The following is a 54972-nucleotide window of genomic DNA, read 5'->3' as shown; positions in this document are numbered from 1 at the left end:
TGCGTGGTTCGCCCGGCGCGCGCCGCGGCCGGCCCTCCAGCAGCAAACTGTCGGTGCGGAGTAGCACAATCAGCAGATCACCAGTGGAGGAGGGGCTCATGCTGAGGCAGGTTGCGGATGGCGTGCTGGTCCACCAGAGCGAGTTGCTGCAGAACAACACCGCTGTGGTGCAAGGCCGGGATGGTGTGCTGGTGATCGACGCCGGGATCACGGACGCTGAGATGGCGTGCCTGGCCGACGATCTGACTGCTATGGGCCAGCCTGTGGTGGCAGGGTTCGCGACGCATCCGGACTGGGATCACGTGCTCTGGCACGCCCGGCTCGGTGCGGCGCCCCGCTACGGTACGCCGCGCTGCGCGGCGTTCATGCAGGAGCTGCGGTCGAAGGCGGACTGGGAGCAACGCGTGACCGAGGGGCTGCCTCCGGAGAGTGTCGACGACATGTCGCTGGAGCTGTTCGGTCTCATCACGGGTCTGCCTGCGGAGGAGATTCCGTGGGACGGTCCGACGGTTCGGATCATCGAGCATCCGGCACATGCTCCGGGTCACGCGGCGCTGCTCGTGGCGGAGAGTGGGGTTCTCGTGGCCGGCGACATGCTTTCCGATCTCTTCGTGCCGATGCTCGACTTCGACGCCGACCCGATCGAGGACTACCTCGTTGGGCTGCAGCGGCTCGAGAGTGTGGCGGAGGACGTCGGTGTCATCATCCCGGGGCATGGGTCGGTCGGCGGCGATGTACGCGCCCGGATCGCGCAGGACCGCGCGTACGTGCAGGCCCTGCGCGACGGGTCTGCGCTCGAGGACCCGCGCGTCACCCAGCCGCCGACTGGCTGGGATTGGGTCAGTGACATCCACACGGGGCAGGTCCAGCAGCTGGCCAACTGGAGAGCGCGCGAGTAGTGCAGAGCTCAGATCCAGCCGAGAGTCGCCACGAACTCGGGCCCGAGCAGAGCGCGCATCCGGGACCGGTCTTCAGGAGGCACCTGATCCAGGACGTAGGCGACGGATTCGAGCGCTCGTACGTCGTCGTCCGCCGTCGCGTCGTCCGGGCGCTCGTCAACGAAACGAACAAGGTCGCGCAATGCCTCCGCAAGGAGTTCCGCGACCGGATCGCCAGCCATGAGGAAACCCTAGCGGGTCCGACGTTTGACGTTTCTGTCGGTTGCGGTCGCTAGCGTCGGTCCATGCGATTCTCTGTGACGTTCGGAGCGGTGGGGCCGGGGCGTGATCCGCGCGGTCTGGCCGAGCTCGCGCGGATGGCCGAGGACTGCGGCTGGGACGGCGTGTTCCTGGAGGACTATCTGGCCTACCAAGGCGATACGTCCCAGCCGACGTACGATCCGTGGATCTGTCTGGCAGCCATGGCTTCGGCTACGTCCAGGATCAAACTCGGTACGACGGTCACACCCGTGCCCCGGCGTCGCCCGTGGAAGCTCGCGGCCGAGGCAGTTGCCCTCGACCACCTGTCGAACGGCCGACTCATCCTCGGCGTCGGAATCGGCGACCCGGGTGACCCGTTCCTGGCCGGCGCCGGCGAACCCACCGACCCACGAGTGCTCGCCGAGATGCTCGACGAATCACTCGAAGTCATCACTGCTCTGTGGACCGGCCAACCCGTTCACCATCACGGCAAGCACTACCAACTAGCCGGCGCCCAGTTGACCGCTCGCCCGCTGCAGCATCCCCGCATTCCCATCTGGGTCGGAGGCAACCTTCTCGTCCCCGCGGTCCGCCGCCGCATCCTCCGCTGGGACGGCTCCACCGCCTACAAAGGCCCCACCACCGCACCCCAAAAGCTAACCCCACAAGACATCAGCGCCCTACGCGCCGACCGCAACACCCCACTCGACATCAAGGTCCGCCTGAACGACGGCGACCCCGCCACGTACGCCGAGGCCGGCGCCACCTGGGTCGGCCGGTGGATAGCCCCCGGCCCACGCTCAGAAGCCGAAGCCATCCTCCGCCAAGGCCCACCACGACTGGCCTGAACCACGGATGCTGGCATCATCGGCGGATGATGACGAAGGCCGAGTACCTCGCCCGTGCCGAGGCCGAAGACGATTGGGCGCCCGGGTGGCTCGCGATCGACGCGGCGTTCGGCGCCCGCTATCCCGCGATCACGCCCCCACACCTGGCCGCACCCGTGCAAGAACGAGCCATTTTCGGGGGCGAGGAGTACATCGACGGGTTCAGCATCTATCCCAGCCCGAGCGGCTACCAGCACCTCCTGACGTACGGAATGTCCAAGCTGTACGTCGATGAAGAGTCGTTCGGTGGCGCCTTCAGCGGCTGGGGATACGAGATGACGATGAAGATTCGGGCCAATGGGCCGGACGGATGCCACTGGGCGGTCAACTCGCTGCGCAACCTCGCTCGCTACACCTACACATCCGAGCTTTGGTTCGAACCGTTCCAATTCATCAGCGGACGGGGCGAGCCACTGCGTACCGAGAGCGACACCCTCTTGACCAGCTACGTGATGGCACCGGACACCGAGGTGCCCGGCATCGACACAGTCCACGGTCGAGTCGACTTCATCCAACTGGTCGGCATCACCCAACCCGAACTGGACTGGGTTGCCGGCGAGTCCGTCGAAGGGGCCGCCGAGCGGGCAAAGGACCTGCTACGCCGCATCGCCGACGACGGAAACCCTCATCTCGTCACGGACCTCTCCCGCTCTCACAGCTACGTATGACCGACCGAACCGCTAAGCAGGGAAGGCTTTCCAGTGGCCTTCGGTGATTACTTCTACGGGGCCGTCGGTGATCTTGAGGGCGGTTTGGTCGTCGATTGCGTAGGCGGGGCCGGCGATGGTGGTGGCCCAGGCTTCCGCGTTGGCCAGGGTGTTGTCGGGCATGTCTGGGTGGTCGAGGTGGGGGTAGATCGAGAAGTCGACGAGGCCGAGGGTGCGGTCGTCGGGGGCGGATGGCCAGGAGACGAAGTCGTTGCCGATGCGCGGGGTCAGCACCATGCTGCCGGCGCTCATGCCTACCCAGACTGTGTCGGAGAGCGACGGCAGGAGATCGGCCAGGCCTGACTCGCGGATCCAGTGGTACAGGTAGGTTGCGTCGCCGCCGTCGACCAGCAGTACGTCGGCCTCCTTGACCCATGGCACCCAGCGATCCGCGCCGATGCTGGGCAGGGCGGTGAGCTCGAGAACGCCCACGGATTCCCAGCCCAGGCTCGACATGTGCCATGGGGGTGTACCGGCAATGGCTTTTCGTGCCGTCACCGGACTCAGCGACGGGTGGCCCCACTGTGCAGTTGGGATGAACAGCGCGCGGGACTCGGAGATCGGCTTGCCGAGCAAGTCGATCAAGGCATCACGGATGCTTCCGTTCGTGATGCCTCCGGACGTGAGCAGCAGCTTCACAGATCCTCCTGGTCCCAGTACGGCGTACCGATCGATCCTAAGGGCGTAGTGGGCCGAAGAGAAGACGGCTGAGGAGGGCCATCAGGATGAGAGCCAGCAGCCCGGTCAGGGCAACGATCGAGATGATGCAGGCGACGTTTCTGGCGATCGCCAGGTTTCGGGTGCTGTGGGTGAAGTTGTCGGTCAGTACGGCGAGCGTTGCGAGCATCAGGAAGCCGGTGAGGGCGATGATCAGAAGGAGAACGTGATGTCCGCCAAGAGTGCCGGTGGCGGTGAATTTCGAGGTCTTGTCGAGCCATGGCCCGACGGTGTACATCCAGATCGCGGTCGCCAGATCGCTGACCATCAGGAACCAGTAGATGGTCGTGGGACGGGACGCTACCTGCTTCAGAGCAACGGTTTCGGGATCTTGTTTCGGGCGCACCAGTACCGGGTTGCGGGCGGTGCTCAAACTGCTCAGTCTGCGGACGGCCATCGTGCTACTCCTATCGCCCGGAGCGACGTCCGCCGCTGATTGCGGACGTCCTTCTGACGACAGTGAGCCTCAGCACGCAACAGCCTGGCGAATTCCGATGTCGTGACGGCATCAACGCGCCTGGTGGACCGCCGCAAGCTCCGCAACCAACGGTTCGCCAGCACCACGCGTGCTGGTGAACCACGGATGGACGGTCCCCGGCGCGGCATCGACGTACCGGGTGATTTCGCCACGGGTCGGACCACCGCGGAAGACGGGTTCATTCGCGTCCGGGACAGACTGATTCAGTACGGCGGTCAGTCGCGCCAGCCGGCGGTTTCGCGTCTTCGGCTGCCGGGAGAGCCGGATCTCCACCATCGCCCGCCGCCACTCGCTCAGCACGAACTGCGCTCGGCGTTGACGCACCAGCTCGTCATCCCCATCCGTCAGGGCCGGCGCTGTCTCGTACCCCGGATCGAAGACGTCGGCGCGAACATCGTCAGCCGACGCACCGCGCAACGGAACGTCCTGCATGAAGACCGCACGGCCCGGACTGAACTTCAGTCGCACCGGTGCATGCGCCACCCCAGAACGCCTGTCGACGAGTCGCACCATCAGCTGGTCCGCGATCACCGAAGGCACCCGCGAACCGAAAGCAGGCACGAGTACGCGGACCGTCGATCCGCCCCGCGACTCGACCATGCGGATCTCCGAAGCGATGACGCGGGCACGCACCTGACGAGGGTCGACCGAGCTACTGTCCTCACCATCGAACTCAACTGCCGGCAACTGCTCGACGCGTTTGAGAACTCCCCCAACCGGTACGGCGACCTTCAGGCGGCTCCACGCTTGAGCCACGGCATCGAAACACTCGTCGGGCCCGCCGGTCACCTGAGTGGCCAGGTTCGCGTAGCCAGTGGTGACTCGCGACAGCGAGGAATACAAGGCCCGCGGCAACGACGACGCGGAGTTCGCCAGGCCGGTCAGGTAGGTGGAGAGCTCTCCCGCTGAGCGCCTGGCAAGCACTACCGCCTGCCCATTGCGGTGCTCCCGCAGCGAGCTCGATCGCAAGGTCCGCGCAGCCCGGGCCCGAACGACCGCGCGCTCGGCGTCCAGCAACGCCTGGTCCAGAGGCACCTGCAGCCAGCGGTCCAATGCGTCGATCACCGCGAGTCTCCGCCAGGGCGCTGACTTGGCAGCATCGACAGATACGTCGGCAGTGAGCTGCGAGTCGGGGGCCGCACCGGCTCGAAGTTGGCTGAGATACCGAACGCTGTCCTGCCCGACAACGGCTCCCAGGAGATCCCCGTCAGCCCGCTCCCAGCGGTCGACCGCGACAGCACGCCATCCGTCCGGATCGGCCAGATCGATCTCGACACTGACGCCGGCCCCGAGCTGCGTCGTACCGGACAGGTCAGCCGGCGCCTCATCGGCCAGCCGAACCTCGGGCATACGATCCCCGATCCCTGGCGCAGTCAGGACGGCGATCATCGAAGTTCCTCCTCCGCGCGCTGCCGGGCCGGCTGGTCGAGATCGTTGTTGAGGTCAACGATCCCGGTGGATCGACGATGCGCTGGAATAGGGATCCTTAAAGGGTAGGTCTGCTCGGAAGGCCCGTAAAGGCGTCGGTGAAATCAGGCGGCCCGGGCGAATTGCCAGGCATTGACGGAACTCAGCCGGGAAGGACAGTCGGCGGGTTTCCCAGGTCCGGCCCACGGCGGTTCCGGACGGCGAGCGAGCTCGCGGATCGCGAGTCTCTGCAATCCGTTGTATTTGCCGCCATTGCTCCAGACCATGAGTGACATCTCCCCCGCGGACGGGTACCGCAAACGGCGCAGGTCGGTCGCGCTGCGGAGAAACTCCGCGCGCAGTCCGTCGCGGAGGGCATCGATCCGCTCCTCGACAGCGGCGGCTTCTTCGTCGACAGGTGCCGTCCTGGTCCAGGTCGCCGGGTCGTGCCGCACCCAGCACATGTACTCGACGAAGGCGAGCACCAGGATGTGAGTGGCCGGAGTCAGCTCGGCCGATCGCTCGGCGATCCGCTGGAAGAGTTCACTCAGTTCCTGCTGCTCCCGCCAGATCAGCCGGACAGCACGAAAGATGAGCTCGGCGTCGCCACCGGCAGCCGGCTTGGGCGGGAGAGCGAGTCGCTCGACCTCACCGGGCCAGGACGGTACGTCGTCGATCTGGCCGGTCTCGTTGACCGCGAGGCAGGGAAGTCGCGGGTGCCGGCGACGCAGCTGGAGCGCCGCACCCCCGAGCGTGGTCCAAGCCCGGCTGTGCTCGCCGATCGCACGGTAAGACATCGCTCGGGCGACCCGCATCAGGGTCGTCGCCAGGTACGCGTCGAGGAGCTCCGCTTCGTGCAGGATGCGCGAGGCCTTTCGCCAGTTCCCCAGCTCGAGCGCCTCGATCACGCCGATCATGGCTGCGGAGGGACTGGCCGAACACCCCTTGCGAAGGGCGATGGCGTCACGGTGAGCATCGGTACTACGGCCGGGAGTCTGCTCATGGGGCACCTGCTTCAGTCATCGAAACGGCTGCGGTCGTAAGAAGCTCCTGTCGCTGGCTCTGCTATCTACAACTGTTCTACCCCTGGATCTACCTAGATACACAGTAGAATCAGTGGAAAGGTAGATTTCCTCCTAACAAAGCCTGCACGGAGCCGAAGAGGTCACGACAAGATCACGATGCGGGCGCCACCGGTAGCGGCTGAGCCGCTGCACAGTTCTCGGTGTGGACGCTAGAGGGTGTCCACGCTTGAACTTCACCTGTAGTTAGGTGTAATCCGGTGGAGTAGGGTGACCGAATCCATTTGGACGCTGATCCACCGGGAGTGACCTTGGCCCCCTCGCCAGAGGCGGTACTCGCCGAGCGGCTGCGCGCGCTCAGACAGTCGCAGCGGCTGACCCAGGCGAGGCTGGCGCGCGCGCTGGGCGGCGCCAAGGGGATCTCGGTGTCGGCGATCAGTTCCTGGGAGAACTCCTCCGATCCGAAGTTGCCGCCGGCCGGCCGCCTGCGGTCCTACGCGCTCTTCTGCGCACAGGACCACTCGGCCGAAGCAACCCCGCAACTCGGTCGCGAAGAGGATCTGAACACCTCCGAGCGGGAGAAGTTCGATGCCCTCTACCGCGAGCTGGTCGGGCTCCGCGACGCCGCCCGGAAGAAGCCCGGTACGGCGGCCGCCGGCGCCGGCCTCTGGACCTTCGAGGCAGGTCCGGTCACGGTCATCTGCCCAGAGGCACCCGCCGCCTATCGCTCGCCACTGGCGGACGAAGCAAATCCCAACCACACCCGCATGTACCGGTACGCCGATGTCGACGCCCTGATCGAACTGTGGGGGCACCTCCGCGCCCGCAATCCCGAGCTGGAAGACCTGTCGCACAAGCTGCCGGAGGAAGCCGCCGCCCCCGACCTGACCGGCCACTTGATCGTGCTCGGCGGGATCGTCTGGAACGACGTCGCCCATCAACTGCAGCCACTGCTGCGCGATCTGCCCATCCAGCAGGTCGAAGTACCGGACCTCCTCAACGGCGAGGTCTTCAGATTGCCGGACGGGCAAGAATTCCGGCCGCAATGGGGCGAATACGAGCGCACCCTGGAAAAGCCACCGTCCAAGGAAGAGATCACCGCGGAACAGACCGAGGATGTCTGGCGCGACGGCAAACGGCGCGGTCTGATCGAGGACGTGGCATTTCTGGCGCGGGTTCCCAATCCCCTCAATCACACGCGGACGCTGACCGTCTGCAGCGGGGTCTACAGCCGGGGAGTTGTCGGCGCGATCCGTGCACTTACCGACATCGCCGTTCGGGAGCGGAACGAGGCGTATCTCGCCAGCAGGTTCCCGGGCGGATCGTTCGCGATCCTGATGCGGGTTCCGCTGCTGAACGGTGCGGCGATGTCGCCCGATCTGGAGATCCCGTACAACCGGCTCTACGAATGGTCGCCGGATGACGAGGCGGTTGCGTGAGCCGGCAGATCGGTCAGCGGCACTCACATGCATCCCTGTTACGCGATGTGTCCACCTCCGCCGTACCCCCGAGCCGCAGTCGCCTGGACGCGATCGTCGTACCGGCTGCGCGTCCTGCGTCAGCTCTGCAGAACATCATCGAACTGTCCGCAGCGCTGTCCGTCCCGCTGGTGGTTCTCTGTAGTCGGCAGACGAGCGGGGAACAGGTCCGCGAGCGCGTGGAAGAGTGTTTTGGCGCCCGCGCCCTGATCGTCGACGTACCGAGCGACTATCAACTCCCGGAGCAGTCGTACGCGACCGCACACCCGACGTTCTTGAAGGCTTCCGCCGATCGGTCCAGCGATCTCAGTACCAAGCGCAACATCGGCCTCCTGCTGGCCCGGCTGCGAGGCTGGAACAAGATCCTCTTCGTCGACGACGACATCAGTCACCTCCGGCCGTACGACGTCGGGCGCTTGACGAGCGTGCTCGACCGGCACCCGGTCGCCTCGATGATCACCCGGCGGTTCCCGGACAACTCCGTGGTCTGTCACGCCCGACGGCTGGCCGGATTCGATCAGGACATCTTCGTCAGCGGGGCGGTGCTCGGCGTACAGGTTCAGCATCCTGAGCTGTCGTTCTTCCCTGACGTCTACAACGAGGACTGGTTCTTCTTCGCGCGTCAGGCCGCTGACCGCCACCTGCCCAAGGTCGGTGAGGTTCGGCAGCTCGACTACCTGCCGTTCTACGATCCGCAGCGGGCGGCTCGGGAGGAGTTCGGCGATCTGCTCGCGGAGGGGCTCTATGCCCTCTTCGAGAGCACGCCGGGATGGCACTTCGACGATCAGCTGAAGCTCGCCGCCAGCCGCAGCTATTGGCGCGACTTCCAGCAGATTCGCCTGGAAATGATTCAGGAGACGCTGGACAAGCTGGCGCCGGCGCATCACCCGCATGTGCGGAGCGCAGAGAAGTCTCTGATCGAAGCGACGTCGCAGGCATCGGCCATTGATGCCGAACTGTGTGTCGACTATCTCGAGGCATGGCAGCAGGATGAGCGCAGGTGGCAGAAGCGCCTCGTGAACCTGAGCCCTGCATCAAGCGATCGCTACGCCCTGGCGGAGCTCGGCCTGCCCAGCGGGATCGCGTGCGGTTACGGGGCCGAAGCCGTCGCCCGCTGATCGCTGCCCTTGAGGCAGTTCACCGCGCGCAGCTAAACTCTCCCTTCCCGGCGCGGACGGAGGGGTCCCGGTTGCTGGAGCTGCATGCGCGCGATCCGCAGATCTCAGTCTTCCGTCTCGAGGCGGATGACTGGCTCACCGCTCGGGAGCTGCGGTTGCAGGCGCTGAGGGATTCTCCTGACGCGTTCCTCGGCGGCATGACCGCGGAGGGCGAGTACGACGAGAAGCACTGGCGCGGCGAGCTCGAGCTGAACGTCTGGTTCGTGGCCCGGCTGGACAGCGAACCCGTCGGTCTCGCGAAGCTCAACCGCAGTCCGGAAGAGGACGACGGCATGCACCTCGAGGCAATGTGGGTCGCCCCGGCCGCCCGCCTCCGCGGAGTCGGCGAGGTCCTGGTCGCGGCCGTCGAGTCAACAGCAACCGCCCTCGGAGCCCAGCTCCTGCGCCTATGGGTCTTCGCCGAGATCCAGTCCGCCCACACCTTCTACCGCCAACTCGGCTACACCGGCCCGGTCCGCCGCCAGGCGATCAAGGTCAACGACCGCGTCCGCATCGAAGAAGAGTACGAAAAACACCTCGGGTGAGGAGGCGGTGCGGTCGACGTCAGCTCGATGAACGTCGCACCCGCTCATCATGTTCTGGCGGTCAGGACTCGGGGCCGTCTTCGGGAGGCTCGTCGTCTGGGCCCACGTGTTCGAGTAGGCGGGCTTGGGCTGCGGTCAGGCGGTCTGCGTAGTCGCCAGCGAAGATCTCAGGCAGCGTGGTCTCAAGGGTGCCGGAGATCGTGTAGATGGGCGACCATACGGCTCGGTCCGTGATGATCGAGCCCAGGCGGTCCGAGTTCATCATCGCCTCGTAGAGCCAGGCTGAAAGGACCAGCGCCTGATCGTGGGTCAAGGTGATGGTCACTGGATCGTCGTTCACCCGATCACGGTAACGGGGACACCGGCTGTGACGCCATAGGCATTCCCTATGGACCGCATTGTCTTTTCGTCTTTGTCTGCTTTCTTTTTCGGCTCTAGCTTGAAATGGAGATTGCCGGAAACGAGAGGCTGGACAATGCAGGAACTTGCGGGGAAGAGGGCTGTTGTCACGGGTGGTACCCGTGGGATCGGGGCTGCGGTGGTGCGGCAGTTGGTTGGGGCTGGGGCGGAGGTGCTGGCGACTGCTCGGTCGGCGGGGAGCGGTGCGCCGGACGGCGTGACGGTGGTGGAGGCCGACGTACGGAGTCGGGGTGGGGCTGAGGTTGTTGCCGCGGCTGCGGAGGAGCGGTTCGGCGGGGTGGACATTGTGGTGCACAACGTGGGTGGGGCGCGGCCGTTTGTGGACAGCTCGGCCATTCCGGATGAGGAATGGCAGGACGCGTTGGATCTGAACTACCTGGCGTCCGTGCGCCTGGATTCGTTGCTGGCAAAGGGAATGCGGGAACGACGGTCCGGGGCGATCGTGCATGTGTCATCGGCGGCGGTGTTTACGCCGATGGGACCGTTCCTGCACTACATCGCGGCGAAGGCGGCGTTGGAGAGCTACAGCCGCGGACTGTCGGTGGAGTTGGCTCCGTACGGCGTCCGCGTGAACACCGTGACTCCAGGCCGGGTCGCAACACCGGGCGGCGTGGCGACCCGCGAACTGTGGGCGCAGTTGGAGGGCGCGTCCGGGGACTTCGGTGCACCTCCGCTGGGACGCGACGGTGAGCCTGACGACATTGCCAATGCAGTGTTGTTTCTGGTGTCGGAGCGGGCGGGCTGGTTGACCGGTAGCAATCTCGTCGTCGACGGCGGCGAATATCCCCGGCGTTGAGGGTTTAGGAGAGCATGAAATGGAATTACAGGGTAAAACCGCACTGGTAACTGGCGGGACATCTGGAATCGGGTTGGCGACGGCTCGGTTGCTGGCTCGCGGTGGTGCTGAGGTTGTCATCAGCGGTCGTGATGTACGGCGTGGTGAGGGTGCTGCGGATTCGGCGCAGGCGGATGGATCGGTTCGGTTCGTGCCGGCCGATCTGGCTGACTTGGAGTCGGTTGCCGAGCTCGGGCGACAGAGTGGGCCGGTCGACATTCTGGTCAACAACGCGGGCGCCTTCCCCACCGCGCTGACGGTTGAGCAGAGCGTGGCGGACTACGAGCGGATCTTCGACACCAACGTGCGTGGTGCGTACTTCCTGGTCGCGACACTCGTGCCACACATGCTGGCGAAAGGCGCGGGCAGCATCGTCAACGTCACCACATTGGCTGCACACAAGGCCTTTGCCACCACTTCGGCGTACAGCGCTTCCAAGGCCGCGCTGGCTTCGCTGACCCGGACTTGGGCGGCAGAGTTCGCGGAGGGCGGCGTACGGGTGAACAGCGTTGCACCTGGACCGACGCGCACGGAAGGTGTGCTGGCCGAGTGGGGTCCGGAGGGCAACGAGGGGATGGCCAAGGAGTTGGGGCTCGCACGGACGGCCGACGCATCGGAGATTGCCGAGGCGATCTACTTCCTAGCTTCTCCGCGCGCCAGCTACGTCAACGGAACCACGCTCCACGTCGATGCCGGCGGCCGTGTCTTCTAGCAGCCAGGTCTCCTGACGAAGGAGCTCGAGCAGGGCCGTCTCGGCGGGACCCGCGTCCTCACGAACCACGGCGATGACGGGCTGGGTCACGACCGGGGTGACCGGGCGAATGAGGTGCTCGTGGCCGTCGGGTACGGCCGAGGCCGGGACGAGTGTCACGCCCAACCCGTGGGCGGCCCAGCGCACGGCCGTCGACGTCTGCGAGACGCGGGCGGCGGTGGTCGGGGCCAGATCGTGCTCGCGGAGGACATTCAGCAGTACGCCGTCCAGCGCACTGTCGCGGTCGAACCTCAACCAGGTCTCGTCTTTCAGGTCGCGAAGCTCGACCCGGTCCTCGGCGAGAAGGTGATGCCCGGGGCCCAGCACCACAACGAATTCCTCAACACCGAGATGGTGTGCGTTGGCTGGACTCCGATGGCAGGCGGCCATCAGAGCGAGGTCGAGTACGCCGCGACTGCACAGGCGCTCCAGCTCAGCCGAGCTCTGCTCCTCGAAGACCGTGACCTCCAGCCGCGGGAAGCGGCCGCGCAACGCACTCAGCGCGCCCGGCAACTGCCGGGTCCCGAAGCCGAGCTGTACGGCGACGACCAGCTCACCCACCAGCTCGTCAGCACCAGCCCGGGCGGTCGCTCGCGCCCGACGGGACGCGTTCACCGCGACCTGCGCCTCCCGCAAGAACGCCCGCCCGACGACGGTCGGCACCAGCCCGGTCGGCGTACGGGCAAACAACTGCACACCCAGCTCCCGCTCCAGCCCTCGAATCTGCTGCGACACCGACGGCTGCGCAACCCGCAACTTCTCCGCCGCCGCAGTCACCGACCCCTCCTCAGCAACAGCCAACGCGTACTCATACTGCCGAAGACTCATCGGAATGCTGCTCCCCTGTGGTGGATCGCGATGCAACCACCAGTGTTACACCGCAGACCACAACCTGATCGACAGGACGTATACGCCGACGACGGCCTTCGCGCGGCAACTCCAGGCGGGCAAGCCGGTCTACGTATACGACTACCTCCTGTCCTTAGAGCGCCATTGGCTACGTCAGATCGCGGAAGGTCGCCGCGGCTGCCAGTAGCGCAGGCCTACCTGGTCGAAGCGGGACTCCAGGGCTTCTAGCCCGGATGCGACTTTGAATGCACGTTCGGCCTCGGTGATGGGGAGCAACCAGAGGAAGTCGACGTGGCGGTCGCCGACGTGGCAGGTCTGGAGGTCGGGGCCGAAGGGGTACGGCAGGCTGACCAGGAGGTGATCGCAGGGAGATCCCGGCAGCCACGGCTCACCGATCGGCACGGTATGACCTAGGCCGAGTTGGCCGCCGCGGTGGTAGTAGGCAGTCATCGCGAGCAACTCGACTGCGCGTGGGTCTGCGGATTCGGTGCAGAGGACGAATTCCAGACCGTGGTCGTCGTCGGGAGTCGCCGCCCAACCTCCGATGGACAGATAGGTCCACAAGCCACCACGAGCGGTGGGCGGCACGCGCAGAACCCGGAAGTGCGGATTCTGATCGAGGATCGGTCCCGCGGTCCAGGTGAACGCTTCCATGTCCTGACCGCTGAAGAACCGCCGTACATGCTCCTCGAGCGCGCCACAAACATCGTCACACGGCGGAAAGTCAGCCATCCCCGGATGCTACCGGGAGGACACCTCCTTACTCACAAGGCAAACGACGGCCTCGCTGATCAGCCATTGGTGGAGGGTGGCGAAGTCTGCGTCGGTGAGGCCGCGGGTGGGGTCGACTTTGTGGAGGAGGACGGGGGCTGGGTGGTGGGCTTGGACCCAGTCGCGGTCGGTGTTGGTGATTTCGTCGTCGAGCCAGATGAAGGGACGGGCGGCGGCTTGGTGGACGATGGTGGGCGTCTTCCAGTGCAGGTCGAGGGGCTCGTCGCCGGTTGAGTCGGGCCAGGTGACTACTGGGAGGTCGGCGAAGCCGAGCCTTGGTGAGACGCAGTCGTTGGCGTCGTCCATCCAGGTGGTCGCCCAGACGAGTTCACAGCCGAGGCCGGCCAGGCGCGGGCCGTGTGCCGGGTTGACGCGGTCGAGGAGCGGATTCATGTCGTCGTACGGCGGATAGGCCGGATACGGCTGCGCGGCCCCGAAGGGGATGAGCGGACCATCGACATCGAGGAAGAGCAGCGGAGCGGGCACCGTCGGACGATAGCGGGCTCAGCGTCGCTGATCGGCAATAACTGGTCGTCTGGGCCCGACTTGTTACCGAGTACCTTGCTGGGATGAGTTTTCGGTTGGCGGCTTATGGGGTTTGTGTTGCGGGTGGGCGGGTTCTGCTGGCTCGGTATGTGTCGCCTGGTGGCGAGGGGACTTGGTGGACTTTGCCGGGTGGGAAGGTGGAGTTCGGGGAGGATCCGGTGGATGCGGTGGTGCGGGAGCTCGAGGAGGAGACCGGGTTGGCGGGGGTGGTGGAGGAGTTGCTCGGGGTGGACTCTCGGGTGATTCCGGCGCATGAGGCGAAGCGCGGGGTGCCGCATCAGAACGTGGGGGTGTTCTACGGGGTGCGGGTTGTCGGTGGGGTGATCCGGCCGGAGGCCAATGGGGAGACGGCGGAGGCGGTGTGGACGCCGGTTGAAGAGGTCTCGGGGTTGGATCGGTCGGCAGTGGTCGATGTGGGCGTCGGCTTGATGACTGAGCGGCCGGCTAGCGGGCATCTGCCCCCGGTGGCGGTTGGTGGATTAGTGCGGCACTGAGGCGATTCTTCAACCCAGCAAGGGCTGCTGAGGTCAGGCCGGCTCGCAGGAGATAGTCGGCAGCGTTCAGATCGGCCAGGAGAGTGCGCATCGTGGCCGCCAGCGGCGGGGCGTGTTCCCAGGTGGGTGGAGCAGTGGCGTAGTCCGCAGCTATGGCTTCAGTTGGTACGCCGATCGCTGCCAGCGTGAGCGCGATGACCAGGCCGGTGCGGTCGCGCCCGGCGTGGCAGGCGACTACTACTGGGCCTGGCGGGGCTTCGGCGATGGCGGTGACTGCTTTGGCGAATCGGTGGGGGTAGTTGTCGATGAGGACGCGGTACTGGACGTATAGGTCGTCCGAGTCGATGGCTGGGTCGGCGGGGTCGTTCAGGGGGACGCTCAACCAGCGCGGGTCAGTGGCGAAGGGCGACGGGTATTTCTCGCATTCCCAGACGTCGCGGAGGTCGATGATGCGGGTGACGCCGACGGCTGCGAAGGCGGCGTGGCCTTCGGCGGTTAGTTGGTCGAGGTTGTCGCTGCGGATGAGGCCGCCGAGGTCGCGGGTGTTGCGGCAGTTGGGCCAGGTGAGGGGCGTCGGCATGCAGTCGATCATCAATGACGAACGCCTCGGCGTGCGAGGTGCCGAGGCGTTCGTGATGCTGTTAGGCGGCGGCTGTTGCTTCGGTTAGTTGGTCGGCGGTGGGTTGGAGTTGGGGGGCGGCCAGGGTGAGGAGGACGTTGGCTAGTGAGAAGAGGGCGGCTACCAGGAGGCCGCGTTCGAAGCCTGCTTCGAGGGCGTGTTGCTGGGTGGCGCCGTGGGTCAGCTCGGAGGTGGTGTGGCTGATTGACAGAGTGGTGACTATGGCTAGGCCTAGCGCGCCGCCTACCTGGTACATGGCGTTGACTACGCCGGAGGCTGCACCGGCTTCGGCTGGGCGTACTTCGGAGACTGCGGTGATCTGGCCGGGGACTCCGACGCCGATGATGCCGAAGCCGAACAGGATGAGGCCGGGCAGGAGCTCGGTCGCGTAGCTGCCAGTGGCGTCCGCCTGTGAGAGCCAGAGCAACGCACCGACGCTCAGAACGGCTCCGGCGAGCTGGACGGTCCGCGTGCCGATTCGCTGTACCAACTGAGAGGCCAGTACGGCGCCAACGATCGCGGCACCGCCCATGGGCAGGAAGTGCACGCCCGCCTCGAGTGCGCTGTCCCCTCGGACCTGCTGCAGGTAGATAGCGGTCAGGAAGAACATGGAGAGAAATGCAGCGCCGTTGAGCGACAGTGATGCGCCGGACACGCTCAACGCTCGGGACCGGAAGAGCCGCATCGGGACGAGCGGAGCCGCGGACCGCCGTTCGACGAACACGAAGGCGACCATCAGCGCCACTCCGGCAGTCAGTACGCCGATGACCTCCGCCGATCCCCATCCACGGGGCTCCGACCGCACAACGCCGTACACGATCGACATGAGTCCCGCCGTACCGAGTAGTGCGCCCAGGGTGTCGAAGGTGCGCGCACCGACGTGGTGACGCACGTCCGGCACGAAGACCGGGATCAATGCGATCAGTGCGATCACGATGGGCACGTTGACGAAGAAGACCCACTGCCAGCTGAGTGAATCGACCAGTACGCCGCCCGCGACCACTCCGAGCGTGCCACCGAGACCCGCCAGGCCGCCCCAGACACCCATGGCGATGTTGCGCTCACGTCCGTGCGCGAAGGTCATGGTGAGAATCGCCAGCGCAGCAGGCGACAGCAGCGCTCCGCCAAGACCTTGTACGGCGCGGGCCCCGATCAGGAACTCGGGTGAGGTGGACAGGCCGGCCACCAGCGAGGTGATGCCGAAGAGGACCAGGCCGCCGACGAAGACCCGGCGTGCACCGAGCAGGTCGGCCATCCGGCCGCCGAGGAGCAGGAAGCCGCCGAAGAGCAGCGTGTAGGCGTTGATCACCCACTGCAGGGAGTCGGCGGAGAAGTTCAGGTCCGCCTGGATGTCCGGCAGCGCGACGTTCACGATCGTCACGTCGAGCACCACGATGAATTGGGCGAGGGCCAGGACCGCCAGGGTGGCCCAGGGACTGCGTCGCATTCCGACCTCACTAAGTCTACGCCGTATGTATACGCTGTATGCGTACGTGGTAGACGGTAGGTCTACGGTGTAAACTTGTCAACGTGATCACCAAGGAGACGCCTCGCCGCCTGGATCCGCAGAAGGTTGTCGACAGCGCGCTGGCCATCGCCGACGACGAAGGTCCGGCGGCCGTCACGCTGCGGCGGCTGGCTCAGCTGCACGGCGTCACGCCGATGGCGTTGTACCGGCACTTCAAGGACAAGGACGACCTGCTGGCCGCCCTGGGTGACCGCTTGATCGCGAGCGTCGTGCTGCCCGAGCCGACCGATGAGCCCTGGGACAAGCAGCTCCACGCGGCACTGAGGGCGTTCGTGCAGGCTCTGCGCGCACACCCGCGGCTGGCTGACCTGACGCTGCGCCGGATGCTCGTCTCCGAGGACGGCCTCCAGATCTCCGAGCGACTCATGGAGATCCTCACCGCAGGTGGCTTCGACATCGACGACGCGGCGGAAGTCGGGCGGCAGTCGGTCTGCTCGCTGATCAGCCTGGTGACCACCGATCCGATCACGCGCGAGGTCAGTGACCCGGTGCAGCGCGAGGATTCGTTGCGGGTGAAGCGTGCCGCGCTCGGTGCGCTGTCACCGCACAAATACCCGTTGGTGACCGCAGCGGCCGACACTCTGGTCTGCCCGGCGTCGAGCGATCGGTACTACGACCTGGGGATCGACCTGGTCGTGGCCGGTATCTGCGGCGTACTGAACAAGGAGTAGCAGCTTGGCTCTCAGCGTCCTGACCTATCTGGAGATGCACAGTCCAGAAGAGATCCGTCCGGCGAAGGAACAGCCAGTAGAGGTCAGAGCGGTCGAGGAGGTCTCCCCGGAGTTCGCTCGCTACTTCTACACCGCGGTCGGCGGCCACTGGCACTGGATCGGCAAACTCGGCTGGAACTGGGACCAGTGGGTGGAGTGGCTGAGCAGACCCGGTTTCGAGACCTACGTGCCGTGGGTCGGCGGAGTACCGGCCGGGTACGTCGCCCTGCGCGGAGTGGGCAGTGAGGTCGAGATCGAGAACTTCGGCCTGCTGCGGAGCTTCATCGGCCGCGGAATCGGCGGACACCTGCTGACGGTCGGGCTGCGCCAGGCGTGGACGCTGAACGAGCGCCACGAAGGCGTCGCCCCAATCACTCGCGTCTGGGTGAATACGAACACCCTGGACGGCCCGGCCGCGCTGGCGAACTACAAGGCGCGCGGGCTGACGCCGTACAAGACGGTGGAGGAGGAGCGGCCGGACGCCGACGGTACGGCGCCTGGGCCGTGGCCCGGCTGGGACGGACCGCCCGGCGTGGTGCGGGAGGTACCGGCGGGCTGACGGCGCTACGCTCGCCAACGGAGTGATACCAATCCAGGTGGAGGTATACCGATGGCGGCGAAGTTCGAACTCTACAAGGACAAGTCCGGCGAGTTCCGGTTCCGGCTGAAGGCCGGGAACGGCGAGGTGATCGCGACCAGCAGCGAGAGCTACGAGACCAAGGCCGGCGCGCTGAACGGGATCGAGTCGATCAAGAAGAACGCGGCCGACGCGAACCTTGACGACCAGACCGACTGAAACGTCAAGAAAACAAGGGGGTTCCCAACGGAACCCCCTTGATCTTTTCCTACAGCCCGACCTCGTGAATCACCGGCCGGACCTCGACGCCGAGGCCCTCGATGCCGGCATCCGGAATCATCGCGGCCAGCTCCTGAGCACGCTCCAGGCTGGCGACGTCGATCAGGTAGTAGCCGGCCAGAAACTCCTTGGCCTCCAGGAACGGCCCGTCCGTCACGGCCGGTACGCCGTCCCGGACCTTCACGACCGAGCTCTTGGCCGGCTCGGCCAGCGCGACCGTACTGTGGAATTCGCCGGACTCCTGGATCGTCGCCATGAACTTCTCGTGCCCGGAGAAGATGGCCTGCTGCTCGGCCTCGCTCAGCGCGGACAGCACGTCGGGATTGATGTTCAGGACCACTAGGTACTTCACGGGCGTCTCCTTCAGCTGCGGACCCGGCCCGGGCCCTCTCGGTGATGAGTACGGAGCCGACCGCACCACTTTGACATCGCGATAGCGTCACCCCATGGCTGAGCTGAGTCTCACAGATGTCCAGGCCGCCGCGAGCCGGATCGCGGGCGTCGCACACCGTACGCCGGTGCTCACGTCCCGGACCCTGGATGAGCAGGTCGGGGCACAGGTGTTCCTGAAGGCGGAGAACTTCCAGCGGATCGGGGCCTTCAAGTTCCGCGGCGCCTTCAACGCGATCAGCCGGCTCTCCCCAGACGAGCTCGAGCGCGGCGTCGTGGCCTACTCATCGGGGAACCACGCACAGGCCGTGGCGCTGGCCGCACGGCTGGCCGGTACGAAGGCGACTAACCTGATGCCCGCCGATGCACCGCCGACGAAGATCGCGGCAACCAAGGGGTACGGCGCTGAGGTGGTCCACTACGACCGCTACACGCAGGACCGGGCCGCACTGGCGATGGAGCTGGTCGCTGACCGCGGGATGACGCTGATCCCGCCGTACGACCACTACGACGTGATGGCCGGGCAGGGGACGGTTGCACTGGAGCTGATCGAGGAGGTCGGCCAGCTCGGCGCACTGGTGGTCCCGGTCGGCGGCGGCGGGCTGATGGCCGGCTGCGCGACCGCAGCCACGGCGCTGTCGCCGGGGATCCGGATGATCGGCATCGAACCGGCCGCGGGCGACGACCACGCCCGGTCCCTGGCGGCCGGGGAGCGGGTGACGATCGACGTACCGCGGACGATTGCCGACGGTCAGGCGATCTCGACTCCGGGCGAGCTCACGTTCGCGATCAACCGCCAGTTGGTGGAGGCCTTCGAACTCGTCACCGACGACGAGATCCTGGCCGCGATGACGTTCGCGTTCGAACGGCTGAAGATCGTCCTCGAGCCGAGTGGGGCGAGCGCGCTGGCCGCCCTGCTGGCCGGGCGGATCCAGGGGTTGCCCGAGCGCGTCGGAGTCGTGCTGAGCGGCGGGAACATCGGTCTGGACCGCTTCCAGGCCCTGCTCGCAACTAGCTGAATTTGCAAGGAACTGAGGCGGCCCTGAGTACGCACTGTGCCCGTTGTCACAGACAGCGACCACGAAGTGTGACCCAGCTCACATCGAAGCCCTCATTTGGCGCCTCCGCCCCGCTCAGACGCGCTCAGGACACCAGATGTTCACCCCGACTCCCTGATCCGTCAGAGAGCCTCTGAGGGCCTTTTAGGAGGGTCTCTGTCGATTCGAGGGTTTGCGTCGTGATCGTTCTGTTATACAGTCGTCGGCGGTTCGGTAAACAACACGAACTGCACAGGTGTCACGCCGAGCTCTGCCAGGCACCTGCGCTCCCCTCGAACAACCAATGGCAGAGGTGGGGGACCCAGGAGGTTGGGGTTCGACCGTGAGTGGTCGAATCCCTGGGGTGAAGTCCGCGGGAGCGGACCGGGCAAGATTTCCCAGCCCGAACCCGACAGCTAACTCCGTAGGCGTCGGGAGACAACCATGCCCGTCACTGCCCGACGGACGTCGCTTTCGCGCGCCGTCAGCCATACCGAGTCCGCCGCCATTCGGACCACCGCCAAGCACCGCAAGCCTTCCCGGTCCGCAGCTCCGCGGGCCGCGGCCGCCGTACTGTCCGTGGGTCTCGCCGTCAGCGGCGGCGCCCTGGTCAGCATCGCTGCCGCTCCGACCACCGCCTCGGCCAAGGCTCTGACCCCGGCCCAGGTCCGCGGTCACCAGCCGATCAAGAGCCGCCCGCTGCTGCGCAAGGGTGACTCCGGCCCGACCGTGAAGTTCGTCCAGCGCGCACTGCGGCTGGGTCCGGACGGCTACTACGGCAACACCACCGTGGTGGCACTGCGCAAGTTCCAGCTGTCCTGGGGGATCAAGGTCAGCGGCACCACCGACCACGCGACCTGGGGTCGCCTCACCTGGGCCGCCAAGCACAAGGTGCTCTACGGCAACAAGGGTGGCGTCAAGGCGCAGCTGTTCCGCGACAAGGTGCTGAAGGAAGCCGCGAAGCTCAAGGGCACGCCGTACCGCTACGGCGGCACGTCGAAGCGCGGCTTCGACTGCTCCGGCTACACCGGCTACGTGTACAAGGCAGCCGGCAAGAAGATGCCGCGCACCTCGCGTCAGCAGTACACCGCGACGAAGCACATCAGCCGCTCGGCCGCCAAGCCGGGTGACCTGGTCTTCTTCAAGAACGGTGGCGGCAGCGTCTACCACGTCGGTGTCTACGCCGGTGGCAACCTGCTCTGGCACGCGTCGAAGCCGGGTACCCGGATCGGCAAGGGCAAGATCTGGACCAAGAGCGTGGCCTTCGGCCGCGTCTGATCCTTCCCCGTCAGCGGCCCATCCCCCCGGGCACGCTGACCACTGAGACCGGCCGCGGGATCGTCGACCCCCACCCCTCCGACGATCCCCCGGCCGGTTTCTCTTTGTTTTAGTCGTCCGTGAGCAGCCCGGCCTCGTAGGCGATGATCGCCGCCTGGACCCGGTTGGTGGCCGCCAGTTTCACCAGCAGCCGGGAGACATGCGCCTTCACCGTGGCCTCGCTCATGAACAGCTTCTTGCCGATATCGGCGTTCGGCAGCCCACTGCCGACCTCGACCAGCACCTCGCGCTCCCGCTCGGTGAGCTTGCTGACGCGCTCCTGCCCAACCCGGCGCCGGTCGGCCCGGGAGTCCTTGGCGTAATGGCCGATCAGCCGCCGCGTCACCGCCGGCGACAGCATCGCGTCCCCGGCTGCGACCACCTTGATCGCCTGCACCAGCTCACGCGGCGGCGTGTCCTTCAACAGGAACCCGCTCGCCCCAGCCTGCAGCGCCCGGAACACGTAGTCGTCCAGATCGAACGTCGTCAGTACGACGACCTTCGGCGGATCCGGCAGCGCCTGCACCGCTCGGGTCGCGGCCAGCCCGTCCAGCCGCGGCATCCGGATGTCCATCAGGACGACGTCCGGCCGGTGCTTGGTCACCATCGCGGCAGCATCCGCGCCGTCCTCGGCTTCGGCCACCACCTCGAGCTCACTGTCGGACTCCAGGATCATCTTCAACCCGGCTCGGACCAGCGCTTCGTCGTCCACGATCAGCAGCCGTGTCATCGCTTCCCTTCATCCACACCCACTGGTGTGACAGTCTCGCTCTCCCGGCTGATCGGCCATGGCAACCAGCCCTCGACCCGCCAGCCGCCAACCTCCGTCGGACCGGTCGCGAGCCGGCCACCAACCAGCACGACGCGCTCGCGCAGACCGACCAATCCGGCCCCGGCGCCTGGGAGCAGTGAATCAGCCGCGACCGGCCGAACGTTCGTCACCCTCACCGTCACGCCCTCGCCGCGCCCGCCGGACACCAGCACCTCAGTCGAGGCGCCACGCGCGTGCTTGTGCACATTCGTCAACGACTCCTGGACGATCCGGTAGATGGTCCGCCCGATCGACAGCGGTACGTCGGCCGCCAGCGTGATCTCGCTGGTCACAGTCACCCCGGCTGCCCGCGAGTCGGCCACCAACCGCTCCAGATCAGCCGCCTGCGGTACCGGCGCCAGGTCGGCCCCGGCCACGCTCGTGTCGGTCCGCAGTACGCCGAGGACCTCGCGAAGGTCCTCCATCGCCTGCCGGGCCGTCTCCCGGATCAGCCGGGCCGAACCCTCGATCTTCTCCGGACCGACGGCCGGGTTCACCTCGAGCCCGCCGGCGTGCAGCGCTATCAGCGACACCTTGTGAGCCAGTACGTCGTGCATCTCCTGCGCGATGCGGGCCCGCTCACCGAGCCGGGCCTGCTCGGCGCGCAGTTCCCGCTCGGCCTCGGCCCGCTCGGCGCGATCCTGCCAGGAGGCGACCAGGTCGCGGCGGGCGCCGATGAACGCTCCGATGGCGACCCACGTCCCGATCAGGAACGGCCCGGTGAACACCGAGACCCAGAAGGAGTCTTCGGTCAGACTGCTGTTGAGCACCAGAGCGACGTACCCGAGGATGGTCACGATCGCGAGGACCACATCACGGCGCCGGATCGCGAGTGTCAGCAGGGCGAGACCGAGCGGGACGAAGATGCCGCCCACGAGCATCGCGACCACGCCGATCAGCGTGACGGTGACCGGGAAGCGACGGCGCCAGAGCAGCGCCACCGAGGCAACGATGCCGGCGGTGAGGACGACCGAGCCCCTGAAGTTCCAGCCCGCGGTGCCATCGGTGCTCGCTTGCAGGACAACGGTCAGCAGGCCGAAGAACAGATAGAGGAAGTCGCGGATGCGCGGGGCATGCGTGCGCCACCAGGCGTACCACCGGCGCAGACGTTGCATTCACCCAGCGTAGTGGCGGGGTCTCAGGGAAGCCCTCCCCCATCAGGTTAGGTTCCGGACCCGGATCGCAGACTTTGGTAGGGGGTGTTTGCAGCCGGACGTCCGATGTGGCGAAGGGGGTCCGGACGGTTGACTCGTTGTCATGATCACCGTCGAGAACCTGACCAAGCGCTACGGCAGCACCACGGCTGTCCAGGATGTGTCCTTCACCGTCCAGCCCGGGAGCATCACCGGCTTCCTCGGCCCGAACGGCGCCGGCAAGTCCACCACGCTGCGGATGCTGACCGGGCTCACCCCGCCCTCGTCCGGGACGGCGACCATCACCGGCAAGCGGTACGTCGAGCTCCCGAACCCGGGCCGGGTTGTCGGAGTCATGCTGGACGCCGCCGCGCAGCACGCCGGCCGCACCGGCCGGGAGACGCTGGCGCTGAGCGCGAGCCTGCTCGGTGTCCCGAAGAGCCGCGCGGACGAGATGCTCGAGGCCGTCGGCCTCACGCACGCCGCGAAGCGCCGCGTCGGTCAGTACTCACTCGGCATGCGGCAGCGCCTCGGCATTGCGAACGCGCTGCTCGGCGACCCCGCCGTACTGATCCTCGACGAGCCTGCGAACGGCATGGACCCCGAGGGCATCCGCTGGATGCGCGGGTTGCTCCAGGACTTCGCCTCGCGGGGCGGCACCGTGATCCTGTCCAGCCACCTGCTCGGTGAGGTCCAGGCGACCGTCGACCGGCTGGTCGTCATCGGCGGCGGCCGGATCGTCGCCGACGGTTCGCTCGACGAGCTGCTCGCCGGGACCGGCACGCTGGTCCGCGGTCTCGACCCGATCGGCCTGAACCAGGCACTGACCGCAGCCGGTCTGAGCGTGGAGCCGGGCCTGGACGGCTCGCTGCGGGTCGACGCCACCGCCGAGCAGGTCGGACGCGCCGCCGCGGCGGCCGGTCAGGTCCTGATCGAACTTCGTGAGAGCGACGGTGCCGGCCTGGAAGACCTGTTCTTCCAGCTGACCGCCACCCCCGCGGCCGCCTGATCACCTACCGAAGACTTCTGGAGCACACACCATGACCACTCTGACCGAAGCCGCGCCGGCCGCCCCGGCCAAGCACAAGGCCCAAGCGGGTACGGCACTGCCGCCCGCGCGCGGCCAATCCTTCTTGAAGCTCGTCACGATCGAGCTGCGTAAGTCCGTGAACACGCGCAGCGGCCGGGTCCTGATCGGGGCGATCCTGCTGATCGCGCTGGCCGCGATGACCTGGCAGATCACTCACCTGTCCGAGGGTCCCGTCGGTTTCGACGCCTTCCTCGGCGCCGGGACGGTCGGCGCGATGCTGATTCTGCCGGTCATCGGCGTGATGGCGATGACGTCGGAGTGGACCCAGCGGACCGCGCTGACCACCTTCACGCTGTCGCCGCGCCGGGTCCGGGTCCAGCTGGCGAAGTTCGTCTCCGCCGTGGTCCTGAGCGCGGTCGTGATGACCGGTGTCGTCATCCTGGCGCTGGGCTTCACGGCGCTCGCCGGCGGAGTCACCGACCACACGGCGACGTACGCCGGACTGGGCGGACTGCTCGCCGGCGCCTACCTGACCATGGCCCTGAACGTCGTGATGGGTGCCGCCTTCGGTGCGGTGATCGCCCAGACCGCGGTCGCGATCCTGGTCTTCTTCATCGCCCCGACCGCCTGGTCGCTGGCCGGCCCGGCCCTGTTCAAGGACAACGCGAACTGGCTGGACGTCTTCTCCGCCTTCGGCCGGATCGCCGAGCGCAATCTGAACGGAATGCTGCCGGAAACCCTGACCGCGATCGGCATCTGGGTGGTCCTGCCGACGATCGTCGGACTGTGGCTTAGCTCACGCCGCGAGGTCAAATAACACCGATAGACGCGGCGGGGCGGTCCGGTCTGAGGGGTCCGGGCCGCCCCGCCGGCACGGTGATCGGACCTCTTCGGCGTCCGCCAGGGGGCCGGTGCGTGTGTCGATCCCCAGCTCCGGGTATCCTTGAACCACGATTACTGACGACTGATCCGTGGGCGCCACGCAGCGTACCCGGTTGACTTGTGCGAGGGGGTCGACGCTATGGGGCGCGGCCGTGCAAAGGCCAAGCAGACGAAGGTCGCACGCGACCTGAAGTACCGCACCTGGGACACCGACCTGGACCAGCTCAAACGAGAGCTGGCCGGCGGAGATCAGAGCGGCACCGCTTCTGCGAACGGTGACAACGACGGCGACGACAGCGACGCCGACGACTACCATCCCCGTCGGTAAACATCAGCCCGGCTGAGCTGCTCAGCGCCCCCACGGGTGTCTGAGTAGTTCTCCGTGTGTCCGACGTAGTTCCACCACACCAGCACCACGCGGTGATGTTGTGCTGCTCAAGCCGGCGGGCTGAGGCAGCACACCGCACCGCCTGGCGCGACCGCTTGGTGGACGTGTGCGCGCAAGCACCCACCGCGCCCGGCTCAGGCCGGTCGCGGTTCTGCGTGTACTTCTGACCGCGCTCGGCAAGTCCGGGCGCGGTTTTCGGGGTGCCTACTTGGCGTAGTCGCCCTCGAGGGTGACCGAGCCGCCGGGCGTGGCGAGGACCTCGCCGCAGACCCAGGCGGGGATGTCGCGTGCCGCCAGTTCGGCGATCGCCGCGTCGGCCGCCGACTGATCGAGTACGGCGACCATGCCCGCGCCCATGTTCAGCGTCTTCTCCAGCTCGAGCAGCTCGACAGCACCGAGCTGACCGACCAGGCCGAAGATCGGGGCCGGCGACCAGGTCGACCGGTCGATCCGGACCGAGAGCTCCGACGGGATCACGCGGGCCAGGTTCGCCGCGAATCCACCGCCGGTGATGTGCGACATCGCGTGCAGCGGCGTCGCGTCGTTCTTGTTGAGCGCCCGGATCAGCTCCAGGCAGTGCTTGGCGTAGACCCGGGTCGGCGTCAGTAGCGTCTCACCGAGCGTGGTCCCGAGCTCCGGAACCTCCCGGTCGAGCGCCCACTTGGCCCGGTCGAAGAACACGTGCCGGACCAGGGAGTACCCGTTCGAGTGCAGACCCGACGAGGCCATCGCGACGACCACGTCCCCGGCGCGAACCCGCTCCGCCCCGAGCAGCTCGTCCGCCTCGACCACACCGGTCGATGCGCCGGCGACGTCGTACTCGTCCGGCTCGAGCAGGCCCGGGTGTTCCGCGGTCTCGCCGCCGACGAGCGCCGTACCGGCTTCTACACAGGCCTCGGCGATGCCCTTCACGATCTGCGCGATCGTCTCCGGGACCACCTTGCCGGTGCAGATGTAGTCGGTCATGAACAGCGGCTCGGCACCGCAGACCACCAGGTCGTCGACAACCATCCCGACCAGGTCGAACCCGATCGTGTCGTGCTTGTCCATCCGCTGCGCGATCTGGACCTTCGTCCCGATCCCGTCGGTCGAGGTCGCCAGCAGCGGCCGCCGGTACGACGTCAGCGCGCTGGCGTCGAACAGCCCGGCGAACCCGCCGAGACCGCCGACGACCTCCGGACGGGTCGCCTTCGCCACCCATTCCTTCATCAGCTCGACAGCCCGGTCACCGGCCTCGATGTCGACTCCGGCGGCGGCGTAGCTCGCGCCTTCGCTCACGTTCTTCTCCTCGGTACGACGTCGATCCTTGCCGACGCGCTGGTACGGACGACCCTTACGGGCGACTGAGGGCGTCGGCTGCACCGCCACCACCGGCGACGGCGGCCAGGCCGTCCGCGTCGGTGACCGGAACCTCGAGCAGATGCTTGCCCAGATACTCCGGGTCGGGCAGCGCGACCGGGTAGACACCGTCGAAACACGCCCGGCACAGCTGATCCTTCGGCTGATTCGTCGCCTCGACCAGCGTGTCCAGGTCGATGTACCCGAGCGAGTCGGCGCCGAGCGAGCGGCAGATCTCCTCGGTGTTCAACCCGTTCGCGATCAGCTCCGCGCGGCTGGCGAAGTCGATCCCGTAGAAACAGGGCCACTTCACCGGCGGGGCGGTGATCCGGACGTGGATCTCCTTCGCCCCGGCCTCGCGCAGCATCCGGATCACGGCGCGCTGGGTGTTGCCGCGGACGATCGTGTCGTCGACGACCACCAGGCGCTTGCCCTCGATCACCTCGCGCAACGGATTCAGCTTCAGCCGGATCCCGAGCTGGCGGATCGTCTGGCTCGGCTGGATGAACGTGCGGCCGACATACGCGTTCTTGACCAGGCCGGCCCCATACGGGATGCCCGACTCTTCGGCGTACCCGATCGCACCCGGTACGCCGGACTCCGGCGTCGCGATGACCAGATCGGCCTCGGCCGGGTGCTGCCGGGCCAGGCGGCGACCAATCTCCACGCGAGTGGAGTGGATCCGCTGGCCGGAGATCTGCGTGTCCGGGCGGGCCAGATACACGAACTCGAACAGACAGCCCTTCGGGTCCGCCTGGGCGAACCGCTGCGACCGCAGCCCGTCCGCGTCGACCGCGACCAGCTCACCCGGCTCGATCTCGCGAACGAAACTCGCGCCGACGATGTCGAGCGCCGCAGTCTCACTGGCGATCACCCAACCGCGCTCCATCCGGCCCAGCACGAGCGGCCGAATGCCCTGCGGGTCGCGAGCGGCGTACAGGGTGTTCTCGTCCATGAAGATCAGGCTGAAAGCGCCCTTCACCTTCGGCAGCACCTTCGCGGCCGCCTGCTCGATGGTGAGATCCGGGTAACCGGCCAGCATCGACGTCAGGATGTCGGTGTCGGAGGAGGCCGAGTGCTTCGCGTTCGCCTTCGCGTGCTCGACGCCCGCATCCAGACCGAGATCAAGATCACCACCGCCGTTCAGACTGGCGGCGAGCTCCCCCGTGTTCGTCAGGTTGCCGTTGTGCCCGAGCGCGATCGACCCGGTCGCCGTGGACCGGAACGTCGGCTGTGCATTCGCCCACACACTGGACCCAGTGGTGGAGTACCGGCAGTGCCCGATCGCGATATGCCCGCGGAGTGAGGCAAGAGTCGCCTCGTCGAACGCCTGGCTGACGAGACCCATGTCCTTGTAAACGAGGATCTGACTCCCGTTACTGACCGCGATCCCCGCCGACTCCTGCCCCCGGTGCTGCAAGGCATAGAGCCCGAAATAGGTGAGTTTGGCAACCTCTTCCCCCGGCGCCCAAACCCCGAAGACGCCACAAGCGTCCTGCGGTCCCAGGTCCTGAGGGTCAAGGTCATGAGTGAGCCGACCATCGCCACGAGCCACACCAGCAGTCTACGCGACAGACGGACGTGTCCCCGACGCACCAGATTTCAGGGCCGACCGGGCGGGGCCGACCCACATCAGATACCGCTCAGTCCCAGCAAGCCCCAGCAATGCAGACCGGGTCACCCGGGCCTGGCGGGGGAGGCGGAGCCGCTGCGGAGCCCAGCGAGAGGGACAGTGACAGGGACAGTGTGAGCGCACTCCCACCCATAACTGCCAGTATCTTCTTGATCACAACTCGTCCTTTCGAAATAATCCGGACCCACGCAATGAGTGCTCATTGTCGACGCTCTGTGTATATGGTCGGTCCCGACAGGTTCACGAGGAGGATTCGTGCTCGATCCGCTAGGTGTGGATGAGGCCACATTTGCGGTTTACCACGCCCTGCTCAGCCAGCCAGACAGTACGCCGGAGCAGATTGCCGCGCTAGTAGATCGCCCCGTAAACGATGTACACGAGCTGTTGAACAAGCTGCGCAAGCTTGATCTGCTGGTGCCGACCTGGGCGAATCCCGACGGCGAACACGCCGTCCACCCCCGCGTAGGCCTCGCGAACCTTGCCGAACGGCGCCGGACGGCGCTCAATGCGGAGTTGGGACTCCTCCGCGAGGCCGAGGCAAGCGCGGAGGTCGTCGCCGAGCAGTACAACGAGTTGCTGACCGCACGCAGCAGCGGCGACGTCGAGGTGATCAAGGGCAGGGCGAACGCCTCCCGCCGGATCGACGAGTTGGCCCTGAGGACCCGCGCCACCTTCTGGGCCCTGATCCCGGTCCACGTCGAGGAGACAATTCGTCCGATGCAGGAGGGCTCGCCGGACGCACCCCTGCTCGAGCGCGGCATCAAGATGCGCGCTGTCTACCTCCAGCACATGATCGAGTCGAAGGCCGCGGCCGAGTACGCACTCAGCATCCACCGACTGGGCGGCGAAGTCCGCGCCACCCCCACTCTGCCCATGCGCCTCCTCGTCTTCGACGGTGAAATCGCCGTCATGCCGATGGATCCCGACAATCAGAGCGCCGGCGCCGTGATCCACCGCAGCCCGGCGGTCGTCAACGTGGCGAAGGCCCTCTTCGACGCCTACTGGGCCCGGGCCGTCGAGCTGTTCGCTCCAGATGACCGCGAGAACGAGTCCCCTCTCACTCCGCACGAGGCCGAGGTACTACGACTGCTCGCGGGCGGGGCGAAGGACGAGCAGGTGGCTCGTCTGCTGGGGATCTCGCTGCGGACCGCACGACGCATCACGGCGAACCTGTCCGAGCGCCTCGACGCAGCCAGCCGGTTCGAGCTCGGGGTGGCGGCCGCAAAGCGCGGCTGGGTCTGAGTGTTCGAGTCGCTGGGGCTGTCACAGGAGAGCCTCGACTTGTACCGGCTGCTCCTGCAGAGGCCGGAACTGGCGCTCACAGCGAACCGTCCCCTCCTCTGCGCCGAGTTGAAACTGCCGGAGGAGCAGGTCGAGGCACGTCTAAAACACCTGCGAGACATGGAGTTCCTTGCATCCCGCTGGAACGACAACGGCGATGAGTACCCGGTGGATCCCGCTCTGACGCTTGAGCGCCTCGCCACCAAACGTCAGTCGATGATCGGCGACCTCACCGAGCAACTCGAATCCGATCGACTCCGCGCGAGCGAATTCATTTCCGACTACAACAGGTTCCTGGTACAGAACTCTGTGCCCGACGTCGAAATTCTCGACGACGTCGACAAAGCAAACTTGCGAATGCAGCATTTCTATCCGACCAAATCAATGTGGGGCATGGTCAAGCCGGGACCACTCACAACTCCACCGACAGACAATTTCGCCGACCAACACATCATGGCTCGTGGAGCAGAGTGCCGCTATCTCGCATCGGAGTCCCAGCTCAAATCCCGGATAGGACAGGAATGGGTTGAGTTCCTTCGGGATGTCGGCGGCAAACTGCGGGTCGTTCCGTCCGTGCCGTTCAAGCTCGTCATCTTTGACGGGGAGTCCGCAGTGATGCCTCTCGATCCAGACCGGTACGAGGCCGGTGCCGTGGTGCACCACAGCAAAGCCGTCGTGCGGATGGCGATCGAGATGTACGAGCACTATTGGCGGCAGGCGGATCGGTCGTTCGAGCGGACGCCTGAGCCGGGGGAGCTCAGCGCGCAGGAGTCAGAGTTCCTTCGGTTCCTGGTGCAGGGGGCTACTGATGAGCAGGTGGCTCGGAAGTTGGGGGTGTCTATGCGAACGGTTCGCAGAATGGCGGCGAAGTTGGGGGAGCAGGTGGGGGCTTCGGGGCGGTTCGAGCTGGGGGTTCGGGCGGCTCAGCGGGGGTGGGTGGATTAGCCCCAGTCCCAGGCCCGGGGGTAGGGGGAATTGTTCTGTGGGCAGGCCAAGGCGGAGCTCCTGACGGGGGTGGGCGGGTGGCGGGAGATGTCACGCCGGGGGTGCAGCGGGAGTTGCTGACGACTGAAGTTAAACAGGCGGGGAAATCGGCGGCAATGAATCCTGCTGGCCGGGGTGGGACGTTGGCCGGGAGCGGCCAAAGGTCGCCGCAGACTGCGGTCTGGACCAATTTCGCACGAATTCGTGCAAACCCGACTAACAAGCGGCGCTAACCGCCTGCCGTGGTCTACCCCGCCACCTGATGAACTGCATCCCGCCGTACGAGTGTGCACACTTTGCCCTCAGCAACCGCTTACCCACGAACTTCCCGCCGCACCGGCGGGCAACGGGAAACGGCTGCCGCGGGGGGCGGCAGCCGTTCGGGAGAGGGGGTGGGGCTAGATGTTTTTGAGGGCTGCCAGGAGTTTGGTGAGGGAGTCTTTGGCGTCGCCGAAGAGGAGGGTGGTTCTCGGGTCGTAGAGGAGTTCGTTCTCGATGCCGGCGAACCCGGGGCGCATGGAGCGTTTGAGGAAGATGACGCGCTGGGCCTCGTCGGCGTTCAGGATGGGCATGCCGTAGATGGGGGCCGAGGGGGTGGTGCGGGCGGCGGGGTTGACCACGTCGTTGGCGCCGACGACCAGGACCACGTCGGTGGACTTGAAGTCGCTGTTGATGTCTTCCATCTCGCGGAGCTGGTCGTAGGGGACCTGGGCTTCGGCGAGCAGGACGTTCATGTGGCCGGGCATCCGGCCGGCGACGGGGTGGATGGCGTAGTCGACCTTGACGCCGCGGTCGTGGAGCTCTTCGACGAGTTCGCGCAGGGTGTGCTGGGCCTGGGCGACGGCGAGGCCGTAGCCGGGGACGATGATGACCTTGTTGGCGTAGCCGAGCAGGATCGCGACGTCCTCGGCGCCACCGGAGATGACCGGGCGTTCGGAGGCTTCACCGCCGCCGAGCGTCGACCCGCCACGAACGGCGCCGAAGAGGATGTTGAAGACCGAGCGGCCCATCGCGTCGGCCATCAGTTTCGTCAGCAACGTACCGGCCGCGCCGACCAAGGTGCCTGCGACCAGCAGCAGGGTGTTCCCGAGGACGTAGCCGCCGGCGGCGACGGTCAGGCCGGTGAAGGCGTTCAGGAGCGAGATGACGATCGGTACGTCGGCGCCACCGACCGGCAGCACCAGCATGACGCCGACCGCGAGGCCGATCAGGCAGAGCAGGATGCCGACCCAGACGCGCGGGTCGGAGACCAGGAAGCCGGCCAGCACCAGGCTGCCGAGGATCGAGGCGATGAAGAGCACCGGCAGACCGGGGAAGGTCACCGGACGGGTCGTCATCAGTTCCTGGAGCTTGGCGAACGTGACGATCGAGCCGGAGAAGCTGATCGCGCCGACCAGGATGGTGAACGCTGTCGCGATCGCGGCGACCGTCGCACCGTCGGGAACCTCGCCGAGCTCCATCAGCGCGACCAGTGCGGCCGCGCCACCGCCGACACCGTTGAACAGGGCAACGAGCTGCGGCATGTGGGTCATCTGGACCCGGCGCGAACCGGCCACGCCACCGACGGTTCCGATCGCGAGGGCGATCAGGATCGGGGCCAGGTGGTCGGGTTTGTAGGCGACGAAGGTGATGATGACGGCGAGCACGGCACCGGCGGCGCCGAGCAGGTTGCCGGTCCGGGCCGACTTCGGCGACGAGAGCGCCTTGAGGGCGACGATGAAGCAGACTGCGGCGATCAGGTACCCGATCTGGGCCCAGGTCGGGATCACTTGCCAAGCTCCTTCTTGCGGGCGGCCGGGGGCTTGAACATCTCGAGCATCCGGTCGGTGACGACGAACCCGCCGACCATGTTGACGGTCGCGAGGACGACGGCGAGCAGGCCGACGATCACCACCAGGGTGGACTCGGCCTGGCCGGTGACGATGATGGCGCCGACCAGGATGACGCCGTGGATCGCGTTCGCGCCGGACATCAGCGGCGTGTGCAGGGTCGAGGAGACCTTGCTGATCACCTCGACACCGACGAACGCGGCCAGGACGAAGATCGTCAGCAGCGCAATGGACCCGGTCACGAGGCCTCCTGACCTGGACTGAGGAGCGTAGGGAGCGAAGCGACTGGAGCGACGAGGGAAGGGCTGGAGTTCCAGCCTCGTGACCCGCCGCGCCGGAGGCGTGGCATTTGTAGAGTCATGACTGGCCTTCCAGAAGTTCGCGGGTCGGCTCGTGCAGGACGGCCCCGTCGTGGGTGACGCAGCAGCCGCGGACGATCTCGTCGTCGAAGTCGGGGTCGAAGGCTGCGTTGCGGGTCATCAGCCGGATCAGGTTGGCGATGTTCTGCCCGTACAGGCGGCTGGCCGGGCCGGCCATCTGGCTGGGTACGTTCGCCCCGCCCCAGACCAGCGCGTTGCCGATCGTCAGCTCGGTGCCGGCGACCGATCCTTCGACGTTGCCGCCCTGCTCGGAGGCAAGGTCGACAACCACCGAACCGGGCTTCATCTGCTCGACCATGGCTCGCGACACCAGCATGGGAGCGGTTCGCCCCGGTACGGCGGCTGTCGTGATCAGGGCATCCGCAGCGGCGACGTACGGCGTCAGCAGCTCGCGCTGGAGCTGCGCCCGCTCGGCCGTCATCTCGCGGGCGTAACCGCCAGGTCCGTCCAGGGTGCCGAGCTCGAGGGTGATCGGTGTCGCGCCCATCGAGGCGATCTCCTCGGCGGCGGCCGTGCGGACGTCGTACGCCTTGACAACGCCACCGAGCCGCTTCGCGGTCGCGATGGCCTGCAGGCCGGCGACCCCGGCGCCGAGGACGAGCACCTGGGCCGGCGGAACCGTGCCGGCCGCGGTCATGTTCAGCGGGAAGAACCGCGGGAGCCGTTCGGCGGCGACGATCGCGGCCCGGTAGCCGGCCACCAGGGCCTGCGAGGACAGCGCGTCCATCGACTGAGCCCGCGAGATCCGCGGGACCAGCTCCATCGCGAACGCCGTCAGCTTGGCCCGGGTCGCGGACCGGATGATGTCCGGCGGATTCGTCGGCAGGAACGACAGCAACGCCGTACCGGCATGCAGCCGCTGCAGGCGTTCCCGCTCCAGCGGCTGCACCGAGGTCACGATGGTCGCCGCGTGGTCGGCACCCCAGGCCACCTCGGCGCCGGCTTCGCGGTACTGGTCGTCGGAGTAGAGCGCGCGCTCTCCGGCGGCCGGCTCGACCGCAACCTCGTACCCGAGCTCGATCAGTTTCGCGACTTGTTCCGGCACCAATGCGACCCGGCGCTCGGCCGGCCTGGTCTCCCGTACCACTGCGATCTTCACTCGCCGAAACCTATGCCAAACCGAGCGTTGTCGGAAACCCTGGCCCCGACCTCGTGGTCAGGTTGTGTCCTGCAAGCCCTTTACGCGTTGTCCGCGAGGTTCTGCAGGAGCAGGGCTTCGGCCAGGCAGACCTTGCGGAACTCGGCCAGATGCAGGCCCTCGTCGACGCCGTGCGCGCGGGTGTCCGGGTCCTCGACGCCGGTCACCAGGATCGCGGCTTCGGGGAAAACCCGCTGGAACTCGGCGATGAACGGGATCGATCCGCCCATGCCCATGTCGATCGGCTCGACACCCCAGGCGGTCTGGAACGCCGACCGTGCCGCCTCGTAGCCGCCGCCACGTGCGTTGATGCTGCACGGCTGGCCGACCTCACCCTCAGTGACAGTCACCTGCGCGCCCCAGGGTGCGTTGCTCTCCAGGTGCTCCTTGAGCGCAGCGCTCGCCTTGAACGCATCGTCACCGGGCGCAACCCGCAAGCTGACCTTGGCGCGCGCAACAGGCACCAGGGTGTTGCTGGCTTCAGCCACGGCAGGTGCGTCAATACCCAGTACGGCGATCGCCGGGCGCGTCCACAGCCGGTCGACCAGCGAACCCGATCCGGTGAGCCGCACCGACTCCAGCACACTCGACTCGGCCCGCAGCCGGTCCTCCGGGTACACGACGTCGGCCGCGCGTGATGCGTGCAGACCGTCAACAGCAACGTCACCCTTGTCGTCGTGCAGCGTGGCGAGCAGCCGGCACAGTGCCGACAGCGCATCCGGGATCGGTCCACCGAACAGGCCGGAGTGCACAGCGTGGTCGAGAGTCCGCACCTCGACGTACGACTCGACCAGTCCGCGCAGTGAAACAGTAAGTGCGGGGTGGCCGACGTCCCAGTTGCCGGAGTCCGCGATCACGATCGCATCGGCGGCCAGATCAGCGGAGTACTCGTCCAGGAGCTGCAGCAGGGTTGGCGAACCGATCTCCTCCTCACCCTCGACGAACACCGTCACGCCCACCGGCAGGTCGTTGCCAAAGGCCCGTACGGCGGCCAGATGCGCAGCGATACCTGCTTTGTCGTCAGCCGCACCGCGGCCGTAGAGCCGGTCACCCCGCTCGGTCGGCTCGAACGGGTCGGACGTCCACTGCTCGACCGGACCGGTCGGCTGCACGTCGTGGTGCGCGTACAGCAGCACCGTCGGCTTGCCGGCCGGAGCAGGCTTCTTCGCGATCACTGCGGGTGCACCCTCACCGGCCCTGACGATCTGGACCGCGAAACCCTCCGCCTCGAACAGTGCGGCGGTCGCCTCGGCGGACCGCTGGACATCGCCCGCGCGGGCTGCTTCGTAGCTGACCGAAGGGATCCGGATGAGGTCCTCGAGGTCGGCACGGACACTGGGCAGAACGCGGTCGATCGCCGCGGACAGATCAGACATGAGGCCTACGGTACGGCGTGCCCCAACCGCCAGTCATTGTCGCCATAGAATGACGGCACCGTAAGATTCCGCCCCCTACGGAAGAGGACACCAATGTCCCGCTACCGCCCCGTTCTCATCAGCCTGCTGCTGACCACCGGCGTACTGACGGCCGCAGCACCCGCGCAGGCCGCGATCACCTGTGACACCGCCACTACCGGCGGTGCGACGTTCTACGACGGGCCCTCTGCTTCGAGGAAATACGACGCCCGGTTCAGCAACAGCGCGAGCATCCCGAACCTGAGCACGCACACCCCGCAGGGCGCCGGCACTTGGTACAACTGGGACGGCAGCGGCAAGAACCTGCTGCTGGTCGCCTCGTACCGCGCGGGCGCCGACTCGCAGATCTACGGCATCGACCCGGCCACCGGGTCTACTGTCGGCGTGGTCGCGGTTGCCGAGTCACATGTCGGAGGGATCGCGGTCAGCCAGGGCTGGGCATTCGTGTCCGGTGCGGGGTCGAGTATCCGCAAGTACAGCCTGACGGCGCTCCGTGATGCGATGAAGGCGGCCGGGACGCCGTACCTGACTCAGGTCGGTACGGCGCGGGACGTGGCCGCGGCCTCGTTCATCGGCACCTATGGCGACTCGCTCTTCGCCGGCTCCTTCAACGAGACCGGCCGGGGCACGATGTACGAGTACAAGATCGCTGCCGACGGCACCCTCACGACATTGTCCGGCGCCTGGGAGATCCCCACCAAGACACAGGGTCTGACAGTCACCGCGAACCACTTCATCTACAGCACGTCGTACGGGCGGACCAACCGCAGCAACCTGTACGTCGTGAAACGCGGCCAGAAGGACCTGGATGCCGCAGCGCTCAGCTGCTTCCGGGCGCCGAGCATGACCGAGGGCATCACCGAGTACAACGGCACCGCCTACCTGGTCTACGAATCCGCGTCGCACCTGTACGGCTCGGACCCGAACACGCTCAACGTGATCCCGCGGATGCACAAGGCCAGCATCTCGTCGCTGACCTCACTGGTGCCTTAAGGCTGGTAGGTCACCGAGTTCACGATCTTCTCGCGAGTAGCGCCGTTGTCGTCGCGCACCTGGATCCTCAGCTGGGTCGAGCTGTTCAGCTGCCGGAACTGCTCGATGACCGACGGGCCGCTGCAGGTGTAGCGGAACGTCGCCAGATTCTGGTCGCCGACCTGGCCGCCGTCCGGTGTCGCCGGACCGCAGCCGGGCGGCGGGCTGGCGGTCGTCGGGAGCTTGCCGTTGTTGACGATCTCTACGTAGACGCCTTCGACGGCGGGGTCCGTCTGCCAGGTCGCTGTGCTGGTGGCGACCAGCAGGCGTTGCGCGTTGGTGTCCTCTGCCTTCTGTGACCAGGCGCGCGGTACCTCGACCGACAGCCTGCCGGACTCCACCTTGACCGGGCGTGACAGGACGAACTGGTAGCCGCCGTACCCACCACCGGCAGCCAGCAGTACGGCGAGCAGTCCAGCGATGACGCGACCACGCGACGACCGCCTGCCAGGTGACTGGGTCAGCTGGTTCGCACTGGACAGTGCGGTCTCCTGGTCGACACCGCCGGCGACAGGTGTCACCGGAGCCACATCACTCGCCGGAATCAGACCTGCGGGGATCTTGCCGGTCACATGCGCTTCCCGCAGTGCATTGAGGAAGCTGTCCAGGTCCTGCCAGCGCAGATCCCGGTCCGGCTCGAGTGCACGCCGTACGACGGCGTCGATCGCATCCGGGATGTCTTTGCGCAGCGTGGTCATCGAGGGCGGTGGCTTGTCGATCTGCATCACCGCACCGAGGCTGTTCACCCCATGCGGTGCCTGACCGGTGAAAGCGGCGTACGCGACCGCTCCGAGCGAGTAGAGGTCCGCACGGTGGTCGAGGCGATCACCGAGCACCTGCTCCGGAGCGACGTACGCCGGTGTACCGCCAGGCATGGTCAGCTGCGAGACGTCCTGGACCGCTTTGCCCAGACCGAGGTCGCCGAGCATGGCGCGGTCGCCACCGGCGATGCTGCGGAACAGCACGTTGGCCGGCTTCACATCGCGGTGCAGGACACCGCGGCTGTGCAGGTGCTTGAGCCCCTTGCCCACCTCGGTGATGATCCGGACCGCGTCGCCGATCTCCAGCGGGCCGGCCTTGATCTTGTCGGCCAGCGTCCCGAGGTCGGCGTAGGTGATGACCAGGTACGGACGGCCGTCGTCGGTCTCCCCGACGTCATGCGCACCCACGACGTACAGGGAGTCGACCTTGCGCAGGAACCGGCCCTCGGCCAGGAAGCGGCGCCGGACATCCTCGTCGTCGGTCCACAGGTCGGAGAGGATCTTGACTGCCACATCGGCGTCCAGCTGCTCGTCCTTGGCCAGCCAAACGGTCGCGAAACCACCGGCACCGACCCGGCGGACCAGGGCGTACCGGCCGATCCGCTGAGGCTGGTCCATGCACGCATTATGCTCGATCGTTCCTGCGACTCGCTCGCCGGTGCGAACAAAACGGCGACTTCGTGCGTCTCAGCGAGGATGGAGCAGGTGTCGAACCGGAACCGGCCGCTGGTGATCGCCGTGGCCGCAGTGGCTGTCGTCGCAGTAGCAGGCGGCGGCATGCTGGCTGCTGCGCGTGGTCCGGAGAGCCAGACCGGGGCAGCTGCTGCACCCCTGAGTGTGCCCACGACCCCACCTGCGACGCTGCCCGCCACCAAGGTCGTCATCGACGCCGCCAAGCTGCCCACCGGCCGGTCGCCACAGGTGCCGTACCTGCGCGGCCGCACTGTGCAGGGCGGTATCAGCAGTGCGGTGAAGGTGCCCGGCTCAGTGCCTGTCGAAGCGGTTGCACGGCTGTGGGACACCACCTTGGCCATGGAGGTGCCGAACGCGAACAGCAGCAGCCTGGTCGTGCTCGACGAAGCCGGCAAGGTCGTCCAGCGACTGCCCGGGATCGACTCACTCGTCACCAGCTCGAACGGGAACGCGGCCGCCTACGCCACCGGCGGGCGGTACACCGGCCGCGACGGCGGGACGGTTCACTTCCGGAGCACCGATGGCAAGGACGTCACCCTGGATCACGCGAGGGCCCGCGACATCGAGGTCCTGGCTGTCGTGGACCGAACGGTTTACATCAGTAGCCGACCGGAGGACGGCGAGACGCCGAGTCTCCACATCTGGCACAGCGATGCAAACCTGGCCGAAGACACCAAGGTCGCTCGTCCGGTAGCAGTGTCGCCGGACGGCACACTGGCCGCCGGCCTGCCGGTCTTCACCGACAGCGGGCTGTGCTCGGTGGTGACCGACCTGTCCAAGAGCCGCCAGCAGTGGCGGACCTGCCAGTACCGGCTGGACAGCTTCAGCCCCGGCAACGCCTTCGTCATCGGCTACCCGCCCAACGCCGGTTCGCCGTACGGCGAGAGCACGGCCAGCGTTCTGGACGCCAAGACCGGCAAGGTCGTCCGCACGTGGCAGGCCGAGTCGCTGCGGAACGCCGTACCGGAAGACGACGACCACGTCCTCTTCGAGTGGCACGACCAGGCCGGACCGAAGTCCCGGTCCGCCGTCGTCCGCTGCACCGTCAGCACCGGCCAGTGCGAGCTGGCCAGCCCCCTGTCCCCGGAACCCCTGCTCCTCGGATCATGAACACCTGTAAGGAGTCCCGCCGATGCGGAACAACAACGGCCGCCTGATCGCCGTGGTGGCCTCTGTCGCCGTGGCAGCCGTCGCCATCGGCGCCACCCTCGCCTACCGCCAGGGCCCCCAAACAGCCAAAGCGAACGTAGCTCCGCTCACCAGCTCCCCCAGCCTGAGCCCCACGCCCTCGGCCACGCCGTCGACGCCGACCCCGACCCGTGTCCCGAGCAAGCCCCCGTCGACCGGCACCGAGAGCACGGTGAACGTCAACAAGCTCCCCGAGGGCCGCGCACCCCAGGTGACCTACCTGGCCGGCCGCGAGGTCCGCAGCGGCTCCGAGACCGTGGCGACGATTCCGGGCAAGGGGTCCGTGCTCAGCGTCGGCCGGATGGGGGGATCCGTCCTGGCGGTCGTCATGTACGAGCCGGATGGTGACGGCACCGAGCTGCTGAAGCTCACGTCCGGCAGCGACACCGTTCGCCGTACGCGGGATGTGTCGTCCCTGGTGACGACGTCCGACCAGACCAGCGCCGCGTACGCCGCATCCCGGCTCAGCAGCCTCGGAGTCACCAACAAGGGCGGCACGGTCTATGCGGAGTCAGCCGACTCGGTGCAGTCGCTGAAGCTGCCGAACAGCTGGGAGGTCCAGGTCCTCGCCTACACCGGCGGCAAGGTGTACTACCGCGCGAGCGACGCGGAGACCGGCCCGTGGAAGCTCTACTCCTGGGTCCCGAGCAGCGCGAAGCCCGAGCTGATCAAGGCCGTCATCTCACCGACGGCCGTGTCCGCCAACGGCAGCACAGCCGCAGCCATGCCGGTCCGCAACGACGACGGCACCTGCACGAACGTCGTCCAGGTCCCCAGCGGTACGCAGCTCTTCCGCACCTGTGAGTTCCAGGTCCGCGGCTTCACCCCGAACGGCGCCACGGCGTACGGCGACGAGGACAACGCCGAGGGCTTCTGCTCCGGTATCGCGGCGGCCTTCGAGGCGAACTCCGGCAGAGTCCTGCACAAGTGGAAGGGCTGCTTCCAGGAGATGTCGGCCGAGGACGACCAGCACGTCCTCGTCGTCGCCTACGCCAGCGCGGTCGGCCAGGTCGAGAAGGTCAAGACCGCGATCATCCGGTGCACTATCGCCACCGGCGCCTGCGAACGCGCCACCCCGATCGGCACCGACACCCAGCTCGTCATCGGTTCCTAGCCAGTTCTGGACGACACTGGTTGTATGACTCGGCTTGCGGTGCTTGCGGATGTCCATGGGGTTTTGCCGGCGTTGGAGGCGGTGCTGGCGGAGAAGGACGTGCGGGCGGCGCACACCGTGGTGGTGGCGGGGGATGTGGTGAGTGGGCCGCAGCCTCGGGAGGTGTTCGAGCGGCTCAAGGCCATGGGTGACCGGGTGGCGTGGGTTCGGGGGAACGCGGACCGCGAGGTGGTGGCGATGGCTCGGGGGACGTTCAGTGGGGTGGCGCCGGATGCGGTGAGCCCTTGGGCGGCTGGGGAGCTGACTGCGGCGCAGGTGGAGTGGCTGGACAAGCTGCCGACCACCGTGACGTTCGGGGACGTGCTGGTTTGCCATGCGACACCTCGGGACGACGAGGAGGTCGTGCTGGTGGACAGTCCGATCAGTCGGTGGCTCGACGTACTAGGCAGCGTGCCGGACAGCATCAGGACTGTGGTTTGCGGGCATACGCATATGCCGTTCGTGCGGCAGGTGGACCGGCGGACTGTGGTCAACGCCGGCAGTGTGGGGATGCCGTACGGCGCTCCGGGGCCCAGCTGGGCGCTGGTCACGCCGGAAGGGGTTCAGCTCCGCCGGTCGGCCCTGGACCGCGAGAAGGCTGCACACCAGATCGTGCAGACGTCGTCGTACCCAGGTCGGCAGGGGTGGGTGGATGAATACCTGCTGACCAACTACTCCGACACGGAGGCGCTCGACGGGTTCAGAGCACGAGCTGAGGGATGAGCGGCTACGGTCGTGGGGTGTTCGCGCGGCGGCGGAAGCATTTCGGCACTCCGGCTGACAAGGCGACGTATGCGACTCTGCATACCGCTTCGTTGGCCAGTCCGCACCTGCGCGAAGGGCTGACACCCGCTGCGGCCGGCAAAGCGAGCCGCCACCTCAGAGACCTCCTCGGTACGGCGGCCATCGCGATCTGCGACTCCTCCGGCGTACTGGCGTGGGACGGGGTCGGCGGCGCGTACGAGAGCAACCACCGTCGTGACGCCCGCTCCCTGGCCGCACCGACTCTCCGCACCGGCCGGACCGCAGTACTCGGCGTCCACGACGTTGCCTGTGGAGACCCGCAATGCCCGATCCGTACGGCGTCCGTCGCGCCGATCGTGATCGAGGAGCGGGTGGTCGCCGTACTAGTCGCCTACAGCGAGCGGTCGTCGGCTGCACTGGTCAGAGCGACCGAAGAGGTCGCCCGCTGGGTGTCTGGTCAGGTAGAGCTCGCGGAGCTGAACAAGGAACGCACCCGAGCCATGGAGGCCGAGCTGCGCGCACTGCGCGCTCAGATCAGCCCACACTTCATCTACAACGCCCTGGCCGCCATAGCGTCGTTCGTTCGCACAGACCCTGAGCGAGCGCGTGAGCTCCTGCTGGAGTTCGCTGACTTCTCCCGCTACGCACTGCGTCGTGGCGGCGAGTTCACCACGCTCGCCGACGAGCTGCGCAACGTGGAGCGCTATCTGGTGCTCGAGCAGGCCCGCTTCGGTGAGCGGCTGACCGTCTCACTCCAGATCGCCCCTGAGGTGCTGCCGGTCGTCGTACCGTTCCTGGTCGTCCAGCCGCTGGTGGAGAACGCCGTACGTCACGGCCTGGAGGGCACCACCGGCATCGGCCGGATCACCATCCGGGCCCGGGACCAGATCAACGAGGCGGAGATCAGCGTCGAGGACGACGGCGCCGGCAGCGACCCCGAGGTCATCCGCGCCGTCCTGGCCGGTGAGTCCGCCAGCGACTCGATCGGCCTCGGCAACGTGGACGCGCGACTGCGCCAGGTGTACGGCGACGCCTACGGCCTGGTCGTCGAGACCCAGGTCGACGCGGGCACGAAGGTGACCTTCCGGATTCCCAAATACTCCTCAGGAGTGCACGCGTCACCCTAAGGTGAGGCTATGGCGGAGATACCACTGCGGGCGCTGGTCGCGGACGACGAGGAGCCGGCGCTCAACGAGCTGGTGTACCTGCTCCGGCGTGACGACCGGATCGGGGAGATCCGGACCGCCTCCAACGGCCCCGAGGCGCTGAAGATCCTGCAGGCGGCCGACCTGGACGTGGTGTTCTGCGACATCAAGATGCCCGGCCTGGACGGGATCGACCTGGCCCGGGTGCTGTCGAAGTTCGCCAGCCGCCCGCAGATCGTCTTCGTGACCGCGTACGACGAGCATGCGGTCCAGGCGTTCGAGTTGGAGGCCACGGACTACGTGATGAAGCCGGTCCGCGCCGAGCGGCTGGCCGAAGCAGTCCGCCGCGTGGTCACCGCCGGTACGCCGGTCGCACCGGCGACCGAGGATGGCGGCGACGAGGTGATCCCGGTGGAGCTGGCCGGGGTGACGCGGTTCGTGCAGCGCTCGTCGGTCCGGTACGTCGAGGCGCAGGGCGACTACGCCCGGCTGCACACCGGGCAGAACTCACACCTGGTCCGCATCCCGCTCAGCACGCTGGAGGAGCGCTGGCGCGACGCAGGCTTCACCCGCATCCATCGCAGTACTCTCGTCGCTCTCGCGCATGTGGACGAAATGCGCGTCGAGAGCGGGCGCTGCGCCGTACGGGTCGGTGATGACTGGCTTCCGGTCAGCCGACGGCACACCCGTGAGCTCCGCGACCTCCTGGTCCGCTCCACCTCGCTGCGCCCCTGACATGAGCACCAACACACCGCAGGGTCCCCGCCGCGTCCGAGTGACGAGTCCGCGGACCAGTGCGGCCCGTCGGCTGCCCGATCCGACCGGCGCACGGGAGATCGACGAACAGACCCGGCTCGGTGAGGTCTACATGAACTCGCTGATCCAGTCCCAGCTCCGCCTCACGCTCGCAGTGATCGGCAGCACTGCTCTGATCCTCGGCAGCATCCCCCTGCTGTTCTGGCTGGTCCCGCCGACCCGGACCTTCGCGATCCTCGGTCTCCCGCTCCCCTGGATCATCCTCGGCATCGTCGTGTACCCGGTCGTGTACGTCGCCGCCCGCATCTACGTCCGCAAGGCCGAACGCATCGAGACCGAGTTCACCGAATTCGTCGGGCGGCAGTGATGTCGTCCGCGATGAGCTTGACCGGTATCGGACTGGTGATCGTGGCAACGATCGGGATCGGTCTGTTCGGGCTGCGGATCTCCCGGACCACCAGCGACTTCTACGTCGCCAGCCGGGCGGTCACTCCACGCTGGAACGCCTCAGCCATCAGCGGTGAGTATCTGAGTGCCGCATCGTTCCTCGGAGTCGCTGGACTGGTGCTGGTGAACGGCGCCGACATGCTGTGGTTCTCCGTGGGCTACACCGTTGGCTACCTGATGCTGCTGGTCCTCGTAGCTGCACCACTCCGTCGTTCCGGCGCCTACACACTGCCCGACTTCGCCGAGACCCGCTTCCAGTCGGCCATGGTGCGCCGCATCTGCTCCGGCCTGGTCGTCGGCATCGGCACGCTCTATCTGCTGCCACAACTGCGCGGGGCCGGGCTGACGTTCCAGACCGTCACCGGAGCGCCGCCGGACGTCGGTGCGGCCGTCGTAGCCGTCATTGTGGTGATCAACGTGGCCGCGGGCGGCATGCGCTCGATCACCTTCGTCCAGGCCTTCCAGTACTGGCTGAAGCTCACCGCACTGGCCACACCGATCTTCGTCATCCTGATTGCCTGGCGCTCCGGCGACCACCAGATCGGCGTACTGCATTCACTGCAAGGTGCTGCCGCCGAATGGGCCGAGCCACTCTCCACTGCCGGTGGCCGCGACCACCCGCTCTATTCGACCTATTCGCTCTTACTGGCCTTGTGTTTCGGCACCATGGGCCTTCCGCACGTTCTGGTTCGCTTCTACACGAACCCGGACGGCCGCGCGGCCCGCCGTACGACGGTTGTCGTTCTGGCCCTGCTCGGAATGTTCTACCTGTTTCCACCGGTCTACGCGATCCTCGGCCGCTCCTTCGCTCCAGACCTGGTCACAGGTGCAGCAGACACCGTCGTACTGGAACTGCCCAGCCGCATCTTCCCCGGTACGGCGGGAGACCTGCTCGGAGCACTGGTCGCAGCCGGAGCCTTCGCCGCGTTCCTGTCCACCTCATCCGGACTGACCGTCGCAATCGCCGGTGTGATCGACCAGGACCTGCTGCGGACCAGACTGACCCGTCTGACCGGTGGAGACTACCTGGCCGTCAACAGCTTCCGAATCGCTGCCCTGCTGGCAATGACCGTCCCGTACGTCGCCTTCCGGCTCACCGGCGCTCTGAGCCTCGCGGACACCGTGGGACTCGCGTTCGCCGTCGCGGCCTCGACCTTCTGCCCGATGCTGGTCCTCGGCATCTGGTGGCGCCGCATGTCGACCACCGGCGCCGCAGCCGGTCTGATCGTCGGCGGTATCGCGGCCAGCGCAGCCGCCCTGGTCAACGTGATCGGTGCCCCCACCGCCGGCTGGCCACGCGCCCTGGTCGTCCAGCCGGCCGCCTGGACCATGCCGCTCGCCTTCCTCACCGTCATCGTGGTCTCCAAGCTGACCCCGCAGTCGATCCCGGCCGGTGCCGCCCGCAGCCTGGTCCGCCTGCACACCCCCGAAGCCGTCAACGTGGACCGCGACCCCACGCCGCTGCCCTGACCCGAGGGGCCGCTGGTCGTGGGGGATCGACCGTTCACCGCACGAGGTCGGCCCGCCGGTCGCCTGGGCTGGCCCGCTGAGCGCTCGATGCGCGTGGGTGCTGTTGGGCGAGGCGTGAGCTGGACCACAGTACGGGCAGCACAACCTGCCGGTTCCGCCCGGCCTATCCCCTGTCTGGAGGTCCCGCGCATGGCTGAGATTCAGCCGGGTGAACCGGGTCTGACGACGTACCGAGATGTCCAGCTGTCACCGGACTTCTCGGAACTGCGCCGCCGGTTCCGCCGCTTCGTGTTCCCGATGACCGGACTGTTCCTGGTCTGGTACTTCGTCTATGTCCTGCTCGCCGACTACGCGCCGAAGTTCATGGCCCACAAGGTCGGCGGCAACATCACCGTCGGTCTGCTGTTCGGGCTCGGCCAGTTCGTCTCCACCTTCGCGATCACGTTGCTCTACGTCCGCTGGGCCGACAAGAAGTTCGACCCGGACGCCAAGCACCTGCGTGACCAGATCGAGGGAGAGACCCCGTGAGCGCATCCATGCTGTTGCCACAGGCAACCGTCGTCGGTGACCCCAAGGTCAACATCGCGATCTTCGCGCTGTTCGTGGTGGCCACCCTGGCGATCGTGATCCGGGCCTCCCGGAACAACAAGAGCGCGGCCGACTTCTACGCCGGCGGCCGCTCGTTCACCGGCCCGCAGAACGGTGTCGCGATCGCCGGTGACTACCTGTCCGCCGCGTCGTTCCTCGGCATCGCCGGCGCCATCGCGCTGAACGGCTACGACGGCTTCCTGTACTCGATCGGCTTCCTGGTGGCCTGGCTGGTGGCGCTGCTGCTGGTCGCGGAGCTGCTCCGGAACACCGGCCGGTTCACGATGGCCGACGTACTGTCGTTCCGGCTCAAGCAGCGTCCGGTCCGGATGGCCGCGGCCATCTCGACGCTCGGTGTCTGTTTCTTCTACCTGCTGGCCCAGATGGCCGGTGCCGGTGGCCTGGTGGCACTGCTGCTGGGCATCTCCGACCGGGCCGGGCAGAGCGTCGTCATCGCGGTCGTCGGCATCATCATGATCACGTACGTGCTGGTCGGCGGTATGAAGGGCACCACCTGGGTGCAGATCGTCAAGGCGGTCCTGCTGGTGCTCGGCGCGGGCATCATGACGCTGTGGGTGCTGGCGAAGTACGCCTTCAACCTGTCCAGCCTGCTGGGTGCCGCAGTCGACAAGAGCCCGGCGGTCGGGGAGAAGCTCCTCAGCCCGGGTCTGCAGTACGGCGCAACGGGGATCAGCAAGCTCGACTTCATCTCGCTCGGCCTGGCCCTGGTTCTCGGTACTGCGGGTCTGCCGCACGTCCTGATGCGCTTCTACACCGTGCCGAACTCCCGCGAGGCCCGTCGCAGCGTCAGCTGGGCGATCTGGATCATCGGTATCTTCTACCTGTTCACGCTGGTGCTCGGGTACGGCGCCGCGGCGCTGGTCGGACCGGACGTCATCCGCGCGGCTCCGGGCAAGGCGAACTCGGCAGCTCCACTGCTCGCCTACGAGCTCGGCGGCGAGATCCTGCTGGGTGTCATCTCGGCGGTCGCCTTCGCGACCATCCTGGCCGTGGTGGCCGGCCTGACGATCACCGCGAGCGCGTCCTTCGCGCACGACATCTACGGCCAGGTGATCAAGAAGGGCCAGGTCAGCGGCGACGGCGAGGTCAAGGTCGCCCGGATCACCGTGCTGGTGATCGGCGCGGTCGCGATCGTCGGCGGCATCTTCGCCAACGGCCAGAACATCGCGTTCCTGGTGGCACTCGCCTTCGCGGTAGCGGCCAGCGCGAACCTGCCGACCATCCTGTACTCGCTGTTCTGGCGGCGCTTCAACACCCGCGGCGCACTCTGGAGCATCTACGGCGGTCTCGGCTCGGCGATCTTCCTGATCGTGTTCAGCCCGGTCGTCTCCGGCAAGGTGGACAAGAAGACCGGCGCGAGCCTGTCGATGATCACCGACACCAACATCGACTTCAGCTGGTTCCCGCTCGACAACCCCGGCATCGTCTCGATCCCGCTGGCGTTCGTGCTCGGCATCATCGGCACGCTGACCAGCAAGGAGCAGGTCGACGTCGACAAGTTCGCCGAGATGGAGGTCCGCTCGCTGACCGGTGCGGGCGCCGAGAAGGCGACGGTTCACTAACCCCCAGACCTGTCAGGTAGGTCCTGCGAAAGTCGGCGGACCTGCCTGGCAGCCCCAAAGTTCCGCCTCCAGAAGGTCCCGGTATTCCCCTGAACCGGGACCTTCTGCTGTGTCTTAAAACTTCAGCGACGGCCACACTTCGAGGAACGCTTCGATGGAAGCCTTGCCGCGCGCTTCCTCGATCGCATGCAGGCGACCGAAGGTGAACGCGTTGCCACCCTCCAGATGCACCTGTACGGCGAGCTCCCGCAGCAGGTCGCGCGACACCACCGAGTCCTGGAAGTCGCCGAGAATCTCCTGCACCTCCTCGCCCCGCGTGGCCAGCATGCTGCCCTCATCACCCAACACCGGTACGGCGGCCTCTCCGGCGTACCGGAGTCGTTTCGCGGCCTTGCGCACCTCGTGGAGCTCGTGGTCCTGCTCCTCCGCCGTCTCGGCGTCCTGCGCCCGGCGAACCGCCTTGCTCATCCGCTTCAGGTCGTGGTGCAGCAACTCGGGCAGCTGCTTGGCGGCCTTCCGGTTGTGACCGGTCAGCGGCGGCTCGGCGATCAACTGGTCGAGCGTGTCCAGCAACCGGAAGTACCGCTCGCTCTCCAGCGCCGCCAGTGCACCCGCCCGGCCCTCCTTGTAGACCGCGCGCAGATGATCGTCGATCCGCGCGGCAACTCGGCCCATCACTAACTCGACCGGCTGCTCACCGACCTCGGCAGCGAAGTGCGCCCGCTGAACCTCGGCATCCCGCGCGACCCCGAGCTCACCGGCCAGCCACTTCAGCTCGGCCCGGATCTCGTCACCGACCTCGCGGTCGATGACCGGTCGGAATGTCGCCAGCGCCGACCGCAGCCGCCGGGTCGCGACCCGGAACTTGTGGATCCCCTCCGGCGCATCCCGGCGTACTTCCGGATCCCGCTGGCGAATCGCCCGCACCTGCTCAATGGCATAGGCCCGGAACACGTCGGCCGTCCGCGGCTTGGCGGGCAGCTCCCACTCATCGCGGGCCGGCACCCGATCGCCGAGGGCGCGCGCCAGCTTGCTCGGTCCGGCGGCCGGCTCGGCACCGGCAGAACGCAGTACAGCCTCGGCAGCCTCCAGCAACTCGCGGTCGCCGCCGACCAGCTCGACCTCCCACTCACGCCAGCTGTCCGGCTCGCCGTCACCGGTCGTCGCCGTGACGTGGTCATCAGCCAGCTCCGCCAGTACGTCGCCGTTCGCGTCGAGCAGGCGGTGCACCACGCGCCGGGTCTGCAGCGTGACCACCGGGATCAGCTCGTGGTCGCGGATGTGCACCCGGACCGAGCGGACCAGCGCGATCGGAACCTTCCGCACCGCCCGGCCCAGCGGGTACTGCACCTCGAGCCGCGCGCCGGACGACTTCGGGAACTTCACGTGCCAGCCGTCGTCCTCACCGCCGGTCCGCCGTCTCAGTGTCACCTGGTTCGCCGCGAGGGCCAGTTCCTCGGTGTCGAAGTACACCGCCTCCAGGTCGAGCTCGACCGGTTGCGCCACGCTCGCCACACCAGGTAACTCGTGCAGCGCCGGAAGATGGGTCGACTCGGCGACGTCGTACTTGGTCTCGATCTCTGTCTGCTCGGTCGGCATGCCTACTGTTTACCAGCAGTTCATGAACTGGTCAGGCGAGTGCCCGCAAGTCGGCGACCAATCGTTCCAGATCGCGGTCGGGAACACCGTTGGCCGACAGGGTTCGGAGCTGCCGCCGGCGGTTGCGTTGCAGGCCCCAGGCCGTCAGTACGACGACCGCCACGAACCCGATCATGTCCGCCCCACTCCGCGGAAGAACGTGTAGTGGAAGGTGCCGCCGGGCTCGGCCGTCCGCTCCAGGTCCCGGATACCTGCGGCCCATTCGGCTGGTGTGAGCAGACCATCGGCGAGAGCTTGCTCACGTACCGACTCGACCATCGCGATGAACGTCTTCCGGGTGAAGCCGTCGACCAGGTGCGGCAGGGTCTCGTCGGCGTACACGGTCCTGGGCTCGGTGTGGATGTCGTCGTACCCGGCCGCAGTGAGGAGCGGTTGCACACGGCGGCCGATGAGTGAGTCGCCGCCGGCCTCGGCCTGCAGGTCGACCAGGCACTCGATCACGGCCTGCGCGGCCGCACTGCGCGGGTGGTAGAACGCGGACTGGTGATCGCCCTCGATGACCGTGATGGTTCCGCCGGGTCGCAGCAGTTGGCGCAGGCCGATCAGCGCAGCGGTCGGATGGCGGAGATGTTCGAGGACGAAGCAGACGAAGATGTGGTCGAACTGCTCACCCTGAAGCTCTTCGAGGTCGGCACACCGCCATTCGACGCGGGCCTCGGGTCCGACTCGCTCTTTGGCTTGAGCGAGCGATGCCTCGGAGATGTCGATCGCGACCAGGTCGATCCCTGGATGCCGAGTGACCAGCTGGATCGTCTGAGCGCCGACTCCACAGCCGGCTTCGAGCACCCGTGCGCCTGGCGGATAGGCAATACCACCGTGCAGAAGCTCGGCCAGGGTCTGCGCCTGATCCGTGAGCCGACGCGTCTCGGCCGGGGTGTATCCATGCACGTAATCGGTTCTCATATCTCCACGGTGCCGTCACAATGGACCGATGGACAGGTCCAATCGTGGCGACTTCAGTAGGACCAATGGAGCAGACTTCCTCCAGCTGAACGCTTTGGAAGCACCACCTGGCGGCTTGGCCGACTGGCTGACCGACCAGCTCCGAGCCGCGATCTCCGACGGCCGACTGGCGATCGGCAGCCGCCTCCCTTCCAGCCGGTTGCTGGCTGCCGAACTGCAGGTCTCCCGTGGTGTCGTCACCGAGGCCTACCAACGGCTCACCGAGGACGGTCAGGTCAGCGGCCGCGGCCGCGCCGGCACGGTCGTGGTCGCCGCTCCGGCCGTCGCCCCCGCACCGCCGCGCGCCCGGTCAGGTTCGCGGGTGCCACAGATCGATGCACCTGGCCTCGACATCTTCGACACCCTCCGCGCCGCCCCTGCCCGGATCGATCTGACCCCCGGCGTACCGGATTTGGCTTCCTTCCCCCGCGCCGCCTGGCTGCGCTCCGAACGCGCAGTCCTCAGCAACCTCGAGGCCTCCGCCTTCGGGTATGGCGACCCGTCCGGCACGCCGGAGTTGCGCGCAGCCGTCTCGACCTGGCTGGCCCGCTACCGCGGTATCACCGCCACCCCGGACGAGGTGATCATCGTCGCCGGAGTCGCCCAGGCCATCGCCCTGCTCACCCAACTCCTCGCGGCCCGTGGGATCACCGAGATCGCGGTCGAGGATCCGAGTTCACTGGGATCGCGTCAGCACCTGGAGGAATGGCAACTCCGGACCCGGCCGATCCCGGTGGACTCCAGTGGACTGCAGGTCGACGTACTGCGGAAGTCGGGTGCGCGGGTGGTGATGGTGACTCCGGCCCACCACTTCCCGACCGGCGTCGTACTGGAGGGTGAGCGGCGGCGCGACCTCCTGCAGTGGGCCGCCGACGGTGGGCTGATCTTCGAGGACGACTACGACGCCGAACACCGCTACGACCGCCCGCCGATCCCCGCGCTGCGCTCGATGCAGACCGAGCAGGTGATCTACGCCGGCAGCATCTCCAAGATCCTCGCCCCCGCACTGCGGATCGGCTGGATCGTCCCACCGGCCCAGTACCGCGACGAGTTCATCGCCCTGAAACGCCGCGCCGACCTGGGCAACGCCGCCCTCCCCCAACTCACCCTCGCCCACCTGATGAACTCCGGCGAACTAGAACGCCAGCTCCGCTACGTCCACCGCCGCCACCGCACCCGCCGCGACGCCATGGCCACCGCCATCATCAACTACTTGCCCACCGCAACAGTCCACGGCGCCGCCGCCGGCCTCCACCTCACCATCACGTTCCCGTCCGGCCTCGACGACGTAGCCCTGGCCACCGCCGCCCTCGCCGCCGGCATCAAGGTCCACCCCCTCTCCTGGCACTGCCAACTCCCCCACGCCCCCGGCCTAGTCCTCGGCTACGCCGCCCGAACCCCCACCGACCTAACCCAAGCCATCCAAACCCTGTCCACCCTCCTCCCCTGATCCCCCTCACCACCGGGCGCCCACACCGCGCCCCCACCCCCGCTCCCCATCCAGTTGCGCAACGGCGGGCCGCCCAACCGCACGCCGCACCCCCACCCACAACCCGATGCGCGAACCCACCAAATACAGCTCGTCGGGCGACCCCCGGGCGAGATCGATCGGGCAGCCGGACATCTGATGGGTCGCCACCACGGCCGGCGCCCCCACCACGGCCGGCACCCACCAATGGGGTTGAGCCGGCAGGTGGCCTGTCGATTTGGTGGGTTCACCTACCAAATGGGAGGTTCTCGCCCCGGAAAGTCGGCGGGGAACCTCCTAGCCGGTGGGTGCACCCACCAAATGGGGTCGGCCTGAGGAGTCGGGGTCGGCCTGAGTAGTCGGGGTCGGGTGGCGGGGTCGCGTGGCGGGGGCGGGGTTGCGTGGCGCGGGGCGAGGTCGCGGGGCCGGGGGCGGGGTCGCGGCGCGGGGGCGGGGGCGCGGGGCGGGGGCGGGGGCGCGGTTGCGTGGCGCGGGGCGGGGCGCGGGGCGGGGACGGGTGGCGAGGGCAGGGTTATTTGTTGGGTGGGGTGGGTCTGGGGATGGGGAGGACTAGGGGGGTGTTGGTTAGGGGGTCGGGGATTATTTGGGCGGTTAGGTTGAAGACGGTGGCGACGGTGGTGGGGGTGATTACTTCGGTGGGGGTGCCGGTGGCTGCTATGCGGCCGTTTTTGAGGGCTATCAGGTGGTCGGCGTAGCGGGCGGCGAGGTTGAGGTCGTGGAGGACCAGGACGATCGTCTTGTGGTGCTGGCGGTTGAGGTCCTGGACGAGGTCGAGGATCTCCAGTTGGTGGGCCAGGTCGAGGAAGGTGGTTGGTTCGTCGAGGAGCATGGTGTCGGCGTCCTGGGCGAGGGCCAGGGCGATCCAGACTCGTTGGCGCTGGCCGCCGGACAGTTCGTCGAGTGAACGGTCGGCCAGGTCGGCGACGCCGGTTGCGGCTAGGGCTGCGGTGACGACTCGCTCGTCCTCTTCGGACCACTGGCGGAACCAGCGCTGATGCGGATGCCGGCCGCGACCGACCAGGTCGGAGACCGTGATCCCTTCGGGAGCGACCGGTTGTTGCGGGAGCATGCCGAGCTGGGTTGCGAGTTGAGCGGCACCGACCTTCGCCAGGTCGATGTCGTCCAGGTACACGGCTCCACCGCGCGGGGTGAGCAGTCGCGCGAGGCCGCGGAGCAGCGTGGACTTGCCGCTGGCGTTGGCCCCGACGATGACGGTGATCTGCTGCCGCGGGATCAGTACCGAGAGTTCGTGTACGACGGCGCGACCGTCGTACGCGAGGGTTAGTTGGTCTGCCCGGAGTTCGGTCATTGTCAGCCTCCCCGGCCGATGCGGTTGGCGCGAGCCATCAGGACGAGCAGGTACGGCGCTCCCAGGAACGCGGTCACGATGCCGACCGGCAACTGGGTCGGCGCGAAGATCTCCCGGGCGACGAGGTCGGATGCGACCACCAGCAACGCGCCAAGCGCACCGGCCATCAGCAGCCCGGCAACGCGTTCGGCCACCAACCGCCGTGCCAGTTGCGGCGCCACCAGAGCCACGAAGGCGATCGGTCCCGCGGCCGCCGTCGCCAACGCAGCCAGGGCAACCCCGACTGCGATCAGCAGTGCCCGGGACAGCTCCACGCGACCGGACAGGGTCCGCGCCAGGTCGTCACCGAGTTCCAGCAACCGCAGCTGCCGAGCGCCGGCGAGCGCCGCCGGCAACAGGACCATGAGTGCCGCCCCGATCAGCACGGCATGCGACCACGTGCGACCGGACAGACTCCCAGCCAGCCACTGCGAGGCACTCTTCGCGGTATAGATGTCGGCCAGCGTCAACAGGTACGCAGTGACCGAGCCAATGATCGCCGTCACCCCGATGCCGACGAGGACAAGTCGATAGCCGGAGACCCCATCACGATAAGCGAGCATGTACACGGCGGTTGCCGCAAGCAACGACCCCAGCAGCGCACCACCCGGGATCCACCCACTACCGAGCACAGTGATCATCAGTACGGCGGCCAGCGCGGCCCCGGCGTTGACCCCGATCAGGTCCGGGCTGACCAGCGGATTGCGAGCCAGCCGCTGGAAGATCGCCCCCGAAACGCCGAACGCCGTACCGACGCCGATCCCGACCAGAACCCGTGGAAGCCGGTTGTTGACCACAATGTCGTTGAGGATCAACGTCCCCTGGCCACTCAGGGTCTCCAGCACCAACGACAACGGAATCTGATAGTCGCCCCGAGTCAGCGAGAACGCGCCGACAGCGAGAGCCAGCACCCACGCAACAGTCGACCAGACCAGGCTGGAAACATCCACGCGCGTGGAGACCCGACCAACCCGAAGCGTTTTCACAGCGCCGCCAACCGACGACGGCGAACCAGCGCGATGAACACCGGCGCACCGATGACCGCGGTAATGATCCCGACCTGCAGCTCATCCGGACGAGCCACCAACCGCCCAACGACATCGGCAAGCAGCAGTACGGCGGGCGCCAGCACCATCGACCACGGGAGAATCCAGCGATAGTCCGCCCCGACAAGCGTCCGCGCCACATGCGGTACGGCGAGCCCGAGGAACCCGATCGGCCCAGCGATCGCAGTCGCCGTACCAGCAAGAACGACAACCGCCAGCCCAGCCATCACCCGCACCAACGTAACCCGCGTACCCAGTGAGCGCGCCAGCTCGTCACCCAGCGCGAGCTGATTCAGCGACCGCCCGAGAACCAACGCCAGAACGATGCCCACAGCAACAAACGGAACGGCCTGGCCGATCACCGACCCGGTAGCCAGCGTGAGCGACCCGACCACCCAGAACCGGAATTCGTTCAACGTCGACAGATCGAGCAACGTGATCGCCGACGTCACCGACCCCAGCAGCGCGGAGATCGCCGCCCCGGCCAGCGCGAGCTTCACCGGCGTCGCACCGCCCCGCCCGATCGCGCCGACCAGATAGACGACCACAGTCGCCACCAGCGCTCCACCCATCGCAAACCACACGTACCCGGTCAGGCTGTGCACACCCAGCACCCCGATCGCCCCGACCACGGCCAGCGCGGCACCGGCGTTCACCCCGAGAATCCCCGGATCCGCCAGCGGGTTACGCGTCACGCCCTGCATCAACGCACCCGCCAGACCGAGCGCCGCACCCGCCAGCAGACCAGCACCTGTCCGCGGCATCCGCAGATACCGGATCACGCGATCGTTGTCGCTCCCGGTGAAGTTCGCCAGCGCCAGGTAGACGTCATGCGCCCCGAAATACTGGTTCCCGACACTCAAGGACAGCAGGACGGAGACCGCGAGAACGGCGACGCACAAGAGCAGGCCGGCCGCACGCCACCTCATTTGAACAGGTCAGCGTGAATCGTCTTGGCGATGTCCTCGGTCGTATGCGCACCACGCACCCCGGCCGAGTGGTTCGCGAACAGCCACGGTACGACGTGTTTGTTGCGGACCGCCTTGAGATTCTGGAAGGCCGGGTTCGCGAGAATCTTGTCCACTTCGGCCTGTGACGAGGCCGGTGTCAGAGCCGCGTCACAGCAGCCGCTGATCAGGAGGTAGTCGGGGTTGCGCTTGATCAGCTCCTCGACGCCGATCTTCACGTTCCGCTTGGCCGTCAGGTCGGTGAAGGCGTTCACTCCACCGGCCTGCTTGATCAGCACGGTCCCGAAGTCCGGTCCGCCGGAGACGGTCAGCCCGCCGCCTTCCATCCCGGGCCGCAGAATCGCGACGGTCGGCTTCGGTGCGTTCTTCACCTTCGTCTCGACCGCGGCGATCCGCTTCTCCTGATCGGCGATCACCTCTTCGGCCCGGGCCTCGACCCCGAACAGCTTGCCGAGACCGCGCAGATCGGCGTACACGTTGTCCATCGTGACGCTCGCCGGATCGATCGCCTCGTCGCCCTTACCGTCCGCGGTCGGGCAGAGCGGGCTGAAGATCCAGGTCTGGACCCCGAGCTCGGCCAGGCTCTTGCGGCTCCCGAAGCTCTCGTCGCTGCCACCGCCGGCGCTGAACACGTCGTTGAACCCGGACAGCACGAAGTCCGGGTTCGCCGCGAGCAACTCCTCCCGGCTGGGCAGGTTCTTGTAGTACTTCGCCTTGGACTGAGCGCTCGCGTACTCCGGGAGCACCTCGGCATCCAGGTACGCCGTACCGACCAGGCGCTCGGAGATACCCAGCGCATGCGCCATCTCGATGGCCGGCTGGTACGCCGCGAACACGCGCTCCGGCGGACCGCTCACGGTGACGTCGATCCCGCAGTTCTGCACGGTGATCGTCGATCCCGGCGGACTGGCCGCGGTGGACGTGCCACAGCCGGCCAGCAGGCTCAGAAGAATGACAGGGACAACGGACTGACGCAGCACGGAACCGCTCCTCCAGCACCTCGTGGACGGATCACATGCCGTGGCCGGTCTCCTGGCTGACGGGACTCAGTTCACCGG

59 protein-coding genes and 2 riboswitches (2 of these 61 running past the window's edge) are annotated in these 54972 nt (G+C 67.2%); of the genes, 31 read left to right on the top strand and 28 right to left on the bottom strand.

Translation table 11 applies throughout. The features are described 5' to 3' along the window. Positions 1-64, top strand: partial view of an MMPL family transporter gene (locus ACFCV3_RS07685; RefSeq protein ID WP_376027243.1) — the 3' portion only. The gene continues 2054 nt to the left of window position 1, outside the view; only the last 64 of its 2118 coding nucleotides appear in the window; its start codon lies off the left edge, out of view; it ends in the stop codon at positions 62-64. Positions 65-98: 34 nt separating this feature from the next. Continuing rightward, positions 99-899 carry an MBL fold metallo-hydrolase gene (locus ACFCV3_RS07680; protein WP_376027241.1) on the top strand — a complete coding sequence of 267 codons (801 nt, stop codon included), beginning with the start codon at positions 99-101 and terminating at the stop codon, positions 897-899. Between the two features lie 8 nt (positions 900-907). On the opposite strand, the gene ACFCV3_RS07675 is transcribed toward ACFCV3_RS07680, so the two are convergent. Beyond that, positions 908-1120 (bottom strand): hypothetical protein, encoded by a 213-nt coding sequence (locus tag ACFCV3_RS07675; RefSeq protein ID WP_376027239.1) that lies wholly within the window; start codon positions 1118-1120, stop codon positions 908-910. Positions 1121-1183: 63 nt separating this feature from the next. Between ACFCV3_RS07675 and ACFCV3_RS07670 the strand changes: the two genes are divergently transcribed. Both ACFCV3_RS07670 and ACFCV3_RS07665 read left to right on the top strand, forming a co-directional pair. Continuing rightward, positions 1184-1987: an LLM class flavin-dependent oxidoreductase gene (locus ACFCV3_RS07670; protein ID WP_376027236.1), complete on the top strand. Its 804-nt coding sequence runs from the start codon at positions 1184-1186 to the stop codon at positions 1985-1987. 26 nt (positions 1988-2013) lie between these two features. After that, complete coding sequence (locus ACFCV3_RS07665; protein ID WP_376027233.1) at positions 2014-2694, top strand: suppressor of fused domain protein; 681 nt, start codon at positions 2014-2016, stop codon at positions 2692-2694. Between the two features lie 12 nt (positions 2695-2706). Here ACFCV3_RS07665 and ACFCV3_RS07660 read toward each other — a convergent pair whose 3' ends face one another. The 4 genes from ACFCV3_RS07660 to ACFCV3_RS07645 form a co-directional block, all read right to left on the bottom strand. Further along, entirely contained in the window at positions 2707-3372 is a 666-nt protein-coding gene (locus ACFCV3_RS07660) for a Type 1 glutamine amidotransferase-like domain-containing protein (RefSeq protein ID WP_376027230.1), read from the bottom strand. A gap of 37 nt (positions 3373-3409) precedes the next feature. Next, positions 3410-3847: a hypothetical protein gene (locus ACFCV3_RS07655; RefSeq protein ID WP_376027229.1), complete on the bottom strand. Its 438-nt coding sequence runs from the start codon at positions 3845-3847 to the stop codon at positions 3410-3412. A gap of 111 nt (positions 3848-3958) precedes the next feature. Beyond that, positions 3959-5317: a hypothetical protein gene (locus ACFCV3_RS07650; RefSeq protein ID WP_376027228.1), complete on the bottom strand. Its 1359-nt coding sequence runs from the start codon at positions 5315-5317 to the stop codon at positions 3959-3961. A 143-nt stretch (positions 5318-5460) separates the two neighbouring features. Next, a complete protein-coding gene (locus tag ACFCV3_RS07645; RefSeq protein ID WP_376027226.1) occupies positions 5461-6252 on the bottom strand; it encodes a hypothetical protein in 792 nt (263 codons plus the stop codon). A 416-nt stretch (positions 6253-6668) separates the two neighbouring features. Between ACFCV3_RS07645 and ACFCV3_RS07640 the strand changes: the two genes are divergently transcribed. From ACFCV3_RS07640 to ACFCV3_RS07630, 3 genes are all read left to right on the top strand, one after another. Beyond that, positions 6669-7796 (top strand): helix-turn-helix domain-containing protein, encoded by a 1128-nt coding sequence (locus ACFCV3_RS07640; RefSeq protein ID WP_376027223.1) that lies wholly within the window; start codon positions 6669-6671, stop codon positions 7794-7796. Then, positions 7793-8953 (top strand): hypothetical protein, encoded by a 1161-nt coding sequence (locus ACFCV3_RS07635; protein WP_376027220.1) that lies wholly within the window; start codon positions 7793-7795, stop codon positions 8951-8953. The genes ACFCV3_RS07640 and ACFCV3_RS07635 overlap by 4 nt, the downstream gene beginning before the upstream one ends. Before the next feature lie 71 nt (positions 8954-9024). Next, positions 9025-9537 carry a GNAT family N-acetyltransferase gene (locus ACFCV3_RS07630; protein ID WP_376027218.1) on the top strand — a complete coding sequence of 171 codons (513 nt, stop codon included), beginning with the start codon at positions 9025-9027 and terminating at the stop codon, positions 9535-9537. A gap of 61 nt (positions 9538-9598) precedes the next feature. On the opposite strand, the gene ACFCV3_RS07625 is transcribed toward ACFCV3_RS07630, so the two are convergent. Then, positions 9599-9877 (bottom strand): hypothetical protein, encoded by a 279-nt coding sequence (locus tag ACFCV3_RS07625; RefSeq protein ID WP_376027215.1) that lies wholly within the window; start codon positions 9875-9877, stop codon positions 9599-9601. A gap of 135 nt (positions 9878-10012) precedes the next feature. Here ACFCV3_RS07625 and ACFCV3_RS07620 point away from each other — a divergent pair, with 135 nt between their 5' ends. After that, entirely contained in the window at positions 10013-10753 is a 741-nt protein-coding gene (locus ACFCV3_RS07620) for an oxidoreductase (protein WP_376027213.1), read from the top strand. A gap of 19 nt (positions 10754-10772) precedes the next feature. Then, positions 10773-11504 (top strand): SDR family NAD(P)-dependent oxidoreductase, encoded by a 732-nt coding sequence (locus tag ACFCV3_RS07615; RefSeq protein WP_376027211.1) that lies wholly within the window; start codon positions 10773-10775, stop codon positions 11502-11504. Here the strand turns inward: ACFCV3_RS07615 and ACFCV3_RS07610 are convergent. The 3 genes from ACFCV3_RS07610 to ACFCV3_RS07600 form a co-directional block, all read right to left on the bottom strand. After that, on the bottom strand, positions 11433-12371 hold the full coding sequence (locus ACFCV3_RS07610) for a LysR family transcriptional regulator (protein ID WP_376027208.1): 939 nt from the start codon (positions 12369-12371) through the stop codon (positions 11433-11435). The two genes, ACFCV3_RS07615 and ACFCV3_RS07610, sit on opposite strands and share 72 nt — an antisense overlap. A 174-nt stretch (positions 12372-12545) precedes the next feature. Further along, positions 12546-13124 (bottom strand): suppressor of fused domain protein, encoded by a 579-nt coding sequence (locus ACFCV3_RS07605; protein WP_376027205.1) that lies wholly within the window; start codon positions 13122-13124, stop codon positions 12546-12548. Between the two features lie 9 nt (positions 13125-13133). Beyond that, positions 13134-13649, bottom strand: a complete 516-nt coding sequence (locus ACFCV3_RS07600) for an HAD domain-containing protein (protein WP_376027202.1) — start codon at positions 13647-13649, stop codon at positions 13134-13136. An 83-nt stretch (positions 13650-13732) separates the two neighbouring features. Here ACFCV3_RS07600 and ACFCV3_RS07595 point away from each other — a divergent pair, with 83 nt between their 5' ends. Next, positions 13733-14203: an NUDIX hydrolase gene (locus ACFCV3_RS07595; protein ID WP_376027200.1), complete on the top strand. Its 471-nt coding sequence runs from the start codon at positions 13733-13735 to the stop codon at positions 14201-14203. Here the strand turns inward: ACFCV3_RS07595 and ACFCV3_RS07590 are convergent. Then, entirely contained in the window at positions 14154-14783 is a 630-nt protein-coding gene (locus tag ACFCV3_RS07590; RefSeq protein WP_376027197.1) for a tyrosine-protein phosphatase, read from the bottom strand. The two genes, ACFCV3_RS07595 and ACFCV3_RS07590, sit on opposite strands and share 50 nt — an antisense overlap. A 61-nt stretch (positions 14784-14844) precedes the next feature. After that, positions 14845-16269 (bottom strand): DHA2 family efflux MFS transporter permease subunit, encoded by a 1425-nt coding sequence (locus ACFCV3_RS07585; protein ID WP_376027195.1) that lies wholly within the window; start codon positions 16267-16269, stop codon positions 14845-14847. 83 nt (positions 16270-16352) lie between these two features. Between ACFCV3_RS07585 and ACFCV3_RS07580 the strand changes: the two genes are divergently transcribed. The 3 genes from ACFCV3_RS07580 to ACFCV3_RS07570 are packed head-to-tail and all read left to right on the top strand — an operon-like array spanning position 16353 to position 17856. Beyond that, positions 16353-17021, top strand: coding sequence for a TetR/AcrR family transcriptional regulator (locus ACFCV3_RS07580; RefSeq protein WP_376027193.1), 669 nt, complete (start codon positions 16353-16355; stop codon positions 17019-17021). 4 nt (positions 17022-17025) lie between these two features. Then, a complete protein-coding gene (locus ACFCV3_RS07575) occupies positions 17026-17619 on the top strand; it encodes a GNAT family N-acetyltransferase (protein ID WP_376027191.1) in 594 nt (197 codons plus the stop codon). A gap of 51 nt (positions 17620-17670) precedes the next feature. After that, complete coding sequence (locus ACFCV3_RS07570) at positions 17671-17856, top strand: YegP family protein (RefSeq protein WP_344153093.1); 186 nt, start codon at positions 17671-17673, stop codon at positions 17854-17856. Between the two features lie 49 nt (positions 17857-17905). Here the strand turns inward: ACFCV3_RS07570 and ACFCV3_RS07565 are convergent, their stop codons facing one another. Then, the gene (locus ACFCV3_RS07565) at positions 17906-18268 is read right to left on the bottom strand and encodes a YciI family protein (RefSeq protein ID WP_376027188.1); all 363 of its coding nucleotides are present in this window, start codon (positions 18266-18268) and stop codon (positions 17906-17908) included. A gap of 94 nt (positions 18269-18362) precedes the next feature. On the opposite strand from ACFCV3_RS07565, the gene ACFCV3_RS07560 reads away from it, so the two are divergent. Together ACFCV3_RS07560 and ACFCV3_RS07555 are read left to right on the top strand one after the other, a co-directional pair. Beyond that, entirely contained in the window at positions 18363-19325 is a 963-nt protein-coding gene (locus tag ACFCV3_RS07560) for a pyridoxal-phosphate dependent enzyme (RefSeq protein WP_376027186.1), read from the top strand. 270 nt (positions 19326-19595) lie between these two features. Then, positions 19596-19788: riboswitch (cyclic di-AMP (ydaO/yuaA leader) on the top strand. Further along, positions 19788-20621 carry a C40 family peptidase gene (locus ACFCV3_RS07555; RefSeq protein WP_376027184.1) on the top strand — a complete coding sequence of 278 codons (834 nt, stop codon included), beginning with the start codon at positions 19788-19790 and terminating at the stop codon, positions 20619-20621. It overlaps the preceding riboswitch by 1 nt. Before the next feature lie 109 nt (positions 20622-20730). Here the strand turns inward: ACFCV3_RS07555 and ACFCV3_RS07550 are convergent, their stop codons facing one another. Further along, positions 20731-21390 carry a response regulator gene (locus tag ACFCV3_RS07550; protein ID WP_376027181.1) on the bottom strand — a complete coding sequence of 220 codons (660 nt, stop codon included), beginning with the start codon at positions 21388-21390 and terminating at the stop codon, positions 20731-20733. Continuing rightward, the gene (locus tag ACFCV3_RS07545; protein WP_376027178.1) at positions 21387-22586 is read right to left on the bottom strand and encodes a sensor histidine kinase; all 1200 of its coding nucleotides are present in this window, start codon (positions 22584-22586) and stop codon (positions 21387-21389) included. The genes ACFCV3_RS07550 and ACFCV3_RS07545 overlap by 4 nt, the downstream gene beginning before the upstream one ends. 142 nt (positions 22587-22728) lie before the next feature. Between ACFCV3_RS07545 and ACFCV3_RS07540 the strand changes: the two genes are divergently transcribed. The 3 genes from ACFCV3_RS07540 to ACFCV3_RS07530 all read left to right on the top strand — a co-directional run bounded on the left by ACFCV3_RS07540 (position 22729) and on the right by ACFCV3_RS07530 (position 24844). Beyond that, positions 22729-23613: an ABC transporter ATP-binding protein gene (locus tag ACFCV3_RS07540; RefSeq protein ID WP_376027175.1), complete on the top strand. Its 885-nt coding sequence runs from the start codon at positions 22729-22731 to the stop codon at positions 23611-23613. Between the two features lie 31 nt (positions 23614-23644). Then, positions 23645-24451, top strand: a complete 807-nt coding sequence (locus tag ACFCV3_RS07535; protein ID WP_376027173.1) for an ABC transporter permease — start codon at positions 23645-23647, stop codon at positions 24449-24451. Positions 24452-24655: 204 nt separating this feature from the next. Further along, a complete protein-coding gene (locus tag ACFCV3_RS07530) occupies positions 24656-24844 on the top strand; it encodes a DUF3073 domain-containing protein (protein ID WP_344153070.1) in 189 nt (62 codons plus the stop codon). A gap of 264 nt (positions 24845-25108) precedes the next feature. On the opposite strand, the gene purM is transcribed toward ACFCV3_RS07530, so the two are convergent. Next, complete coding sequence (purM, locus tag ACFCV3_RS07525; protein ID WP_376028705.1) at positions 25109-26182, bottom strand: phosphoribosylformylglycinamidine cyclo-ligase; 1074 nt, start codon at positions 26180-26182, stop codon at positions 25109-25111. 55 nt (positions 26183-26237) lie between these two features. Further along, complete coding sequence (gene purF, locus ACFCV3_RS07520; RefSeq protein WP_376027172.1) at positions 26238-27797, bottom strand: amidophosphoribosyltransferase; 1560 nt, start codon at positions 27795-27797, stop codon at positions 26238-26240. A 462-nt stretch (positions 27798-28259) separates the two neighbouring features. Here purF and ACFCV3_RS07515 point away from each other — a divergent pair, with 462 nt between their 5' ends. Both ACFCV3_RS07515 and ACFCV3_RS07510 read left to right on the top strand, forming a co-directional pair. Next, positions 28260-29117 carry a LuxR C-terminal-related transcriptional regulator gene (locus ACFCV3_RS07515; protein WP_376027171.1) on the top strand — a complete coding sequence of 286 codons (858 nt, stop codon included), beginning with the start codon at positions 28260-28262 and terminating at the stop codon, positions 29115-29117. Next, a complete protein-coding gene (locus ACFCV3_RS07510) occupies positions 29118-30101 on the top strand; it encodes a LuxR C-terminal-related transcriptional regulator (protein ID WP_376027170.1) in 984 nt (327 codons plus the stop codon). 437 nt (positions 30102-30538) lie between these two features. Here ACFCV3_RS07510 and ACFCV3_RS07505 read toward each other — a convergent pair whose 3' ends face one another. The 4 genes from ACFCV3_RS07505 to ACFCV3_RS07490 all read right to left on the bottom strand — a co-directional run bounded on the left by ACFCV3_RS07505 (position 30539) and on the right by ACFCV3_RS07490 (position 34863). Then, complete coding sequence (locus tag ACFCV3_RS07505; RefSeq protein ID WP_376027168.1) at positions 30539-31909, bottom strand: NAD(P)(+) transhydrogenase (Re/Si-specific) subunit beta; 1371 nt, start codon at positions 31907-31909, stop codon at positions 30539-30541. Further along, positions 31906-32211, bottom strand: coding sequence for an NAD(P) transhydrogenase subunit alpha (locus tag ACFCV3_RS07500; RefSeq protein WP_376027166.1), 306 nt, complete (start codon positions 32209-32211; stop codon positions 31906-31908). Before ACFCV3_RS07500 ends, ACFCV3_RS07505 begins: the two co-directional genes overlap by 4 nt. 115 nt (positions 32212-32326) lie before the next feature. Next, positions 32327-33448, bottom strand: a complete 1122-nt coding sequence (locus tag ACFCV3_RS07495; RefSeq protein WP_376027163.1) for an NAD(P) transhydrogenase subunit alpha — start codon at positions 33446-33448, stop codon at positions 32327-32329. 80 nt (positions 33449-33528) lie between these two features. Beyond that, the gene (locus ACFCV3_RS07490) at positions 33529-34863 is read right to left on the bottom strand and encodes a dipeptidase (RefSeq protein ID WP_376027161.1); all 1335 of its coding nucleotides are present in this window, start codon (positions 34861-34863) and stop codon (positions 33529-33531) included. Between the two features lie 93 nt (positions 34864-34956). On the opposite strand from ACFCV3_RS07490, the gene ACFCV3_RS07485 reads away from it, so the two are divergent. Next, the gene (locus ACFCV3_RS07485) at positions 34957-35895 is read left to right on the top strand and encodes a hypothetical protein (RefSeq protein ID WP_376027158.1); all 939 of its coding nucleotides are present in this window, start codon (positions 34957-34959) and stop codon (positions 35893-35895) included. Here ACFCV3_RS07485 and ACFCV3_RS07480 read toward each other — a convergent pair. Continuing rightward, positions 35892-37313 (bottom strand): serine/threonine-protein kinase, encoded by a 1422-nt coding sequence (locus ACFCV3_RS07480; RefSeq protein WP_376027155.1) that lies wholly within the window; start codon positions 37311-37313, stop codon positions 35892-35894. The genes ACFCV3_RS07485 and ACFCV3_RS07480 overlap by 4 nt on opposite strands. An 87-nt stretch (positions 37314-37400) precedes the next feature. Here ACFCV3_RS07480 and ACFCV3_RS07475 point away from each other — a divergent pair, with 87 nt between their 5' ends. The 9 genes from ACFCV3_RS07475 (at position 37401) to ACFCV3_RS07435 (ending at position 46462) form a co-directional block, all read left to right on the top strand. Continuing rightward, a complete protein-coding gene (locus ACFCV3_RS07475; protein WP_376027153.1) occupies positions 37401-38498 on the top strand; it encodes a hypothetical protein in 1098 nt (365 codons plus the stop codon). A gap of 22 nt (positions 38499-38520) precedes the next feature. Beyond that, positions 38521-39690, top strand: coding sequence for a hypothetical protein (locus ACFCV3_RS07470; RefSeq protein WP_376027151.1), 1170 nt, complete (start codon positions 38521-38523; stop codon positions 39688-39690). Positions 39691-39714: 24 nt separating this feature from the next. Beyond that, the gene (locus tag ACFCV3_RS07465; protein WP_376027149.1) at positions 39715-40452 is read left to right on the top strand and encodes a metallophosphoesterase family protein; all 738 of its coding nucleotides are present in this window, start codon (positions 39715-39717) and stop codon (positions 40450-40452) included. A 17-nt stretch (positions 40453-40469) separates the two neighbouring features. Then, complete coding sequence (locus tag ACFCV3_RS07460) at positions 40470-41600, top strand: sensor histidine kinase (RefSeq protein ID WP_376028702.1); 1131 nt, start codon at positions 40470-40472, stop codon at positions 41598-41600. Between the two features lie 9 nt (positions 41601-41609). Continuing rightward, entirely contained in the window at positions 41610-42353 is a 744-nt protein-coding gene (locus ACFCV3_RS07455; RefSeq protein WP_376027146.1) for a LytR/AlgR family response regulator transcription factor, read from the top strand. Position 42354: 1 nt separating this feature from the next. Further along, a complete protein-coding gene (locus ACFCV3_RS07450) occupies positions 42355-42741 on the top strand; it encodes a hypothetical protein (RefSeq protein WP_376027144.1) in 387 nt (128 codons plus the stop codon). Positions 42742-42752: 11 nt separating this feature from the next. After that, positions 42753-44291, top strand: coding sequence for a cation acetate symporter (locus tag ACFCV3_RS07445; RefSeq protein ID WP_376027141.1), 1539 nt, complete (start codon positions 42753-42755; stop codon positions 44289-44291). Between the two features lie 189 nt (positions 44292-44480). Further along, positions 44481-44819, top strand: a complete 339-nt coding sequence (locus ACFCV3_RS07440) for a DUF485 domain-containing protein (protein WP_376027138.1) — start codon at positions 44481-44483, stop codon at positions 44817-44819. Between the two features lie 8 nt (positions 44820-44827). Continuing rightward, positions 44828-46462, top strand: a complete 1635-nt coding sequence (locus tag ACFCV3_RS07435) for a cation acetate symporter (protein ID WP_376028699.1) — start codon at positions 44828-44830, stop codon at positions 46460-46462. A 114-nt stretch (positions 46463-46576) separates the two neighbouring features. Here ACFCV3_RS07435 and ACFCV3_RS07430 read toward each other — a convergent pair whose 3' ends face one another. Genes ACFCV3_RS07430 through ACFCV3_RS07420 form a run of 3 tightly spaced genes read right to left on the bottom strand, consistent with a single transcriptional unit; the run spans position 46577 to position 49024 of the window. Next, on the bottom strand, positions 46577-48061 hold the full coding sequence (locus tag ACFCV3_RS07430) for a CHAD domain-containing protein (protein ID WP_376027136.1): 1485 nt from the start codon (positions 48059-48061) through the stop codon (positions 46577-46579). A gap of 31 nt (positions 48062-48092) precedes the next feature. Beyond that, a complete protein-coding gene (locus ACFCV3_RS07425; RefSeq protein WP_376027134.1) occupies positions 48093-48236 on the bottom strand; it encodes a hypothetical protein in 144 nt (47 codons plus the stop codon). Then, entirely contained in the window at positions 48233-49024 is a 792-nt protein-coding gene (locus tag ACFCV3_RS07420) for a methyltransferase (protein WP_376027132.1), read from the bottom strand. The genes ACFCV3_RS07425 and ACFCV3_RS07420 overlap by 4 nt, the downstream gene beginning before the upstream one ends. A gap of 28 nt (positions 49025-49052) precedes the next feature. On the opposite strand from ACFCV3_RS07420, the gene ACFCV3_RS07415 reads away from it, so the two are divergent. Further along, positions 49053-50513, top strand: coding sequence for a PLP-dependent aminotransferase family protein (locus tag ACFCV3_RS07415; protein ID WP_376027129.1), 1461 nt, complete (start codon positions 49053-49055; stop codon positions 50511-50513). A 550-nt stretch (positions 50514-51063) separates the two neighbouring features. On the opposite strand, the gene ACFCV3_RS07410 is transcribed toward ACFCV3_RS07415, so the two are convergent. The 4 genes from ACFCV3_RS07410 to ACFCV3_RS07395 are packed head-to-tail and all read right to left on the bottom strand — an operon-like array spanning position 51064 to position 54894. After that, positions 51064-51861 (bottom strand): ABC transporter ATP-binding protein, encoded by a 798-nt coding sequence (locus ACFCV3_RS07410; RefSeq protein WP_376027126.1) that lies wholly within the window; start codon positions 51859-51861, stop codon positions 51064-51066. A 2-nt stretch (positions 51862-51863) separates the two neighbouring features. Next, the gene (locus ACFCV3_RS07405; RefSeq protein WP_376027123.1) at positions 51864-52850 is read right to left on the bottom strand and encodes a FecCD family ABC transporter permease; all 987 of its coding nucleotides are present in this window, start codon (positions 52848-52850) and stop codon (positions 51864-51866) included. A 32-nt stretch (positions 52851-52882) separates the two neighbouring features. Beyond that, positions 52883-53875 carry a FecCD family ABC transporter permease gene (locus ACFCV3_RS07400; RefSeq protein WP_376027121.1) on the bottom strand — a complete coding sequence of 331 codons (993 nt, stop codon included), beginning with the start codon at positions 53873-53875 and terminating at the stop codon, positions 52883-52885. Further along, positions 53872-54894 (bottom strand): ABC transporter substrate-binding protein, encoded by a 1023-nt coding sequence (locus ACFCV3_RS07395; RefSeq protein ID WP_376027118.1) that lies wholly within the window; start codon positions 54892-54894, stop codon positions 53872-53874. Before ACFCV3_RS07395 ends, ACFCV3_RS07400 begins: the two co-directional genes overlap by 4 nt. Positions 54895-54918: 24 nt before the next feature. Then, a riboswitch (cobalamin riboswitch) is annotated at positions 54919-54972 on the bottom strand (it continues 127 nt past the right edge of the window).

It is taken from the genome of Kribbella sp. NPDC056345, from assembly GCF_042262745.1.
In the GTDB taxonomy this organism is placed as follows: domain Bacteria; phylum Actinomycetota; class Actinomycetes; order Propionibacteriales; family Kribbellaceae; genus Kribbella.
This window is presented reverse-complemented; position numbering and strand designations above follow the sequence as displayed.

What these genes read in the sequence shown, in the direction of transcription:
- ACFCV3_RS07400 (WP_376027121.1), bottom strand. Translation starts at nt 53,875, where the DNA reads ATGAGGTGGCGTGCGGCCGGCCTGCTCTTGTGCGTCGCCGTTCTCGCG.
- ACFCV3_RS07555 (WP_376027184.1), top strand. Translation starts at nt 19,788, where the DNA reads ATGCCCGTCACTGCCCGACGGACGTCGCTTTCGCGCGCCGTCAGCCAT.
- ACFCV3_RS07465 (WP_376027149.1), top strand. Translation starts at nt 39,715, where the DNA reads ATGACTCGGCTTGCGGTGCTTGCGGATGTCCATGGGGTTTTGCCGGCG.
- ACFCV3_RS07430 (WP_376027136.1), bottom strand. Translation starts at nt 48,061, where the DNA reads ATGCCGACCGAGCAGACAGAGATCGAGACCAAGTACGACGTCGCCGAG.
- ACFCV3_RS07545 (WP_376027178.1), bottom strand. Translation starts at nt 22,586, where the DNA reads ATGCAACGTCTGCGCCGGTGGTACGCCTGGTGGCGCACGCATGCCCCG.
- ACFCV3_RS07415 (WP_376027129.1), top strand. Translation starts at nt 49,053, where the DNA reads ATGGACAGGTCCAATCGTGGCGACTTCAGTAGGACCAATGGAGCAGAC.
- ACFCV3_RS07485 (WP_376027158.1), top strand. Translation starts at nt 34,957, where the DNA reads ATGTCCCGCTACCGCCCCGTTCTCATCAGCCTGCTGCTGACCACCGGC.
- ACFCV3_RS07420 (WP_376027132.1), bottom strand. Translation starts at nt 49,024, where the DNA reads ATGAGAACCGATTACGTGCATGGATACACCCCGGCCGAGACGCGTCGG.
- ACFCV3_RS07470 (WP_376027151.1), top strand. Translation starts at nt 38,521, where the DNA reads ATGCGGAACAACAACGGCCGCCTGATCGCCGTGGTGGCCTCTGTCGCC.
- ACFCV3_RS07615 (WP_376027211.1), top strand. Translation starts at nt 10,773, where the DNA reads ATGGAATTACAGGGTAAAACCGCACTGGTAACTGGCGGGACATCTGGA.
- ACFCV3_RS07680 (WP_376027241.1), top strand. Translation starts at nt 99, where the DNA reads ATGCTGAGGCAGGTTGCGGATGGCGTGCTGGTCCACCAGAGCGAGTTG.
- ACFCV3_RS07665 (WP_376027233.1), top strand. Translation starts at nt 2,014, where the DNA reads ATGATGACGAAGGCCGAGTACCTCGCCCGTGCCGAGGCCGAAGACGAT.
- ACFCV3_RS07480 (WP_376027155.1), bottom strand. Translation starts at nt 37,313, where the DNA reads ATGGACCAGCCTCAGCGGATCGGCCGGTACGCCCTGGTCCGCCGGGTC.
- ACFCV3_RS07425 (WP_376027134.1), bottom strand. Translation starts at nt 48,236, where the DNA reads ATGATCGGGTTCGTGGCGGTCGTCGTACTGACGGCCTGGGGCCTGCAA.
- ACFCV3_RS07435 (WP_376028699.1), top strand. Translation starts at nt 44,828, where the DNA reads ATGCTGTTGCCACAGGCAACCGTCGTCGGTGACCCCAAGGTCAACATC.
- ACFCV3_RS07455 (WP_376027146.1), top strand. Translation starts at nt 41,610, where the DNA reads ATGGCGGAGATACCACTGCGGGCGCTGGTCGCGGACGACGAGGAGCCG.
- ACFCV3_RS07655 (WP_376027229.1), bottom strand. Translation starts at nt 3,847, where the DNA reads ATGGCCGTCCGCAGACTGAGCAGTTTGAGCACCGCCCGCAACCCGGTA.
- ACFCV3_RS07540 (WP_376027175.1), top strand. Translation starts at nt 22,729, where the DNA reads ATGATCACCGTCGAGAACCTGACCAAGCGCTACGGCAGCACCACGGCT.
- ACFCV3_RS07605 (WP_376027205.1), bottom strand. Translation starts at nt 13,124, where the DNA reads ATGGCTGACTTTCCGCCGTGTGACGATGTTTGTGGCGCGCTCGAGGAG.
- ACFCV3_RS07450 (WP_376027144.1), top strand. Translation starts at nt 42,355, where the DNA reads ATGAGCACCAACACACCGCAGGGTCCCCGCCGCGTCCGAGTGACGAGT.
- ACFCV3_RS07620 (WP_376027213.1), top strand. Translation starts at nt 10,013, where the DNA reads ATGCAGGAACTTGCGGGGAAGAGGGCTGTTGTCACGGGTGGTACCCGT.
- ACFCV3_RS07530 (WP_344153070.1), top strand. Translation starts at nt 24,656, where the DNA reads ATGGGGCGCGGCCGTGCAAAGGCCAAGCAGACGAAGGTCGCACGCGAC.
- ACFCV3_RS07550 (WP_376027181.1), bottom strand. Translation starts at nt 21,390, where the DNA reads ATGACACGGCTGCTGATCGTGGACGACGAAGCGCTGGTCCGAGCCGGG.
- ACFCV3_RS07410 (WP_376027126.1), bottom strand. Translation starts at nt 51,861, where the DNA reads ATGACCGAACTCCGGGCAGACCAACTAACCCTCGCGTACGACGGTCGC.
- ACFCV3_RS07670 (WP_376027236.1), top strand. Translation starts at nt 1,184, where the DNA reads ATGCGATTCTCTGTGACGTTCGGAGCGGTGGGGCCGGGGCGTGATCCG.
- ACFCV3_RS07490 (WP_376027161.1), bottom strand. Translation starts at nt 34,863, where the DNA reads ATGTCTGATCTGTCCGCGGCGATCGACCGCGTTCTGCCCAGTGTCCGT.
- ACFCV3_RS07560 (WP_376027186.1), top strand. Translation starts at nt 18,363, where the DNA reads ATGGCTGAGCTGAGTCTCACAGATGTCCAGGCCGCCGCGAGCCGGATC.
- ACFCV3_RS07570 (WP_344153093.1), top strand. Translation starts at nt 17,671, where the DNA reads ATGGCGGCGAAGTTCGAACTCTACAAGGACAAGTCCGGCGAGTTCCGG.
- ACFCV3_RS07650 (WP_376027228.1), bottom strand. Translation starts at nt 5,317, where the DNA reads ATGATCGCCGTCCTGACTGCGCCAGGGATCGGGGATCGTATGCCCGAG.
- ACFCV3_RS07645 (WP_376027226.1), bottom strand. Translation starts at nt 6,252, where the DNA reads ATGATCGGCGTGATCGAGGCGCTCGAGCTGGGGAACTGGCGAAAGGCC.
- ACFCV3_RS07445 (WP_376027141.1), top strand. Translation starts at nt 42,753, where the DNA reads ATGAGCTTGACCGGTATCGGACTGGTGATCGTGGCAACGATCGGGATC.
- ACFCV3_RS07585 (WP_376027195.1), bottom strand. Translation starts at nt 16,269, where the DNA reads ATGCGACGCAGTCCCTGGGCCACCCTGGCGGTCCTGGCCCTCGCCCAA.
- ACFCV3_RS07590 (WP_376027197.1), bottom strand. Translation starts at nt 14,783, where the DNA reads ATGCCGACGCCCCTCACCTGGCCCAACTGCCGCAACACCCGCGACCTC.
- ACFCV3_RS07610 (WP_376027208.1), bottom strand. Translation starts at nt 12,371, where the DNA reads ATGAGTCTTCGGCAGTATGAGTACGCGTTGGCTGTTGCTGAGGAGGGG.
- ACFCV3_RS07535 (WP_376027173.1), top strand. Translation starts at nt 23,645, where the DNA reads ATGACCACTCTGACCGAAGCCGCGCCGGCCGCCCCGGCCAAGCACAAG.
- ACFCV3_RS07595 (WP_376027200.1), top strand. Translation starts at nt 13,733, where the DNA reads ATGAGTTTTCGGTTGGCGGCTTATGGGGTTTGTGTTGCGGGTGGGCGG.
- ACFCV3_RS07440 (WP_376027138.1), top strand. Translation starts at nt 44,481, where the DNA reads ATGGCTGAGATTCAGCCGGGTGAACCGGGTCTGACGACGTACCGAGAT.
- ACFCV3_RS07675 (WP_376027239.1), bottom strand. Translation starts at nt 1,120, where the DNA reads ATGGCTGGCGATCCGGTCGCGGAACTCCTTGCGGAGGCATTGCGCGAC.